At 63.4% G+C, this 57,671-nt stretch carries 46 protein-coding genes, 1 other RNA gene and 1 pseudogene (2 of these 48 running past the window's edge); 27 read left to right on the forward strand and 21 right to left on the reverse strand.

Annotation, left to right across the window (positions count from 1 at the left end):
- The 3 genes from CAL22_RS06965 to cphA (CAL22_RS06975) all read right to left on the reverse strand — a co-directional run.
- Positions 1 to 280, reverse strand: partial view of a cytochrome b gene (locus CAL22_RS06965; RefSeq protein WP_094811714.1) — the 5' portion only. The gene continues 251 nt to the left of window position 1, outside the view; the window shows 280 of its 531 coding nt (coding positions 1-280); the start codon lies at positions 278 to 280; its stop codon lies beyond the left edge, outside the window.
- Positions 281 to 427: 147 nt separating this feature from the next.
- Positions 428 to 3,001: a cyanophycin synthetase gene (gene cphA / locus CAL22_RS06970; protein WP_094811716.1), complete on the reverse strand. Its 2,574-nt coding sequence runs from the start codon at positions 2,999 to 3,001 to the stop codon at positions 428 to 430.
- Positions 3,002 to 3,069: 68 nt separating this feature from the next.
- Complete coding sequence (gene cphA / locus CAL22_RS06975) at positions 3,070 to 5,682, reverse strand: cyanophycin synthetase (protein WP_167383573.1); 2,613 nt, start codon at positions 5,680 to 5,682, stop codon at positions 3,070 to 3,072.
- Between the two features lie 265 nt (positions 5,683 to 5,947).
- On the opposite strand from cphA (CAL22_RS06975), the gene CAL22_RS06980 reads away from it, so the two are divergent.
- Both CAL22_RS06980 and CAL22_RS06985 read left to right on the forward strand, forming a co-directional pair.
- Positions 5,948 to 8,224, forward strand: coding sequence for an ABC transporter ATP-binding protein (locus CAL22_RS06980; protein ID WP_094811718.1), 2,277 nt, complete (start codon positions 5,948 to 5,950; stop codon positions 8,222 to 8,224).
- Positions 8,221 to 8,700 carry a DUF1854 domain-containing protein gene (locus CAL22_RS06985; protein ID WP_094811720.1) on the forward strand — a complete coding sequence of 160 codons (480 nt, stop codon included), beginning with the start codon at positions 8,221 to 8,223 and terminating at the stop codon, positions 8,698 to 8,700. The genes CAL22_RS06980 and CAL22_RS06985 overlap by 4 nt, the downstream gene beginning before the upstream one ends.
- On the opposite strand, the gene CAL22_RS06990 is transcribed toward CAL22_RS06985, so the two are convergent.
- Positions 8,697 to 9,830, reverse strand: a complete 1,134-nt coding sequence (locus CAL22_RS06990; RefSeq protein ID WP_094811721.1) for a GNAT family N-acetyltransferase — start codon at positions 9,828 to 9,830, stop codon at positions 8,697 to 8,699. The genes CAL22_RS06985 and CAL22_RS06990 overlap by 4 nt on opposite strands.
- Before the next feature lie 53 nt (positions 9,831 to 9,883).
- Between CAL22_RS06990 and CAL22_RS06995 the strand changes: the two genes are divergently transcribed.
- The 4 genes from CAL22_RS06995 to CAL22_RS07010 all read left to right on the forward strand — a co-directional run bounded on the left by CAL22_RS06995 (position 9,884) and on the right by CAL22_RS07010 (position 14,286).
- Positions 9,884 to 10,687, forward strand: a complete 804-nt coding sequence (locus CAL22_RS06995) for a ferritin-like domain-containing protein (protein WP_094811723.1) — start codon at positions 9,884 to 9,886, stop codon at positions 10,685 to 10,687.
- A 33-nt stretch (positions 10,688 to 10,720) separates the two neighbouring features.
- Positions 10,721 to 11,926, forward strand: coding sequence for a lytic murein transglycosylase (locus CAL22_RS07000; protein ID WP_094811725.1), 1,206 nt, complete (start codon positions 10,721 to 10,723; stop codon positions 11,924 to 11,926).
- 73 nt (positions 11,927 to 11,999) lie between these two features.
- Positions 12,000 to 12,425, forward strand: a complete 426-nt coding sequence (locus CAL22_RS07005; RefSeq protein ID WP_094811726.1) for a YidB family protein — start codon at positions 12,000 to 12,002, stop codon at positions 12,423 to 12,425.
- A 295-nt stretch (positions 12,426 to 12,720) separates the two neighbouring features.
- On the forward strand, positions 12,721 to 14,286 hold the full coding sequence (locus tag CAL22_RS07010; RefSeq protein ID WP_094811728.1) for a sensor domain-containing diguanylate cyclase: 1,566 nt from the start codon (positions 12,721 to 12,723) through the stop codon (positions 14,284 to 14,286).
- Positions 14,287 to 14,307: 21 nt separating this feature from the next.
- Here CAL22_RS07010 and CAL22_RS07015 read toward each other — a convergent pair whose 3' ends face one another.
- A complete protein-coding gene (locus tag CAL22_RS07015; RefSeq protein WP_094811730.1) occupies positions 14,308 to 14,628 on the reverse strand; it encodes a hypothetical protein in 321 nt (106 codons plus the stop codon).
- A gap of 145 nt (positions 14,629 to 14,773) precedes the next feature.
- Between CAL22_RS07015 and CAL22_RS07020 the strand changes: the two genes are divergently transcribed.
- Positions 14,774 to 15,505 carry an SDR family oxidoreductase gene (locus tag CAL22_RS07020; RefSeq protein ID WP_094813482.1) on the forward strand — a complete coding sequence of 244 codons (732 nt, stop codon included), beginning with the start codon at positions 14,774 to 14,776 and terminating at the stop codon, positions 15,503 to 15,505.
- 76 nt (positions 15,506 to 15,581) lie between these two features.
- The gene (locus CAL22_RS07025; protein WP_094811732.1) at positions 15,582 to 16,106 is read left to right on the forward strand and encodes a DedA family protein; all 525 of its coding nucleotides are present in this window, start codon (positions 15,582 to 15,584) and stop codon (positions 16,104 to 16,106) included.
- A 52-nt stretch (positions 16,107 to 16,158) separates the two neighbouring features.
- Here the strand turns inward: CAL22_RS07025 and CAL22_RS07030 are convergent, their stop codons facing one another.
- The 10 genes and pseudogenes from CAL22_RS07030 to zorA all read right to left on the reverse strand — a co-directional run bounded on the left by CAL22_RS07030 (position 16,159) and on the right by zorA (position 32,139).
- On the reverse strand, positions 16,159 to 17,598 hold the full coding sequence (locus CAL22_RS07030) for an NAD-dependent succinate-semialdehyde dehydrogenase (RefSeq protein WP_094811734.1): 1,440 nt from the start codon (positions 17,596 to 17,598) through the stop codon (positions 16,159 to 16,161).
- A 47-nt stretch (positions 17,599 to 17,645) separates the two neighbouring features.
- Positions 17,646 to 19,517 carry a sigma-54-dependent Fis family transcriptional regulator gene (locus tag CAL22_RS07035; RefSeq protein ID WP_094811736.1) on the reverse strand — a complete coding sequence of 624 codons (1,872 nt, stop codon included), beginning with the start codon at positions 19,515 to 19,517 and terminating at the stop codon, positions 17,646 to 17,648.
- Between the two features lie 93 nt (positions 19,518 to 19,610).
- Complete coding sequence (locus CAL22_RS07040) at positions 19,611 to 20,702, reverse strand: LLM class flavin-dependent oxidoreductase (RefSeq protein WP_094811738.1); 1,092 nt, start codon at positions 20,700 to 20,702, stop codon at positions 19,611 to 19,613.
- A gap of 57 nt (positions 20,703 to 20,759) precedes the next feature.
- Complete coding sequence (locus tag CAL22_RS07045; RefSeq protein ID WP_094811740.1) at positions 20,760 to 21,275, reverse strand: flavin reductase family protein; 516 nt, start codon at positions 21,273 to 21,275, stop codon at positions 20,760 to 20,762.
- A gap of 388 nt (positions 21,276 to 21,663) precedes the next feature.
- Positions 21,664 to 22,434, reverse strand: a complete 771-nt coding sequence (istB, locus tag CAL22_RS07050; protein ID WP_005013542.1) for an IS21-like element helper ATPase IstB — start codon at positions 22,432 to 22,434, stop codon at positions 21,664 to 21,666.
- Positions 22,431 to 23,441, reverse strand: a pseudogene (istA, locus tag CAL22_RS07055) (IS21 family transposase). The gene istB and the pseudogene istA overlap by 4 nt, the downstream one beginning before the upstream one ends.
- 329 nt (positions 23,442 to 23,770) lie before the next feature.
- Positions 23,771 to 27,634, reverse strand: coding sequence for an SNF2-related protein (locus CAL22_RS07060; RefSeq protein ID WP_094811742.1), 3,864 nt, complete (start codon positions 27,632 to 27,634; stop codon positions 23,771 to 23,773).
- Positions 27,634 to 29,361, reverse strand: a complete 1,728-nt coding sequence (locus tag CAL22_RS07065; protein ID WP_094811744.1) for an EH signature domain-containing protein — start codon at positions 29,359 to 29,361, stop codon at positions 27,634 to 27,636. The genes CAL22_RS07060 and CAL22_RS07065 overlap by 1 nt, the downstream gene beginning before the upstream one ends.
- On the reverse strand, positions 29,355 to 30,059 hold the full coding sequence (locus tag CAL22_RS07070) for an OmpA family protein (RefSeq protein ID WP_143276944.1): 705 nt from the start codon (positions 30,057 to 30,059) through the stop codon (positions 29,355 to 29,357). The genes CAL22_RS07065 and CAL22_RS07070 overlap by 7 nt, the downstream gene beginning before the upstream one ends.
- A 1-nt stretch (position 30,060) precedes the next feature.
- On the reverse strand, positions 30,061 to 32,139 hold the full coding sequence (gene zorA, locus CAL22_RS07075; protein ID WP_244193805.1) for an anti-phage ZorAB system protein ZorA: 2,079 nt from the start codon (positions 32,137 to 32,139) through the stop codon (positions 30,061 to 30,063).
- A 710-nt stretch (positions 32,140 to 32,849) separates the two neighbouring features.
- On the opposite strand from zorA, the gene CAL22_RS07080 reads away from it, so the two are divergent.
- Together CAL22_RS07080 and CAL22_RS07085 are read left to right on the forward strand one after the other, a co-directional pair.
- A complete protein-coding gene (locus tag CAL22_RS07080; RefSeq protein WP_094811746.1) occupies positions 32,850 to 33,164 on the forward strand; it encodes a DUF1153 domain-containing protein in 315 nt (104 codons plus the stop codon).
- Positions 33,161 to 33,982: an IS3 family transposase gene (locus tag CAL22_RS07085; RefSeq protein ID WP_094811748.1), complete on the forward strand. Its 822-nt coding sequence runs from the start codon at positions 33,161 to 33,163 to the stop codon at positions 33,980 to 33,982. Before CAL22_RS07080 ends, CAL22_RS07085 begins: the two co-directional genes overlap by 4 nt.
- 110 nt (positions 33,983 to 34,092) lie before the next feature.
- On the opposite strand, the gene ssrA is transcribed toward CAL22_RS07085, so the two are convergent.
- The 5 genes from ssrA to ompA all read right to left on the reverse strand — a co-directional run bounded on the left by ssrA (position 34,093) and on the right by ompA (position 38,088).
- Positions 34,093 to 34,482, reverse strand: a transfer-messenger RNA (tmRNA) gene (ssrA, locus tag CAL22_RS07090).
- 98 nt (positions 34,483 to 34,580) lie between these two features.
- Positions 34,581 to 35,759, reverse strand: a complete 1,179-nt coding sequence (locus CAL22_RS07095; RefSeq protein WP_094811750.1) for an MFS transporter — start codon at positions 35,757 to 35,759, stop codon at positions 34,581 to 34,583.
- A 277-nt stretch (positions 35,760 to 36,036) separates the two neighbouring features.
- A complete protein-coding gene (locus tag CAL22_RS07100) occupies positions 36,037 to 36,711 on the reverse strand; it encodes an HAD-IA family hydrolase (RefSeq protein WP_094811752.1) in 675 nt (224 codons plus the stop codon).
- Positions 36,708 to 37,433 (reverse strand): bifunctional 2-polyprenyl-6-hydroxyphenol methylase/3-demethylubiquinol 3-O-methyltransferase UbiG, encoded by a 726-nt coding sequence (gene ubiG, locus CAL22_RS07105; RefSeq protein ID WP_094811754.1) that lies wholly within the window; start codon positions 37,431 to 37,433, stop codon positions 36,708 to 36,710. Before ubiG ends, CAL22_RS07100 begins: the two co-directional genes overlap by 4 nt.
- Positions 37,434 to 37,506: 73 nt before the next feature.
- The gene (ompA, locus tag CAL22_RS07110) at positions 37,507 to 38,088 is read right to left on the reverse strand and encodes an outer membrane protein OmpA (protein WP_094811756.1); all 582 of its coding nucleotides are present in this window, start codon (positions 38,086 to 38,088) and stop codon (positions 37,507 to 37,509) included.
- 390 nt (positions 38,089 to 38,478) lie between these two features.
- On the opposite strand from ompA, the gene gyrA reads away from it, so the two are divergent.
- From gyrA to cysM, 15 genes are all read left to right on the forward strand, one after another.
- Positions 38,479 to 41,124: a DNA gyrase subunit A gene (gene gyrA / locus CAL22_RS07115; RefSeq protein WP_094811758.1), complete on the forward strand. Its 2,646-nt coding sequence runs from the start codon at positions 38,479 to 38,481 to the stop codon at positions 41,122 to 41,124.
- A gap of 7 nt (positions 41,125 to 41,131) precedes the next feature.
- Positions 41,132 to 42,262 carry a 3-phosphoserine/phosphohydroxythreonine transaminase gene (serC, locus tag CAL22_RS07120; protein ID WP_094811760.1) on the forward strand — a complete coding sequence of 377 codons (1,131 nt, stop codon included), beginning with the start codon at positions 41,132 to 41,134 and terminating at the stop codon, positions 42,260 to 42,262.
- On the forward strand, positions 42,255 to 43,340 hold the full coding sequence (gene pheA, locus CAL22_RS07125; protein WP_094811762.1) for a prephenate dehydratase: 1,086 nt from the start codon (positions 42,255 to 42,257) through the stop codon (positions 43,338 to 43,340). The genes serC and pheA overlap by 8 nt, the downstream gene beginning before the upstream one ends.
- A gap of 20 nt (positions 43,341 to 43,360) precedes the next feature.
- On the forward strand, positions 43,361 to 44,482 hold the full coding sequence (gene hisC / locus CAL22_RS07130; RefSeq protein ID WP_094813488.1) for a histidinol-phosphate transaminase: 1,122 nt from the start codon (positions 43,361 to 43,363) through the stop codon (positions 44,480 to 44,482).
- Positions 44,479 to 45,375 (forward strand): prephenate dehydrogenase, encoded by an 897-nt coding sequence (locus tag CAL22_RS07135; protein ID WP_094811764.1) that lies wholly within the window; start codon positions 44,479 to 44,481, stop codon positions 45,373 to 45,375. The genes hisC and CAL22_RS07135 overlap by 4 nt, the downstream gene beginning before the upstream one ends.
- Entirely contained in the window at positions 45,375 to 46,694 is a 1,320-nt protein-coding gene (gene aroA, locus CAL22_RS07140; RefSeq protein ID WP_094811766.1) for a 3-phosphoshikimate 1-carboxyvinyltransferase, read from the forward strand. Before CAL22_RS07135 ends, aroA begins: the two co-directional genes overlap by 1 nt.
- A 17-nt stretch (positions 46,695 to 46,711) precedes the next feature.
- Positions 46,712 to 47,395 carry a (d)CMP kinase gene (gene cmk / locus CAL22_RS07145; protein ID WP_094811768.1) on the forward strand — a complete coding sequence of 228 codons (684 nt, stop codon included), beginning with the start codon at positions 46,712 to 46,714 and terminating at the stop codon, positions 47,393 to 47,395.
- 202 nt (positions 47,396 to 47,597) lie between these two features.
- Positions 47,598 to 49,310, forward strand: a complete 1,713-nt coding sequence (rpsA, locus tag CAL22_RS07150; RefSeq protein WP_094811770.1) for a 30S ribosomal protein S1 — start codon at positions 47,598 to 47,600, stop codon at positions 49,308 to 49,310.
- A gap of 1 nt (position 49,311) precedes the next feature.
- Positions 49,312 to 49,671, forward strand: a complete 360-nt coding sequence (locus CAL22_RS07155; protein ID WP_005012438.1) for an integration host factor subunit beta — start codon at positions 49,312 to 49,314, stop codon at positions 49,669 to 49,671.
- A gap of 165 nt (positions 49,672 to 49,836) precedes the next feature.
- Entirely contained in the window at positions 49,837 to 50,151 is a 315-nt protein-coding gene (locus CAL22_RS07160) for a LapA family protein (RefSeq protein ID WP_094811773.1), read from the forward strand.
- A 36-nt stretch (positions 50,152 to 50,187) separates the two neighbouring features.
- The gene (gene lapB, locus CAL22_RS07165) at positions 50,188 to 51,417 is read left to right on the forward strand and encodes a lipopolysaccharide assembly protein LapB (RefSeq protein WP_094811775.1); all 1,230 of its coding nucleotides are present in this window, start codon (positions 50,188 to 50,190) and stop codon (positions 51,415 to 51,417) included.
- Positions 51,414 to 52,355 (forward strand): D-glycero-beta-D-manno-heptose-7-phosphate kinase, encoded by a 942-nt coding sequence (rfaE1, locus tag CAL22_RS07170; protein ID WP_094811777.1) that lies wholly within the window; start codon positions 51,414 to 51,416, stop codon positions 52,353 to 52,355. The genes lapB and rfaE1 overlap by 4 nt, the downstream gene beginning before the upstream one ends.
- Positions 52,352 to 53,341 carry an ADP-glyceromanno-heptose 6-epimerase gene (gene rfaD, locus CAL22_RS07175; protein WP_094811780.1) on the forward strand — a complete coding sequence of 330 codons (990 nt, stop codon included), beginning with the start codon at positions 52,352 to 52,354 and terminating at the stop codon, positions 53,339 to 53,341. Before rfaE1 ends, rfaD begins: the two co-directional genes overlap by 4 nt.
- A gap of 112 nt (positions 53,342 to 53,453) precedes the next feature.
- Complete coding sequence (locus CAL22_RS07180) at positions 53,454 to 53,789, forward strand: ComEA family DNA-binding protein (protein ID WP_244193806.1); 336 nt, start codon at positions 53,454 to 53,456, stop codon at positions 53,787 to 53,789.
- Positions 53,790 to 53,850: 61 nt separating this feature from the next.
- A complete protein-coding gene (gene cysM / locus CAL22_RS07185) occupies positions 53,851 to 54,762 on the forward strand; it encodes a cysteine synthase CysM (protein ID WP_094811782.1) in 912 nt (303 codons plus the stop codon).
- Positions 54,763 to 54,828: 66 nt separating this feature from the next.
- Here cysM and mltB read toward each other — a convergent pair whose 3' ends face one another.
- The gene (mltB, locus tag CAL22_RS07190) at positions 54,829 to 55,968 is read right to left on the reverse strand and encodes a lytic murein transglycosylase B (RefSeq protein WP_094811784.1); all 1,140 of its coding nucleotides are present in this window, start codon (positions 55,966 to 55,968) and stop codon (positions 54,829 to 54,831) included.
- 19 nt (positions 55,969 to 55,987) lie between these two features.
- On the opposite strand from mltB, the gene CAL22_RS07195 reads away from it, so the two are divergent.
- Both CAL22_RS07195 and CAL22_RS07200 read left to right on the forward strand, forming a co-directional pair.
- On the forward strand, positions 55,988 to 56,902 hold the full coding sequence (locus CAL22_RS07195) for a histone deacetylase family protein (RefSeq protein WP_094813492.1): 915 nt from the start codon (positions 55,988 to 55,990) through the stop codon (positions 56,900 to 56,902).
- Positions 56,903 to 56,971: 69 nt separating this feature from the next.
- A protein-coding gene (locus CAL22_RS07200) for an electron transfer flavoprotein subunit beta/FixA family protein (RefSeq protein ID WP_094811787.1) crosses the window boundary here: on the forward strand, positions 56,972 to 57,671 show its 5' portion. 50 nt of this gene lie beyond the right edge of the window; 700 of the gene's 750 nt are visible here — the first part of the coding sequence; it begins with the start codon at positions 56,972 to 56,974; its stop codon lies off the right edge, out of view.

Raw genomic sequence — 57,671 nt, forward strand, 5'->3', positions numbered from 1 at the left:
GCGCCAGATGCGCCAGGCGGGCCAGGATGGACAGCAGCAGGGACTCATTCAGATCGATGGGAGGCTCGTTGCGGGCGCGCCAGCCTATGCGGACCAGCGCCGCAGCCAGCACCAGACAGCCGGCCCACTCGTGGATACCAGTCCAGAAAGGCCTCGACGGGTCGCCCTTGGGGCCTCGGATCTCGATGGCGAGGTAGGCCAGCGCGACCAGCACGGCAGTAATCCAATGCAGGGCGACGGCGCCCCGTGTGTAGCGTGGGGCGGCGGTTAACTCGGACATCGACGGAAGCTCCATGCGTAAGGAGCGCATATCGTAGGGGATCTTAGCTGTCTGTTTGCTTGATCCCGAGCCAATTATTGGGCTTTTTGATGAGAATTGTCGGTGGCGCGCAGGTCAGGCGAAGGCTTTGACCTTCGCCTGCCGCCCTCAACGCTTCTCGGCGACGCGTTGAGCGATATGCGCCAGCGCTTCCTCGACCTGATCGACCAGAATCAGGCACAGGTCGCCCGGCGCCAGACGCGCCAGGGCGCGGTCGATGGCAATGAATTCACCCCGGATTTCTTCGATGTGCGAGGCGCGGCGGGCCTGAGTCAGGCCCTGGCGCAGCAGGGCGATGACCTCGCCGTCCTCGCGCCCGCGCTGGCATTGGTCTTCGTAGAGCAGCACGTCGTCGAAGTGGTCGCCCAGAATCTCGGTCTGCTGGCGCAGATCTTCGTCGCGGCGATCGCCCGCGCCGCTGATGACGACGCTGCGCCGCTTGGCGGGCAGTGCGTCGACGGCTTTGACGAGCGCCAGAATGGCGTCCGGGTTGTGTCCATAGTCGGCAATCAGCGTGGCGCCGCCGTAGTCGAACACATTGAAGCGGCCGGGTGCGGTCTGTGCATCGTTGACGAAGGTCTCCAGCGCCTGGCGGATATGCGCCCAGTCCAGGCCCAGGGCCCAGGCCGCGCCCACGCAGGCCATGGCATTCTCGACCTGGAAGGTGATGGTGCCGTCGCGCGTGAGCGGAATGCGGGCCAGGGGGAGGAGGATTTCTTCGCTGCCTTGCGCGGCGACGATATTGCTGCCTTCGCGATACACGACGCGCTTACCCTGGGCGCGGTGCGTGGCCATGAGAGGATGATTGCGATCCTGAGCGAAGTACGTGACTTCGCCCGGGCAGGCGCTGGCCATGTCGGCGACATGCGAGTCGGCGGCGTTGAGCACGGCCATCCCCTTGCTGCGCACATATTGCACGATCACCCGTTTGACGACCGCCAGGTCCTCGACCGTGCTGATATAGCCCAGGCCGAGATGATCGCCCATGCCGATATTAGTCACGATGGCGACGTCACAGCGGTCAAAGGCCAGGCCTTCGCGCAGGATGCCGCCGCGCGCGGTCTCGAACACGGCCGCATCCACGTCGGGGTGCAGCAGGATGCGGCGCGCGCTGCGCGGGCCGCTGCAGTCGCCGGTGTCGATGCGGCGCTTGCCAACATAGACCCCGTCGGAGTTGGTCATGCCGACCCGTTTGCCGGTGCAGGCCAGGATGTGCGCCGACAAGCGCACGGTCGTGGTCTTGCCATTGGTGCCGGCCACGGCGATGACGGGAATGCGGGCATCGTCGCCGTCGCCGAACATCTGGCCAATGATGGCCTCGCCGACCGCGCGGCCCTTGCCGAACGACGGGTTCAAGTGCATGCGCAGGCCCGGCGCGGCATTGACCTCAACGACTCCGCCGTGCTGATCTTCCAGCGGCAGATGGACGGTCTCGGCCACCACGTCCACGCCGCAGATGTCCAGCCCGATCATGCGGGCTGCCGTGACGGCGCGCGCGGCGAGTTCAGGATGCACTTCGTCGGTGACATCGGTCGCCGAGCCGCCCGTGCTGAGGTTGGCGTTGTTGCGCAGTACGACCAGGGTGCCGGCCGGCGGGACGGTCTCAGGGGTATAGCCTTGCTTGCTCAGCACGCCCTGGGCGATGTCGTCCAGCCGGATCTTGGTCAGCGCGGTGGCATGTCCGTCGCCGCGCAAGGGGTCGGTATTGACCTCGGCCACCAGTTCGCGGATGGTGTGAACGCCATCACCCGTGACTTGCGGCGGATCGCGTCGCGAGGCCGCCACCAGCGTATTGCCGACCACCAGAAGGCGGAAATCGTGGCCGGGGATGTAGCGCTCGACGATGACTTCGGAGCTGATCTGCGCGGCGGCCTCGAAGGCGGCCAGGACGCGCTCGCGTGTTTCGATGTTGACCGCCACGCCGCGTCCCTGGCTGCCGTCGCGCGGCTTGACGACGACCGGGCCGCCCAATTCCTGGGCCGCTTCCCAGGCGGCATCGGCGTCTTCGACCGAGCGGCCCAGCGGCACGGGTACACCGGCGGCGTCCAGCAGCATTTTGGTCAGGTCTTTGTCCTGCGCGATGGACTCAGCGATCGCGCTGGTCCGGTCGGTTTCGGCCGCCTGAATACGGCGTTGCCGGCTGCCCCAGCCGAATTGCACCATGCTGCCCTGGGTCAGCCGGTGAAACGGGATGCCGCGTGCGGTGGCCGCGTTGACGATGGAGCCGGTGGACGGGCCAAGGCGCACGTCTTCGTCGAGCTCGCGCAGGCGGGCAAGCGCCTGGGGCAGGTCAAAGGGCTGGTCCTGGCGGGCAGCCTCGAGCAGCGCCTGGGCCAGCTCCATGGCCAGCCGGCCGACTTCTTCTTCGCTGTATTCGACCACGACCTGAAACACACCCGGTTCGATGGTCGGCGAGGTGCGGCCAAAAGTCACGGGGCAGCCGGCATGGGCCTGCATGGCCAGGGCGCAGGCTTGCAGCACATGCGCCAGCGACACGGCGCCGCTGTGGCCCTCAGGGCGCAAGAGCCCTATCTGGGGAAAGCGCGCGCGCAGCCGTGCCTCGAAATCAGGCATGTCATCGAGAGAGCATTCATTGTCGGCGCAGGCCGCAATGGCTTCTATGGCGGTATTACGGCTCCAGAGATTGGGGCCTCGCAGAGCGCGGATTCGGGAGACTTCCATGGCAGGCTTTCCTGTCGTCGAAGCGCGCCGCCGGGAGGCGGCGCCTATAGAGTGTTTGTCGGTCGTTGTTATTGTTGAATCCAGCGGCGCACCAGGTCGATGGTGGGGCCGGAGAAGGCTTCATCGGATTGCAGCAGGATGAAGTCATCGCTGGCCAGCCCATCGAGCACGTGCTCGATGGCGCGCGCGTGATCGGGTTCGTCCACGATCTGTACCGCACGTCCGCAGTCCTGCAGGCCCTGGCGCAGCAGCGCTCGCGCCTGACCGGCCGGACGACGGCTTTTTACGGTGGTGTCGTCATAGAGCACCACGAGGTCGAAAAGTTGCCCCAAAAGGCGGCCTTGCTCGAGCAGGTCGGCGTCGCGGCGGTCGGCGCCCGCCGAGTAGACGGCTACCCGGCGCTTGGCGGGAAAGCGTTGCACAGCCGCGGCCAGCGCGCGCAGCCCCGAGGCGTTGTGCACATCATCGACCACGACGGTGACGGCGTCGCGCTCGAACACCGTGAACTGCCAGGGGGCGTCGGCCTGATCGATGTCGAAGGTTTCAATGCCGGCGCGAATCAGCTCGACCGCGATATCCAGGGCCCAGGCCGCGGCCACGGCCGCCAGCACGTTCTCGGTCTGGAAGTCCACGCGCGCGCCATGCGTGAGCGGCACCGCGGCGATAGCGGCGAGTCTTTCTTCTTGCGTGCCGCGAGCCAGCACGATCTGGCCTTCGCGGATGAACACCGCACGCTTGCCTTCGGCGCGGTGTTGCACCAAGGCGGGAAGTTGCGGGTCGATGCCGAAGAACAGCACCTCGCCATCGCAGAGTTCGGCCATTTCCACCACGCGCGGATCGCGTGCATTGAGCACGGCAGCGCCCGAGGGCAGAACGACGTCGACCTGGGTGCGAAACACCGTGAACAGACGCTCGGTCTCGTTGATGTCGAAGTCGCCCAGATGGTCGCCCTCGTCGATGTTGGTCACCACGCCGACCTGGCAGCGGTCATAGGCCAGGCCCTGACCCAGAATGACGGCGCTGTCGTTCTCGATGACCGCGGCTTCGACATTGCGGTTCATGAGGACGCGGCGGCCCGCCGCCCAGTTGGCGCAATCGCCTTTCTGCACCAGGCGTTTGTTCAGGTAGAGGCCCTCGCTGCAGGCCAGGCCGGTCTGTTTGCCCGACAGGTGCAGCAAACGGCTGATCAGGCGCGCCACTACGGTCTTGCCGTTGGTGCCCGTCACGCCCACGATGGGAATGCGGCCATCTTCGCCTTCGGGGAAGAGATGGTCGACGATGGCGCGGCCGACCGGGCGCGGGGCGCCGTCGGCGGGTTTCAGGTGCATCAGCAGGCCAGGGCCGGCATTGACTTCGACGATGGCCCCGCGCTGTTCTTCGAGCGGACGCGAAATGTCTTCGGCGACCAGGTCCACGCCGGCGACATCCAGGCCGACCGCGCGGGCCGCGAGGGCCACGAGCTCGGCGGTGTCGGGGTGGACTCGGTCGGTGACATCGAAGGCCACGTTGCCGCTGCGCTGGATCAAGACGCGCCGGCCGGCAGCCGGCACGCTGTCGGCGCTAAGGCCCTGGCGGGCGATTTCGAGCCGGGCCGCGGAATCCAGCCGCACCGGATTGAGCGGGTGGTCCTCGGTGCGCCCGCGACGCGGGTCGGTATTGATCTGGCTGTCGATCAGGTCTTGGACCGTGGAGCTGCCGTCACCGGTGATCCAGGCGGGCTCGCCGGCGGCCGCGGCCACCAGGCGGTCTCCGACCACCAGCAAGCGGTGCTCATTGCCGGGCACGAAGCGCTCGACGATGACGCCGCTGCCTTCATCCACCGCCACCGCATAGGCCGATTCGACCTCCTCGCGGCTGGACAGATTGGTGAACACCCCGCGGCCATGATTGCCGTCATAGGGTTTGACGACCACGGGCAGGCCGATGCTTTCGGCGGCTTGCCAGGCCTGTTCGACGCTGTCGACCAATTGGCCCTCGGGCACGGGCACGCCGCAGGTCTGCAGCACGCTCTTGGTCAGGTCTTTGTCGCGCGAGATGCCTTCGGCGATGGCGCTGGTGCGGTCGGTTTCGGCCGTCCAGATGCGGCGCTGGCGCGCGCCGTAGCCGAATTGCACCAGGTTGCCTTCGAACAGGCGCGTGTAGGCGATGTCGCGATCATCGGCGGCATCCACGATGCAGGCCGTGCTGGGCCCCAGGCAGTGACGGTCCACCAGACGGCGCAGATCCGATACGGCCTGCTCGACATCAAACGGACGGTCTTCGATGGCGGCCATGACCAGGTCGCGGGCCGTGGACAGCGCGGCGCGGGTCACCACCTCGTGCCAGGCGCGCACGACGACTTTGTACACACCCACCGTGGATGTTTCGCGCGCTTTGCCGAAGCCGCCGGGCAGTCCGGCCAGGTTTTGCAGCTCCAGCGTGACATGTTCCAGGATGTGCGCCGGCCAGGTGCCTTCGCGCAGGCGCTGCAGAAAACCGCCGCGCACGCCCGGGCTGCAACGGTGTTCGATCAGCGTGGGCAGCCAGGCGGTCAGGCGTTCATAAAAGCCCGGAATGACATTGGAGGGGCACTCTTCCAGCGCGCCGATGTCGACCCACGCCTCGAGCACGGGACGATACGTCCAAATGTTCGGGCCGCGCAAAGCCACGACATCGAGAAATTCAATGTCCTTCTTTTTCATGATTCGTTCTTTGGTTATGGCGCTTGGCTCGCGCAGGGAATCCGGGTCGCGAGTCGGTCCGGAGGGCGCACGGAGAAAATGAAGTGCCAAGCGGGATTATGCGGGGGTATTTCCTACGGTGGAAAATATGAAAACCGGCTGCTACTATACGCCGCCTTTTCGGCCATATAAACTCGCGTTGTTGTAAGGAACGGACAGGTTTTCCGCCCTTGGTGGGGCAGGATGCCGCCAAGGCGGGTCGAAGCTTGGCTCGAAACGCGTTCTGATGAAAAAACACGATCCTAATTCCGGCGCTCTGGGGCGCGAGTTACCTGCGAAATGGCAAGCCGATGTCGACGCTGAGTTGCACGCCGGCGAGACGCTGCTGGGCTGGCTTGAGACCGATCTTGACGCACGTCTGTGCTTTCGTCCAGGCCTGGTACTGGTAACAGACAGCCGCTTGCTGGCCCGCGCACCCGAAGACGGTCAGTGGCGCGCCTATCCGTTCGCCCCTGGCCAGCACCTCAGCCTGCAGGACCACGCTGGCGCCGTCTGTCTGGAGCTGGATGACGGCCATGAACGGCTCGGCCAGTGGCGGTTTACCCTGGGCCGTAACCCGGCCGCGCTGAAGCTGCTGACGGCTTTCGAGGGCCAGCAGGCCTTGCGGCTGTCGCAGACCGTGGCGCCAATCCAACAGGAAGCCGTCTGCCCGACCTGCCAGAATCCCATTCCCCAAGGTCAGGACGACTGTCCCACGTGTGACGAGGAGGCGCAACCCTCTTCGACCTGGGCCTTGCTGCGGCTTTGGCGCTTCGCCCATCCCTATCGCTTCCCGCTGATCAGCGGCTTCATCCTGACGCTGTTGGCCACCGCCGCCACGCTGGTGCCGCCTTACCTCACCATGCCTCTGATGGATGAGGTGCTGATTCCGTTCCAGAACGGGGAAGTCATCGATTACAACAAGGTGCGGCTCTATTTGGGCGGGCTGTTGGCATCTGCGCTGGTCGCCTGGGCCCTAGGATGGGCGCGCACCTATATTCTGGCCTGGGTGAGCGAGCGCATCGGGGCCGACTTGCGCACCACGACCTACGCGCATCTGCAGACCCTGTCGCTGGAGTATTTCGGCGGCAAGCGTACCGGAGACCTGATGGCGCGCATCGGCAGCGAGAGCGACCGCATCTGCGTCTTCATGTCCTTGCATCTGCTGGACTTCGCCACCGATGTGCTCATGATCACCATGACCGCGGTGATTCTGTTCACGATCAATCCCTGGCTGGCGCTCGTCACCTTGCTGCCGCTGCCCTTCATCATGTGGATGATCCACGTGGTGCGGGATCGTCTGCGCCATGGCTTCGAGAAGGTGGACCGCATCTGGGGCGAGATCACCAATGTCCTGGCCGATACGATTCCGGGCATTCGCGTGGTCAAGGCCTTTGCGCAGGAAAAGCGCGAGGTGCAGCGTTTTCGCGAGGCGAACAACCGCAATCTGGAGGTCAACGACCGGGTCAACACCGTGTGGTCGCTGTTCTCGCCCACGGTCACGCTGCTGACCGAAATCGGCTTGCTGATTGTGTGGATCTTCGGCATCTGGCAGGTCTCGCAGAAGCAGATTACCGTCGGCGTGCTGGCGGCGTTTCTGGCTTACATCGGGCGCTTCTATACCCGTCTGGATTCCATGAGCCGCATCGTGTCGGTCACGCAAAAGGCGGCCGCCGGCGCCAAGCGCATTTTCGATATTCTCGATCACGTCTCCAGCGTACCGGAGCCGCAGAAACCGGTGACTTTGCCCCCGGTGCAAGGGCGCATCGAGTTGCGCGATGTGGGCTTCCGGTATGGCAACCGTTCGGTCATCCGGGGCATGAACCTGGCTATCGCGCCCGGAGAAATGATAGGTCTGGTGGGCCACAGCGGGTCGGGCAAGAGCACGCTGATCAATTTGATCTGCCGCTTCTACGATGTCTCCGAGGGAGCCATTCTGGTCGATGGCCTGGATATCCGGTCGCTGCGTGTCGCCGATTACCGCGGCAACATCGGGCTGGTGCTGCAAGAGCCTTTTCTGTTTTTCGGCACCATTGCCGAGAACATCGCTTACGGCAAACCCGAGGCCACCCGTGAAGAGATCATCGCGGCGGCGCGAGCCGCGCACGCTCACGAGTTCATCTTGCGGCTGCCGCACGGTTATGACTCGTTGGTGGGCGAGCGCGGGCAGGCCTTGTCCGGCGGTGAGCGCCAGCGCATCTCCATCGCCCGCGCCTTGCTGATCGACCCGCGTATCCTCATCCTCGATGAGGCGACCTCGTCGGTGGACACCACCACCGAGAAAGAAATCCAGAAGGCGCTGGACAATCTGGTACGCGGGCGCACCACACTGGCCATCGCGCACCGCCTGAGCACGTTGCGGCGCGCCAACCGGCTGGTCGTGCTGGACCGGGGCCGCATTGTCGAAGAGGGCACGCATGAGGTCCTGATGGCGGCCGAGGGGGCTTACTACAAGCTCTACCAGGCGCAGGCCCGCAACAATGAAAACGAGGGCGGCGATGGCGACATCGCCGAGGTGGCATGACGGGGCGCGGCAAGGCGATGGAGTTTCAGTTGCGGCGCAATGAGATGGGCAAGCTGGTGCTCACGCTCAATGGCCAGACGCACGACGGCGTGATGCCGGTGCGGGCTTTCCCCATCAGCGCGCCGGCGGGCGGCTTGTCTCTGGTGACCCACGATGGGCGCGAGGTGCTGTGGCTGGACAGCCTCGACAGCGCGCCAGCGGCTGCGCGCGCCTTGATCGAGGAGGATCTGGCCGGGCGCGAGTTCATGCCCGAGATCCGGCGCATCGCCTCGGTGTCCACCTATGCCACGCCGTCGACCTGGCAAGTCGAGACGGATCGTGGTGACACGCAGTTCGTGCTGCGCGGCGAGGAAGACATCCGTCGCCTGGCCGGTCAGACGCTGCTGATCTCCGACAGCCACGGCATCCATTATCTGATCCGCGACGCCTTGGCGCTGGACCGCCACAGCCGCAAGATACTCGACCGCTTTCTCTAGTCGCCCCGGCGCAGCGGCGTATGCCGCGCCAGTTCATCCAGATATTCATTCACGGCCGTGGTTTCGCGGCCCAGAAAGTCGTCGATTGCCGCGGCAAACCTCGGGTCGGCGATCCAATGCGCCGATTGCGTGGGGACGGGCATGAGGCCGCGGGCCATCTTGTGTTCGCCCTGCGCGCCGCCTTCAAAGCGGCTCAAGCCCTGCCTGATGCAGTATTCGATGGCCTGCATATAGCAGGTCTCGAAGTGCAGGCCGGGCAGGAACTGCATCGTGCCCCAGTAGCGTCCGTATAAGGCATCCCCGCCGCGCAGGTTCAGGGCGCAGGCAAGGGGCTGTCCTTGCCGGTGCGCCAGCACGAGCACCAGGCTGTCGGACTGCTCGGCCAGCAGGCGTTCGAAGAACGCCGCCGTCAAGTAGGGCGGGTTGCCATGCTCGAGATAGGTGCGTTCATAGCAGGCATAGAAAAAAGCCAGTTCCGCCGTGCCGATCTGCCGCCCGCTCAGATGCTGGAAACTCACCCCCTGGGCATGGACTTTCTTTCTGTCCTGACGCAGTTTTTTGCGCTTGTCATGGTTAAAACCCGCCAGAAATGAATCGAAGTCCGCATGCCCTGCATTGCGCCAATGGAATTGCACGCCCTCGCGTACCAGACAGCCCGCCTGGCGCAGGGCGGCGATGTCATCGGGCGGCGCGAACAGCACATGCAGGGAGGACAGCTTCAACGTCGAGGCCAGGTCGACCAGTCCTTGCGCGAGTAGGCGCCGGGCCGGGGCATCGACGGCGAGCAGGCGCGGCCCGGGCACCGGTGTGAAGGGCACGGCAGCCAGCAACTTTGGGTAGTAGCGCAAGCCATGGCGTTCGTAGGCGTCTGCCCAGGCGTGGTCAAAGACGTATTCGCCCCGGGAGTGGGTTTTGAGATAGAGCGGCACCGCACCGGCCAACTGTCCGGCGTGGTGCAGGGTCAGGAAAAACGGCGTCCAGCCGCTGCGCGGGCTGGCGCAACCCGTTTCGTGCAGCGCCGAAAAATAGGCGTGCGACAGCGTGGGGTGCTCGCCTGCCAGCCTGTCCCATTGACGGGGATCGAGACTGGCCAGGGGGGTGTCGACTTGCAGGCGGTAAGCGTCATCCATGCCGCAATGATAAAGTCCCGGCGAGATGCGCGAAGCGCGACAACAGGAACACGATGCAGGAACAGGGCAACAGCCTCAGAGCGCGGGCCTTGGCGGCCCTGGCCGCCCGGTCCTGGCAGGACAAGCTGGCCGCGGTGGCGGCGCTGGATGCGACGGCAGGCGTCGGCGCGGATGCCCCCCTGGCAGCCGCGCCCGGCCTGCCGGGTCGTCCGGAACGCCCCGAGCTGGTGCCGCCCGGCCAGGTCCGTCAGCGATCGGTGCAAACGGCGGCGGGGCGCGCGGCGCTGCTGCACGCGCTGGCGCATATTGAATTCAACGCGATCAATCTCGCGCTGGATGCGATCTGGCGCTTCCCCGGTTTGCCGGATCGCTTCTATCTGGACTGGCTGAGCGTGGCGCGCGAAGAGGCCTATCACTTCGACATGCTCAACCGCCATCTGGGCAGTCTGGGGCATGGCTATGGCGACTTTCCGGCGCACAATGGGCTGTGGGAGATGGCCGAGAGGACGCGCGGCGATCTGCTGGCGCGCCTGGCGCTGGTGCCCCGGACGCTGGAAGCGCGCGGCCTGGATGCGTCGCCGCTGATCCGCGACAAGTTGGCGCAGGCGGGTGACGCTGAGGGCGCGCGGATCCTGGAGATCATCCTGCGCGACGAAATCGGGCATGTGGCGATTGGCAACCACTGGTATCGGCATTTCTGCGCCTTGCAGGGCCGTGAGCCCCTGGGCGCCTATGCCGAACTGGCCGAGCAATACGGCGCGCCCCGGCAGCGCGGCCCGTTTAATGTGCCGGCGCGCCGCGCCGCGGGTTTCGATGACGCCGAGATCGAAGTCCTGCAGCGGCAGGCCCAGGCGTAGCCGCGCAGGACCTGGCGCGTTTAGAATGCCCGCATGAAGACGTTTCCGATTCTGCTTGCCGCGGCCTTGCTGGCCGCCGGCCCTGCCCACGCCGAGACCACCGCCGAAGATCTGGCTGCCTACCGGCAATGCCTGACCGAGTTGCGCGCCAAGGCGCCGCAAGCCGGCGTGAGTGTCGCCAGCTATGACCGCTATACCCAGGACCTGACGCCGGATATGGATGTCATCGGCTTGCTCGATGCCCAGCCCGAATTCAAAACCCCCATATGGGATTACATGGCCGGGCTGGTCGACGCCCAACGCGTTGACGACGGCCGCCAGGGGCTGGAGCAATGGGGCCAGGTGCTCGCGCGCGCGCAGAAGGAATTTGGCGTTGACCCGGCCACGGTGGTGGCCGTGTGGGGCGTCGAAAGCAATTTCGGCAAAAATCTGGGGGGGCGGCCCTTGCTGACCTCCTTGTCCACCTTGAGTTGCTTTGGCCGCCGGCAAAGTTATTTCCGGGGTGAGTTCCTGGCCACGTTGCGCATCGTGCAGGACGAGCACGTCAACCTGGACCGCCTCAAGGGCTCATGGGCCGGCGCCTTTGGCCAGACGCAATTCATGCCGTCGACCTATCTGCGGCTGGCGGTGGACTTCGATGGCGATGGCCGCCGCGATCTCATCGATAGCGTGCCCGACGCGCTGGGCTCGACGGCCAATTTCCTCAAACGTGCCGGCTGGAATAGCGCTTTGCCCTGGGGGTTCGAAGTCAGCTTGCCGCAGGACATGGACACCTCGGCGGCGGGAAGGCGCAATAAACAGCCCATGTCGGCCTGGGCGGCGCGCGGCATCAAGCGTGTCGATGGTCAACCGTTGCCGGCCGGCGATACGCCCGTCGGCCTGCTGCTGCCGGCCGGGCCTCAGGGGCCGGCTTTTCTGGTGACGCGCAATTTCGATGCGCTGTATTCCTATAACGCCGCCGAGAGCTATGCCTTGGCCATCGCGCATCTGTCGGATCGGCTGCGGGGCGGCATGCCCTTTGCACGCGCCTGGCCCACGGATGATCCCGGGCTGTCGCGCGCCGAGCGCAAAGAGATCCAGGAGTTGCTGGTTGCGCGAGGCTATGACATCGGAACGCCCGACGGCGTCATTGGCACCCGCACGCGCCAGGCGCTGCAGACGGTGCAGCGCGAACTGGGCTTGCCGGACGACGGCCGTGCGGGCCAGAAGACCTTGAAGGCCTTGCGCGCGCAGCGCTGAGCGCCTGCCGCCGGGCCGCCGCGGCGGCCTTGCGTCTATACTGGCCATCCCCGACAGCCCGAAGGAGTGCGTGATGAGTCTTCTGGACACGTTGTCATCGATGGCCGGTGGCGATAGCAACCGTGGTGCCGCGGCCTCGCTGGTGCCCGCGCTGATAGAACTGGTGGGTAAATATCCCGGAGGCCTGAGCGCGCTGCTGCAACAGTTGCAGCAAGGCGGCTTCGGGGCCATCGTGGCCTCTTGGCTGGGGTCCGGGCCAAATGAGCCGGTCTCGCCCGAGCAGCTCGGCTCGGCTTTGGATCCCGGCGTGGTCAATGGTCTGGCCGAGCGTACCGGGCAGGATCGCGCAGCGGTGCTCGAGGGCTTGAGCTTTATTCTGCCCAAGGTGGTGGATCAGGCTTCACCCCAAGGTGAGGTTCAGCCCGAGCAGGGGCTGGATGCCAGCAAGCTGCTGGGCTCGCTGGCCAGCCTGCTGGGCGGGCGCGGCCAGGCCGGATAGCTCAGGCACGCCGCCGCACGCGGGCCGTCGTGGCGGCGGCCGGCGAGCCCGGTTCGCCGCGCCGCGAATTCTTTGCGCGGACCAGTACTTGCGGCCAATAGCCGGGCACCAGGGATTCGACGACACTGCTGCCGGTAGAATCGCGGCGATCTCACGCCCCTTCGTCGAAATAATCCGACATCCTCGCCCGCGGGACGCGTGCGGCGCCGATGACGGGCGGAGTTTTTCCCGTACCCGCTATCCGGGCGGCTATGATCCTAACCCTTGCGGACTTGCGACTTAGATCTTTGTTCTGATGCGTCGACTCGATTTACGCCGCCTGATCCTGGGGCTGAGCATACTGTCCCTGCTGCTGGCCATGGCCGGCGCGCTGTATGCCAGCACCGTGGTACAGCGGGAAATCCTTCTGGGCAGTTCGTTGGAGGACAATCGTGCCTTCGCGCAAAAGCTGGCGCGCAGCGCCGATATCTTTCTGCGCGAGAGTTTGAGCGAGCTGGCGTACTCGGCCCGGCTGATCGGCAGCGAGGGCGGCACCCAGCCCAGCGTGCAGCGTGAGATCGAACGCCTCAAGAATCAGAGCGGCAGCTTCAACGCCACTGCCTTCGTCAATGCCGACGGCGTGATCACCGGCATCACGCCATCAGAGCCTGGCGTGGCCGGCCGTCAGGTCAGCACCAATGCCATGGAGCAGGCGCTCAACAGCCGCCTGCCGCGCATCAGCGACCCCTTTCTGTCGCCGGGCGGGCGCTGGATCGTCGCCATCTCCCAGCCCGTGTTTCTGCCCGATGGCCGTTTCGGCGGCTTCATCATGGGACTGCTGTATCTGCACGAACGCAATGCCCTGGGCGAAATATTGGGCGAGCAAACACATCGCAACGGCGCCTACCAGTATGTGGTGGATCAGCGCGGCGTTCTGCTGTTTCACCCCAATCTGCGCCGGGTGGGGCAGATCGTCGAGCAGAACGCCGCCGTGCATGATTTGATGAGCGGCCTGGAAGGCGCCCAGCGGCTGGTCAATACGGAGGGCATCGATATGCTCAGCGGCTACGCCTTGCTGCGCGAAACCGGCTGGGGCGTGGTGGCCCAACGACCGACGGAGGCCGTACTCTCGCGCACGCGGCTGCTGCTGCTGCGGACCATCCAGACCTCACTGCCCTGGTTGTGCCTGTCGCTCTTGTGTGTGTGGTGGCTGGCCAACCGTATTGCGCGCCCCTTGGCGCAACTGGCCGGCGCGGCGGCCGATCTGGATAAGCCTCGTGCGGCCGACAGGCTGGCGGGGGTCGGCGCCTGGTATCGCGAAGCCGAGCAGTTGAAAACGGCCTTGGCCGCCGTCAGCCGCAAGATAGGCACGAAGTTCAATCAGTTACGGCAGGATAGCCTGACCGACGCGCTCACGGGCTTGCTCAATCGGCGGGGTCTGGATGAAATCCTGCAAAGCGAGCCGCGTTATGGACGCGCGATGGCGATTCTGGCCGTGGACATCGATCATTTCAAATCCATCAATGACGGCCTGGGTCATGCTGCAGGAGATGCGGTGATCCGGGGTATTGCCGCATTGCTGCGCAGCCGCGCGCGCGCCAGCGATGTGCTGGGCCGGCTGGGCGGAGAGGAGTTCGTGGTGATTCTGCCCAACACCGACCGGCCGCAGGCACTGCTGGCCGCCGAGCGCATCCGCGCCGCCGTGGAGACGTTTCAGGCGGTGCCAGGCGGCGCGTGTACGGTCTCGGTGGGGGTGGCGGTCTATCCGCATGAAGGGGCCTCCCTGACCGAAGTGTTGGGACGGGCAGACGAGGCGCTCTACGAGGCCAAGCGTGGCGGACGCAACCGCGTGTGCGATGCCGCCAGCATGGACAGTGCTTGAGCGGGCTGACCGATGAGGCCGTCAGTGTTGCGCGGTCTGCAGCCAGGGCAGGGGGCAGGGGCTGACGACAAAGCACTGACCGGCGTTGTCCTGTTTCCAGACAAAGCCGGCTGCCATGCGGCCAGCCATGGGCAGCATCAGAACATGCGGTTCCCCGCGGAAGTCGCCTTCCCAGCCGGCCGCTTCGGCCGCGGCTTGCGCCTCATTGAAGGCGGCGCGCCACGCATCGCGCGTGAACCCTTCATCCACGCTATCCTCGGACAAGGCCATCGCCTCGGCCACGGTAAGAAGAAAGTCCCAGCCCGTATCGATGGGGGGGATGCAATAGACATGCCAGTTCATACGTCGCCGTGCTCCTTGTTTGGAGCAGTGTAGCCAAGGCGGCCAAGGTTTGTTCAAGCCCATTGAGGACGGCGGCACCGCCAGCCTGATGGCTCATGCGGCGAATCGCGCTGTCGTTGCGGCGCATCACGACGAGGGAATTATCATGACTTTCCGCACTGCCTTGATCACCGGCTCCTCACGCGGCATCGGCGCGGCCATTGCCAGCCGGCTCGCCCGGGATGGCTACGCCGTCGCCATCAATTACGCTACGCGCGGCGACGATGCACAGGCGCTGGCCGATCAGTTGCGCGCCCAGGGCGGCCCGGTGTTGGCCCTGCAAGGCGATGTGGCCGATGCGGCCAGCGCGGCCGCGCTCTTCGATCGCGTGCAGGCCGAGTGGGGCGGCCTGGACGTGCTGGTCAACAATGCGGGCGTACTGCAGACCGTACCCCTGGCTGACGCCAGCGACGCCGAGTTTGACCAAATGATGAACATCAACGTGCGTGGCGTGTTCAATATGCTCAGGCTCGCGGCGCAGCGTCTGCGCGCGGGGGGCGCCATCGTCAATGTCTCCAGCACGCTGGTGGCGACCAATCTGCCGGGCTATGGCGTCTATGTTGCCAGCAAGGCCGCGGTCGAAGGCTTTACGCGCGTGCTGGCCAAGGAGCTGCGTGGCCGGGATATTACCGTCAACGCCGTGGCGCCGGGCCCGGTGGCCACGGATCTTTTCCTGTCGGGCAAGTCGGCCGAGCAAATCGCCGGCTTTGCGAAAGCCGCCCCGCTCGAACGCCTGGGCGAGCCCGCCGACATCGCCAACGTGGTGGCGTTTCTGGCCGGCCCGGATGGCCGCTGGGTGCACGGGCAAGTACTGCGCGCCAATGGCGGTCTGGCCTGAAGCCCCCCCGGCGGCCTTGGGCCGGCAAGCGTTAAAGTGACACTTTGTCCAGGCCGGCGGGGGGCGGTTTCCCATTATGTTTGAATCGCTGCATGCGCTCTACACCTCGCTGGCGGCCAAATTGCCGGGCCTGGGGCCGTGGCTGGCGCCGCTGGCCTTCGCGCTCGCCTTCGTGAAATCCCTGCCTCTGGTGGCATTGTTCATCCCGGGCACGGCGCTGTTGCTATCCATCGGCGCGGCGATCCGCCTGAGTGAGGCGGGTTTTGTGGAGGTCTGGCTGGCCATCGCCCTGGGCGCCGCATTGGGCGATTGGGTGTCGTTCGCCGTGGGCGGTTGGGCGGGGCCGCGCGTCATGCATTGGCAGTGGGTCCGGCGGCGCCAGCAATTGGTGCTGCGGGCCGCGGCTTTCGTGCAGCGCTGGGGTGTCTTGAGTATCCTGCTGTGCCGGTTCTTCGGTCCCCTGAGAGCCACGGTGCCGATGGCCGCAGGTGTTTTCGGTATGCGTGCAGCCTGGTTTCAGGCCGCCAACTGGGTGTCGGCGCCGATTTGGGCCGCGGCGCTGCTGGCGCCGGGCTGGCTGGGCAGCCAATGGCTGCAATGAGGGGCGGCGCCGGGCAGCGCTTGTCCCGGCCCGGTCGCCACCCCGGGCGGGTTTACACCCCGACCACGGAGACCGCCTTGGTCACCAGATAGGCTTCCAGGGCCTCGGGCCCGCCTTCCGAGCCATAACCGGAATCCTTCACGCCGCCGAAGGGCAGTTCGGCCGAAGGCGTGGCTGGCTGGTTGACCCAGAGCATCCCCACTTCGAGCCGGCGCGAGAGCTCGTGCACGGTTTTGATGGAGCGCGTAAAGCCATATGCGGCGAGCCCGAAGGGCAGGCGGTTGGCCTCGGCGATGGCGTCATCCAGGTTGTCGAAACCTCGGATCGCGGCGATGGGCCCGAAAGGCTCCTCATTGAAGATGTCGGCTTCCAGCGGTACGTCCGCCAGGATGGTCGGCGCAAAAAAGTTGCCTGCGCCTCCCACGCGCGCGCCGCCCGTCGCAATGCGCGCGCCTTTCTCACTGGCGTTCTTGACGATCTTGTCCATCGCCGTCAGGCGGCGCTCGTTGGCCAAGGGGCCGAGCGTGGTCCCTTCGGCCAAGCCGTCGCCCAGCTTGAGCTTCTCGGCATGCGCCACCATGGCGCGTTCGAACTCGGCCTTGATGCTGTTGTGCACCAGAAAACGCGTGGGCGAAATGCAGACCTGGCCCGCGTTGCGGAACTTGGCGCCGCCCGACGCCTTGACCGCGAGCGCGACATCGGCGTCCTCGGCCACGATCACCGGGGCGTGGCCGCCAAGCTCCATGGTCACGCGCTTCATGTGGCGGCCCGCCAGGGCAGCGAGCTCTTTACCCACCGGCGTGGAGCCGGTGAAGGTCACTTTGCGGATCACCGGATGAGGGATGAGGTAGCTGGAGATTTCGGCCGGCGAACCGAACACCAGGCCCAACACGCCTTTGGGGATGCCGGCATCGACAAAGCAGTTGAGCAGGGCGGCCGGGGATGCCGGCGTCTCCTCAGGCGCTTTGACCAGGAATGAGCAGCCCGAGGCCAGCGCCGCGCCGAGCTTGCGCACCACCTGGTTGACGGGGAAATTCCAGGGAGTGAAGGCCGCGACCGGACCCACGGGCTCTTTGATGACGAGCTGCTGGGCTGCGACGTTGCGCGACGGCACGATGCGGCCATAGACGCGCAGCGCTTCATTGCCGAACCAGTCGATGATCTCCGCGGCTGCGAGCACTTCGCCGCGCGCTTCGACGAGCGGCTTGCCCTGTTCACGCGTGAGCAGGCGGGCCACGGCATCGGCGCGCTCACGCAACAGCGCGGCGGCTTTGCGCATGATGGCGCAACGCTCGTGGGCGGACATATCGCGCCAGGTTTCAAAGCCGCGTTGCGCGGCGGCCAGCGCGAGGTCCAGGTCCTGGCGGCTGGCGCTGGCGACCTGACCGATCTTCTGGCCGCTAGCCGGGTTGACTACGTCGATGCGCGCGCCGCCTTGGGCCTCGCGCCATTCGTTATCGATCAGTAGCAAAGTATCGGGATAGTCGCTCATCAGTATTCCGTGGTTGCAAGAAAGGTGGGATGCTCTCGGGGTGAGCATCATGTGGGACGCGTTATTCTCCAGGCGCGCATCCTGCGGTGCAAGGTCGAACGCGAAATCCCCAGCGCCTGCGCCGTGGCGCTGACATTCCAATCGCTGCGAGTCAGCGCGGCAAGCACGGCTTCCGGGTTCGCGGGATCGGCGGGCGCGCAGGCGGCGTGCGGCACCGCAGTGTTGAGCGGCGCGGGCAGGCAGTCCAGCCCTAGCTCCTGGCCGTCACACAGCGCCAGGGCGTAACGCGCCACGTGCAGCAGCTCGCGGAAATTGCCGGGCCAATGATAGCGGCTCAGCGCCAGCCGCGCGGCGGCCGACAGGCTGGGCGCATCCATGCCGGCCTGGCCGGCGGCGCTGGTGATGGCCTGCGCTATCAATTCGTCCAGATCCGCGCGATCCCGCAGGGCACTGAGACTGAGCGCCGCTCCCTGGATGCGGAAATGCAGATCGGCGCGAAAGCGCTGCATTTGCACCATCTGCGCAATGTCTCTGAAGCTGGCTGCGATCAAACCGAAGTCCACCCGGACGGGTTCGGTCGCGCCCACTGGCACGAACTCTTTCTCCGACAACACCTGCAGAAAACGGCTTTGCAGCGCAAGCGGCATGTCGCCGATCTCATCCAGGAACAAGGTGCCGCCGTCAGCCTGCAGCAAGCGCCCACGGGCGCCGTGCTTGGCTGCGCCGGTGAACGCGCCCGGCCGGTAGCCGAAGAGTTCGCTTTCTATCAGTTCGGCGGGAATCGCCGCGCAATTGATCGCCACAAATTGCCCGCCGCGGCGGGGGCCGGCATCGTGCAGGGCGCGCGCGAGCCGGGTCTTGCCCGTGCCGCTTTCGCCTTGCAGCAGGATGGGCAGGCCGCGCTCGTATAAACGGCGGGCGATGCGCAACTGTTCGCCCGTATGCGGATCCGAGCCGGCCAGGGCCTGCAGCGCGCGATCCTCCTGTGCGGCATCAGCCTGGCGAACACGCGCACGTGGCATGAGCGGGGCGGCGCGCACCGCGTGCGAGGAGGTCGAGGCGAGTTGGACATTGAGCGGCAGGCCCGTCAACGGCTCGATGACCGGACGCGGGCCGCGCAGCGACCGGATCAGGCCATCGACGTCATCCAGGCCATGCAGCCGCTGCCCAAAGACCGCGCTGTCCGCGCCCAGCATCTGCAGCGCGGCCGGCGTCGCATCGAGGACGCGGCCGCTGTCATCCAGCGCGATCCGGCCTTCGCCAGCCGGGTCGCAGAAATCCTGCGTCGGCGACAGTCGCAGCACCAGGCGGCCTGCGCAGCGCAGATCGAAACTGCGATTCTCGATGCGCCGCGCCGAGCTTTCCACCACTTTGCGTGCGATCTCGTGCACCGTGCGGTTCGAGGGCTTGAGGGAGGTGACATTCAGAACGGCCGCCAGTTCGCCGCGATGGCCGAAGATCGGAGCCACGGTGCAGGACAGGCCGGTCAGCCGTTGGGCGAAGTGTTCTTCCATCACCACCGACACGGGCGACAGCGTCTGGATGCACAAACCGATGCCATTGGTGCCCTGCGACGATTCGTTGAAACGCGCGCCGGGCTGGATGAGGGCGGCACGGCACAATGCATCGAGCTGGCTGTCGGCGCGCACCACCATCAGGGTGCCGTCCGGATTGGCAAGCATGAGCAAATGCACGTGATCGCCCAACTGCCGCAACATGCGGTCCAGCTCTCCCTGCGCCAGCGTGGCCAGTTCTTCGGCCGGCGCGCGCACCACGCCGAACTCGGCCTGTGTCAGCACATCCGGCTCGGGTACGCGGTCCGGCTCCAGCCCATGGCTGTCATAGCATCGCTGCCAGGAATCGCGGATGAGAGGGTCGGGCTGGGCGGGTCGGCCCAGCAGTTGGACATGGGCGCTCATGAGACGCTCCGCGTAAGGTTGTCCAGCTCAGTATAGAAAGAATGGCTCCCCGATGAAAACCGGGGGTCCTCGCCGCAGGACCCCCGCGAGGCACTAGCTACCCTGGCGCACGGCGGGCATGACCTCGGAGGCCAGGCGCGACATGGTTTCCCATTCCCAGGCGCGGTTGGGGCCCGAACCGTCCATCGAGGCCATCAGCAGACCATTGAAGGGCCCCACGTTGGCGCGGAATGCGAGCAGCTTCTCGGCCACGGTCTTGGGCGAACCATAGATGACCATGCTCTCCATGAGGCTTTCGACCGTGACACTGTCATCGGCTTGTTTGGGGTCCGACTTCATGACCGCGGTGTAATTGGCCGACTTCAGCACGCGCCACAGATAGTCGAAGTAGTAATAGTTGCTGCCCTGGGGATTCATTACGCGGTCACGGGCTTCCGCGTCGCTAGGGGCAATCAGGATATTGCGCGAGACTCGCCAGTCCAGACCCGTGGGCTTTCTGCCCGCCGCCTCGCAGCCTTCCTGATACTTCTGCCAATGGCTCTTGACCACATACTCGGGGCAGAAATTGGCGCTCATGGGGCCGAAGCCGCGCATGGCGGCGGTCTTGACGCTGCCTGAGTACGGCGACATCGCCGTCATCGTGATTTCCGGATGCGGCCGCTGATAGGGTTTGGGCAGATAGCCCACCCCGAGCTCCGGGATCACCATTTCTTTGAGCGACAACTGCCAGTGTTTGCCCTGGATGTCATAGGGCGGATCCTGGCTCCACAGCTTGAGAATGGTGTCGATGGACTCCATCATCCGCTCGTTGCGATACTCACCATCAAGCACCTGGAACAGCTCCATGTCACTGGCCAGCCCGCCGGGGCCGATGCCGAAGATCAGGCGCCCCCGGCTCAAATGGTCGAACTGCGCCACCTCGGCGGCGACCACCGCGGGATGATGATTGGGCAGGGCGATGACGCCCGTACCGAGCTTGATCTGCTTGGTGCGGTGGATCAGCGAAGCCAGAAACATCAGCGGCGAAGAAATGGGTTCGGTCGTGCACGACATGTGCTCGCCCACCCAGAACTCATCAAAACCCAACTGGTCGGCGTAAATCACCTTGTCGGCATCCTCCTCCAGCGTCTCGGCCATGGGCCTGGCGGCCGGATGCAAAGGCATGGCGAACATCCCTAGTTTCATGAGTTTGTCTCCTGGTTGTATCGTGCTGCGTTGGCGGCCGCAGGGCGGCCTGGGAAATCAAAGGGGTTGCGGTGCCAGGCAGGCGCTGCGCCCACCCAGCCAGACCAGTGGCGCATGGGCGGCGGCGTCCTGCTCGGGCAGAATGACCTCGTGGACGCGCACGATGAACAGCGTGTGCGTCCCGTAGGGCACGGCCTGGTCGACAGCGCCGAACACCACCGCGCGGGCGTGGGGCAGCCAGGGCAGGCGTGCCGCCTCGGGGGCCGTGTCCTGCCAGTCGTGCGACATAAAACGCTGGGCCCTGAGCTCGGAGCGCGAAAACGGCAGCAGCAAATGTTCTTGCTGCTGTGCCAGAAAATTGATGCACAGCTTGCCGCTGGCCTGCACCACCGGATGCAGCCCCGCCGTGCGATTGACCGACAGCAGCATCGAAGGAGGCTCCACCGACACCGAGATCACCGCCGACGCCGCCATCCCGTGCGGGCGCCCCTCTTCATCGCGGCTGGTCACCAGCGCGACCGTGGACGGAACATTGCGCATGGCCTCCTTCAGGCCAGGGGGTCGCTGATTCATTGCTGTCTCCGACTGTTGTCATGTCTGCCTTTGCGGCAGCTATGCGGAGAGATAATGCAAGAACCATGCCAAGTGCCTCGCCCCACGTGGAAGCCGCGCCGCGTGGCGCGCGGACTGTGTCATGACACAGTGGGCGCGGGGAGGGAGTGTGTCAGTGCGACACTGATGAGCCGCTGGCTGAACCGCCAACCGCTCTTGCCGCGGCAGGGGGGGCACCCGCCCCGGGCGAGCTGGCGGCGTCGGCTCCCGTGCCGCAGCGGGCCGCCACGTCGAGGGCGTGGTCTGACGGTCCTTCTTACCTGCGTATAGGTGTCAACGCCGGTTGAAAATTGACCCACTTTCGTCGGAATCGTCGGAGTAAAACTGACCCACCCCGGCGTTCAAAAACCTAGTTCCTGATCTTGATGTTTCCTGCTTTGCGCTTGTCCTTGAGCCGGTAGCTTTCCCCGGCAATCTGCACGATATGGGCGTGGTGCAGCAGGCGGTCGAGCAAGGCGGCGGTCAGCGTCTGATCCTCAGAGAAGCACGAGGCCCACTGGCTGAAGGGCAGATTGCTGGTGACGATGATGCTGGTACGCTCGTAGCGCTGGGCCACCACGTTGAAGAACAGGTTTGCTTCCTCGCGCCCGAAGGGCAGATAGCCAATCTCATCGATCACCAGCAAGCGCGGCCCGATGATGGCGCGGTTGAAGTACTGCTGCAGCCGGTCCTGTTTATGGGCAGTGGCCAACTGCATCATCAGGTCGGCGGCAGTCAGAAACCGGGTCTTGATGCCCGCCATGACGGCACGGTACGCCAATGCCTGCGCCAGGTGGCTCTTGCCCACGCCGCTGGGTCCCAGGAACACCACGTTCTCAGCCCGTTCGATAAAGCTCAGGGCCGCTAGTTCCTGGATCTGGGCACGCGGCGCACCACTGGCAAAGGCGAAGTCATAGTCTTCGATGGTCTTGACCGAGGGCAGCGTGGCGATCTTCATCAGGGCGGCGCGCTGGCGTTCGATCCGGGCGTCGTTCTCAATACCCAGAAGGCGCTCCAGGAAGTCGCCATGGCTGGCGTCTTCGCGGGCGCACTGCTGGGCCATGGCGGGCCACTCGCTGCCGATACGCTCCAGCTTCAGGACATCGCAGATCTGTTCGATGCGGTTGTGTTGAAGGTTCATGCTCGCACCTCCAGCAACTCGTTATAGGCCGACAGCGGGTGCTGAAAGCTCTCTCGCGGCACAGGCCGGTGAGAGGTGGCTGGCACCAGGATGCCGTGTTGCGCAGGCAATTGCAGTAGCCCCAGGCGCTCTTCCTGCAACCGCTTAGCGGGTCTCTCCCGAGTGGTGCCATGCAGCCGCTGATCGGCCACCTCCGTGAGCCAGCGACCGACGTGCGCGGTTGCTGCCGTCACATCGAAGCGCAGGCCAGCCTGCTTGAGAGTCGCGGCCAACGGGACACAGAAACTGCCCTTCAGGTATCCGTTGAAGCGTTCGACCTTGCCCTTGGTCTTGGCGCGATAAGGCTGGCATACACGCGGGGTGAAGCCGAACTCCTGGGCGACGGCCAACAGCCCGTTGTGCCAGCGATGCTGGCCGGGGCCGTAGGCATCGCGCTCGGTGATGATGGCGCCCGCGTTGTCGAACAACACGTGCTGGGGTACGCCGCCGAAGTAGATGAAGGCCTAACGCAGACATCCGAACCAAGTGTCGGCGCGCTCATCGGTGGTGAACCGCACCCAGCTCGAACGGCTGTATCCCAGCGTGGCGACAAAGGCCATCAAGGGATCACGGCCGCGCCGGATGTGGGTGAAGTCGGCCTGCATCTGTTTGCCAGGCGGCGTCTCAAAACGAACGACCGGTTCAGGCTCCTGGAGCTTGTAGCCGCCAAGATACTCCTTGAGTTGCGTTACACCACCGGGGTAGCCCAGTTCTTGAATCTCCCGCAGCAGCACGGCTGCTGGAATCCAGTGCGGCCGGGCCGCCTCGATGCGCCCGTGCAGATAGTCCTTGTACGGATCCAGCTTGGTGGTCCGTGCCTCGCGGGGCTTGTACTGCTGGGCATCAGCCTCACGCAGATACCGCCTGATCGTGTTGCGTGAGCAGCCCAGTTGCTTGGCCATCTCCCGAATGCTGACGCCGCGACGCGCCATTACCTTGATCTCCACTGCTTGCTCCTGAGTCAACATTGTCGGCGGCCAAAAGGCCGCCATCATTGCCCAGGTGGGTCAGATTTATTCCGACGCGGTGGGTCAGTATTACATCGGCGCTGACATATAGGCTCGCGTGAATCGCGTACGGCCAAAAAAACTCCAACCTGTGGCGTTAGGGAAAAGTTGGAATCAAATGAGCCGCAAGTTGTCATAATTGTCTGGCAGTGCATTGTTTCCGACTTCGTCAAGAAATGCCCCCTTGCGAGAATAGCTTCATCGCAAAACGTGCAAATGCCAGTTGCGACCCTCAGCCGGAGTCGCCTAGGCCAACCTCTGACCCAGGTCTCCTCCAATGTTCGAGCCGCTTAGTGAGTTTCCACGAGAAAGACGTTCTGCAGCACATCGTCGAACTCATGGTTCGTAATGGGGTGAGCACCGAGGAGTTCCTCCAGCCGCGGCCGCATGACGAGTTCTACTTGGTTTGCCTGGGCTTGCTCCAGGGCGCCGCGGGTGAAGGTTTGGTTGGTCACCGCGACTTTGCGAAAGCGAGTGCCTTGGAATCGAGCTTGATATCGCGCAGCACCAGCCACAACCTCTTTGACCGCATCCCAGTCGAGCTTCGCGGCTTTAGAGCTCTTGCACTGAAGAAGTTCACCGTCGCGACCTTTCACCGCTACGATATCGATGCCGCCGTCCCCGTTGCGCTTGGGCGTCACCGTTGCATCGAAACCGAGCTTTCGCCACAACAAGCAGCAGAAGGCCTCGAAGGCGTCCCCGTCCATCCGGTCCACGTCGCCCATGGTGAGGTTTCGCTTCGGCAACGATTCTGCCGCATTGGTATCTCCGACGAACTCAGAGAAGCTCGCGTCTTTCCCGGCTCCATTTAACATGGCAGTCAGCCCACCATCATCCAAGGTTGTGCCTGACAAACCCGCCTTGCGCTTCAGCAACTCATCCAGCCGAACTTCGAAGGTCGCAAAATCATCAGCCACTACAGTTGGACAGTAGACGAAAACGTCTCGTTCCTGGCCGATACGGAAGGCGCGGTCGGTCGCCTGCGATTCTTTTGAAGGATTCCAGGCACGGGTGAAGTGAATGACATGGTTGGCAGCGGTGACATTAAGGCCCGCGCCAGCGGCCAAGGTGGACAAGATGATGACGTCGAATCCTTGCTTGGCGGAAAACCGGTCAAGGTAGCGCTGCCTTCCCTGCGTGTCGCCGTTAATGATGTCCGGGCGAATATCAAACGTTTCCCTGAGACAATAGTACAAAGCGGCCTGAACCTCACGAAGCTCTGTGAATACTATTGCCTTCTCGCCTGCCGCCTTTACGTCTGTTAGGCGTTGAAGGAGCCATCCGAGCTTTGGTGAGTTTGCAATATGCGTTTTAAGTCCGGACTCGTCGACGAGGAACTTACTACCAGGCAGGCAGTAGGGCTCCGCGCATATAGCCCTCATCAGATGCAATGCGCCGAAGGACAGTCGCGCCCGTTTTTTCCCGTTCGACTCATCTGTCGCGTCTTGGAGCTTCTTCAAGCCCCCCTTGTAGAGGATGCGCTGGTGTTCTGTGAGCGTAATCTCCAATCGGTCTTCATCGGCCAAGGAAGATTTGAACGCCAGCTCGGCTTGGTTTGCTTTTTTGTGAGCAAAGTATTTTTTGGGAAGGTCAGCCGCGATGTCGGCCTTCGTCCGGCGGAGCGTTTGCGGGCGAATCGCGGCCTGGAGCCGATTCAGAGCCGAAACCTGCTCGTCGGTCTCGCACTCGATAGGTCTACGGTAAGTCTTGCCGAATTCCTCCAGCGCGCCAAGCAAGCCCGGCTGCACCATGTCGAACAGGCACCAAAGGTCGGCCAGAGAATTCTCTACCGGCGTACCAGTGCACGCGATGCGGAAGTCGGCCTTCAACTTCTTGGTCGCCAACGTCACTAACGTGCCAGGAGTCTTTATCCGCTGCGCTTCATCGCAGATGAGGAACGCGAACCGCTGCTTGGCTAACGAGAATTCATACGAGGTCAGAACCTCGTAGGTCGTGATGATAATCTTTGCCGTCCCAATCCATCCGGGTTTGAACAGGTCGACGATGTTCTTGTCCCGAAGTTGACCGTCGATAAGGCTCAGCGGTTGCTTGCGTGTCTTTAACTCGTCGCCATACAGTACAAGTACTTCAGGAAATGAGTCAGTGAAGAACTTGTGGGCTTCGTTGGCCCAGTTTTCCAAGAGGCTCTTCGGCGCGAGGATAATAGAAGGGGCAGCATTCGGATTGGTTTCGTAGTAGCAACCGAGTACCGATAGCAATTGCAATGTCTTGCCAAGGCCCATATCGTCGGCCAGCAGTGCGCCGCGGCACTCCGAGGGAGCCTTAGAAACTAAATGCTGGAACCAGGCGACTCCATAGAGCTGATGTTTCTTCAGCGAGACGCCCGCACGTAAACACCGGGGAAGCTGCGCCTGCCAGTCTTCGGGCAGGGCGAGCGACTCTCGGCGTTCCTCAAGGTAGTCCACTCCATGAAAGTTTGTCTTCACTAACAAAGTTTGACGCGGCGCTTTCGGTTCTCTTGACTTAGCTTCTCCGTCTCCTTTAATCCGTTCCGGCGCTTGAACCATACTCTTGAAGGTTTCGACCAGCGTGCGGGCCTGCGTGGTGGCTATTGCAGTCGGAAGACTCTCGTTTTTCACCTCGCTGATACCCTTTGATTCTGCATCGGCGACCTGCTTGTCGAAGTCCTGGACCCACTGCTGGGTTAGCGGGACGAGCACCTGTTCCTCGTTACCCTGCAGCGTAACTTTGACCATTGGAGTCAAGTCGGACGGCAGCCACCCTTTTTCCTCCTCCCCTTCCTGCTTGTCTCGCTGAAAGACCGGCACATAAATGGGTTTGACCGAGCCAATTCCTTCGATGCGCCCACTGTAGCCGTCAAGCTCGTAGACGTCTTCGAAGTTGATGCGCTCCGCTGGCTGCGTTTGCCAGAGATGTGCCAGCTGCAGTCCCTGTTCCAGCTGCCCCGTGGACTCTGCATCGACAGTTAGATCGAATTCTTCCCAAGGGAACCGTTCACGGTCTTGTTCCAGTGCTTCTTTTAATGCCGCTAAGAACGTTTCAAGTCCTTCAGGTGTTCTGAGATCCTTGGTTTCTGTTCTGGCGGTCCCGTCCCCAAAGTGCTCGGTAATGAGCAGGTCAACAGTATTGAGACGACCGTTCGTGGTTCTGCCCACGATACTAAAAACGGCGGCAACCGCGCCAGCCTCTGCCCGGTCAAGCAGGAACTCGTCTTCCTTGATGACTTCGTGTGCCGCATCACCGAGGAATGCGAATGGGTTATGGATGAACTTTTCGGCCTTCGCTCCCGCGACACGGCGCCCTGGCATCTCGCGTTTAATGACGGAGAGAACTTTATGTACTGGCTCCGAGATAACCACGCGGACTCGCCCAGCGCCACGGGTCAAGTCATAGTGCGGTTGAACCGAATTGAATCCATCGAAGGCAGTTAGCCATCCGTCCGGAGCACCTTCGAAAGAAGGGAAGACGGTTTGAACGCGCCCAAAGGGCGTATCCTCGTTCGATGTTGGTAGGCGCAGACAGTCCGGTGTGAGAACGAACGTCGTCTCTAGATAGGTGCTTGCATAGAGGGCTCCAGCACGGTCAGCAACGCGTCGAATACGGCCCCAGGCTAGCTCTTGCGCCTGCTGTGTTTTCTCACTGTCGGAGCGTGCCCGGAAGGCTTCCACTTCCGAGATAGTTGCCCATGCTGCGCCAGACAGGAGTTGATACTTACCACCCACTGTGGCTACCGCGCCTTCCAATTGGTCCAAGCGCACCTGTTGACTTCCGTCTGTCCATCCGGCTATAGAGACCTCGAAGTCGCTGCCCGACACAGTTCCAGAGCCATCGAGGATGGGGCGAAGGGGGCCTTGCGGCGGGAGATTAAGAAGCTGTAGCGCGCCAACGTGCTCGGCAGAACCCAGAAGCTCATAGATATCGACCCAAGGTATGGTCGCGCTTTTGCTATCGAGAACGCAGCGATTCTCTCCTGCAAGCTGTGCAAGGTAAGCTCCCAGAACCGAGTCTTCAGGCCCGGCCCGGTGGATGACCTCCAACAGCCCATCGGCGGACACGTCGACCAGCTCGTGGGAGAACTCCACACGCACGCCTTCGCGAGTCCAGGTTGTTTTGAGAGCTGGCCCACCGTTCCTGCCATTCGTGGCCCGTTTGAAGATGTCGAGGAATCCCATCAGTTCTCCGGGTAGTACCATGCCAACCGCGACTTAGCCCACTTGAAGCCAAGCGCCTTAAGTTCAGTTTCTAGTAACCCGCTGTGGTTTCGGTCCTCTACCCACAATCGGCCCCCCTTGGCTTCGCGACGATCGTCGATATGAGCGCCGGGAAAACGACGTACCAGGGCATTCAGGGAGGCCATATTGGGTCCATTGGCCGGCGTGGAGGTCCGACTGCCCGAGCTCGTTGAGCCGCTAGTTCGCGTCGACGCTGCGGCGCCCACGCTTGGTGGGAAGGGGGGAGGTTGACGAGGAGGCCGTTCGTCAGGCCAGATGCCGAGCTGCTGTAGCTCAGTCTCCGCTCGATCGTCCCAGCCGTCTCGATGGACAATGCGCAGAGCACACCCGACCTCTGGCCGGAAGCCCGCCGCTAAGTCAATGGTGCCGCCGTCGTAGTGTCCGGCGAGCCGTTCGAACGGCAGTCGGTCAGCTTGGTAGACGTAGCATGCGTTCGGCTTCTTACTGAACTCGATGATGAGGTAACTGCCGATTTGCATGATGAAGGCATCCACCTCAGCCTTGCCACTCAACTTGGCGTATGCTCCCTCCTCGCGGGCGATGAGGTCGCGGATACCAGCATTTGTGCATTTCAGCGCCATGGTGTCGGAACCAAAGACCAAACGTGTCCATTGAATCTGATTAAGGTACTTAGACCAGAATGCTAAACGGCCTTCGTCGGCACTATTCCGAGCCGCCAGGATGTCGAAGAAATCCTTTAGGTTGCGCTTGTTGACCCAGTTAAGCACCATGCGCCATACAGGGTCTGGCACGCGATTCCAAGCAGGGGCAATGCCGGCAACCTTGAGTTTGGGATTTTTCCAAACCGTCGGATGACAAACGAAGTCGCTAAGATGTTCGTTCGGTGGTGTGCTTTTGCAGGCGTGATACCGGATGAGAATGGCCTCTAGCGCCTCGTCGCGGAATGCTGGTTTACTGGCGATGAGTTTGATGAGCTGCGGGACAAGCCTCTGGAATTCTGCGTCGCCAGTCGCTAATGCACATTTGACCGCACCGAGGACTAGAGTGTGCCAGAACCAGCTTGACGGTGGGATTCCGAGGTCTGCAGCGAGGCGCTCGGTTGGTTCAGTTTCTCCGCGCAGGTATGCACTGGCATATTTTTCTACCGGTTCGGTCGTGAGTACTTGAGCTTCTTTTCGCAGTACATGGACCCAGTCGGGAACCAGGTTCTCCCCGGCTTGACGGTTAATCAGAGGCCAGGTGCGCTCAAGAAAGGCTCGCAGGGATTCCCATCCGGTTCGCGTTAGCTCGTCGTTGCCAGCTTCGACGTTGAAGTTGAAGTACGAGTACAGCAACCCGTGCCAGGTCAGTCGCCACAGGTCGCCGTGCTCAGCCTCGGCTTCGTATGAGGCAAGTAGCGTCGGGAAACGCTTCGTTCCGAGCATCATCGCACCTGATTGCTCGTGGATTGGGACTGCCACGGCGCAAGCGACCAAGTCCCTTTGCCACGCATCTAATGGCTGACCGCGAATGAATGCGCGGGCGGCGGCGTAGGCATCTTCCTTCCTAGGCCGGGCTTTGGCGTAGCCTTGGAAAAGCTGTTCGGCGTCGCGGGCGCGGTTCTCAATAAGGGCCGGTTGCCCGAACTCCCCGGTGAGTAAGCCCATGGCCACGATGGACGACGTTAGGTCTTCCCCCAATTTTTGAAGTGCAGATACCGCTAGCACCGGCCGAACTCCTTCCCTTTGAGAACATCGCTGGTTTCGGGAATTTCTTCATCCAAGCCCCAAAAATCGATCTTTAACTCTACGCGACGGCTTTCTGCTTTATCCTTCTTGATGGAGTTGAAGGAGTAGCCACCCACTAAAAATAACTCCTGGACTTTGCGCAGTTGTCCCGAAGTCAACGCGTCAGCCGGTCCGTTACTCTGGAACAAAGAGCAGACAACGCTGCGACTGCGGTCCAGGCTAAGCTGCAAGTTGTAGAGATAAGTGCCGTCTTCATCCGTGAATCCTTCGACGACGACGCTTCGAATCCATCTGTGCCCGTCGGGCGACTCTTTTGCGCGTAGTAGCACGGGTACATAGTTTCGAAGGAACTGCCCGGCCGTGTTGCTGATGGTGTAGCTGCCGCTTTCAAATCGAACTTCCTTTCCTAGATCGATTCGAAAGTTTTTCTGGTCAATGCCTACGCCAGCGCTTTTGGGGTCTGTGGCAATCATGCGCATCACCCGTTCGATTGCGTCGCTTCGTTCTCTTGAGGCTCTTGTGGCAGCATCGATGCTTTGCGTGACGGAGACCAGCGTTACCGCCATCACGACCAAGAACAGCACCATCAGCGCCGACATCAGGTCCGAGAAGGAAATCCAGAACGGACTTTCCCCCTCGTGTTTGGCTCCTCGCTTGAGGACGAGTCGTGAAAGCACGTCAGGCCCTCTTCATGCGCTGAACGGCATTGGCTAGCTCCTGCACCACCCCGTTGAGATGGCCGGTCCCTTGAGCAAGATGGCGGTCGGTCTCGGCGATGGTCGACTTGACCTGGCTCACCAGAGAGTTGCCGAAGTCGCTGAACGCTTTCACCAGTGCATCGTTTACGTGGTCCAGGTGTGAGCGCGCCTCTGCCTCCGACTGACGCATGGCTTCGGCACTGGCTTTGATGCTGTTGACCAGCTCTTGCGATACTCCTGCTTCCTTCTTGACTGACTCGATAAGTCCCATGAGCGCGGCTACTTGGGTGTCTACCGTGCGACGCGTGGAGTCGTACTGTTCGAACCCACGCTGAACTGCCGTCGAGGCTGCTTGCAATGAGGCGGCAGTCGTTGCCAACGTGTCCGTGACCTTTGTCGAACGTTCGAAAGTGCCGGTCACGGCGTTTCCCGCAGTTTCGAATCGCTGGGCTGCTGAACCCATGGCCAAAGCCCCCTGATTCATACCATCGATGGCCCTTAGTGATACCTCACCGAGTGCGTCAATGTTCTGCTGCGTTTTCATGACTTGACTGGAGACGGCATCTAGCACGGACTCTACCTGCGTTGCTAGTCCACCAACGAGTTGGTTCGTCTGAGTAGCCAAGCGGTCATTGCGACTCGATTCCTCTAGCGCTGATGTCTTGCGAACCTTCTCCATTCCGTCCATGGCGGTAGCAACTTCGCTGAGGACCTTCATCACCGCTTCGTCCATAGCCTGCTTGGACTTGTCTTGTTCTTCGGTGACCAGGCGCCGGAAGTCTTGAACAAAGTCGCGCATTTGGTCGGTGAGCAATTGTTGGTTGTCGGCCGCCTTCTTCATGGCATCTTCAAGTGTCCCGCTCATCTGGGAAGCAGCTTGTTCGTTGGTGTGCTTGATGTCGGTTAGAAGTCCTTGCAAAGACGACTGCACTGCTGCCATCGACTCCATTGATTTCTGCATCTGTTCATTGATGCCGCGCATCTGGCCGCCAAAGGTGTCCTCCAGTTTCGCCATAAAGCCAGTGAGCAAGGTTTCAAGCATTGAGTTCACCTGCTCGCCATTGCCTCGCGCCGTGACCTCCATGGCATCGCTCACGCGCTTCATCGGCTCGGCGATGGCCTGCGAGATGGAGTCTCCGATGTGAGTTCCCAAGGCCAGGGAGGAAGCCTCTTGCGCAGCAATCTGACGTTCAACCAAGTTGGTCATCATCTTGTGGAGGTCTTCCACAAGAGCGTCTTTTAATTGAGCGGTACTCGCAGCATTCTGCTCGGAGGACCTGACTAGCCGTTCCAGATAGTCCTCACCAGCTCCGGTCGCATAGAGGCTGTCGATAGCGTGGGTCAGGTGTTCGACGAGGCGATACAGGCGCGCTACGATGAAACGGCTAAAGAGGACCACCACCATGGCGCAAAAAATCGCTGCGCCGGAGGCTAAAAAAGCATGTTGCACGCCTTCCAGAAGTGGGCCAAGTCCATTGACTGTGTTCTGAATTTTCTCGGGGTCGACTTTGAACTTCTCTAAGCCATCGAGTAGGCCGGCGAATGTTCCAATAATGCCCAGCCCGGTCAAGACGCCCGGCAAGTGCCGAGTGAATTCTTCGAAGAGGCGTCCGTCGACTAAGACCTCTTTGGTAAACATTGACTCGGCCGGGACCGTGGCACGGACTTCCGTGAGGGAGGTGGCTCCTGAACCTGCCTTGCGGAACTCGTGCAATGTATGGGAGTACTCTCCCCAGAGGTGTTTCAGCGGCTTCCAGTGAAACGCACGGCCAACCTCATCGGGGGCTGGTGCCATGCCCGCTTTGCGTGCTTTCCTCAACGCTTTAAGGATAGATCGAATCTGCCACGACACTCGTGTGCCCTGGATGACATACCCCACGAGGAACACCAGCGTCAGGGCAGCAACAAACAGAAAAACAACGAGCGGAAGTCCATGCAGTTTCTCCAGAGATGGATGAACTGAGCCCAGCAACTTTGATACCTCGTACACTTCTTCGTCCTCCCGCTTTGCTCTCGTATTCGGCGAGGCAGCAGTCTTTTCGTTGATGCCAAGACGCATGTAGACGGTTTATGCCGAGCATCAGGCAGTGATGATGCCTTGCCACTCCCCAGGGGCATCCGGCCTCAGGCGACGCTTTGTCATGTGGGCACCTTGGTGGATAAATCCGAGACCGTCCGTTTGCGTATATCTATATATTTCGTCACGCAACAATATTGTACGTTAAGGTGGCTACCCGCCAAGTTTGCGATTTAAATAACTACCTGATTCGCAGGATATAATTGACGAAGCTGAGGTCAAGCTGAGTTGTCTGGGAACGAAATTTAATGCGCGCATAAATAAATTTGCGCTGAAAGAAGTTACACCACTTGGTGGCTGGATAAATAAAGCGTATTGGTCTGCGGCAGACAAGGGGTGCGACGAAAGGTTATGGAATGAACGGGCAGTGGGGCGTGATGGTAACCCTCCTTAATTTTAGTGATTGGCAGAAATAGCAGGACCACGCGTCCACGGCTAACTGCTGTCTGGGGATAAATCTGCCTAGGACCATATTGGGGCCCCCGTAATCGTTGGGCCACACATCTGCAGTGTGACGACGCGCTGTACGTGGTTCAGATCTTTCCAACGATATTGGGATAGCCTTTCTTAGCACATGGTTCTGTTGAACCTCTCGACGTAAAGACGTCACCGCCTTCGTAGCGGTGCAATTCAGGAGCTATTGTATTGACCCAGTGAAAACCTGCTCACGTCATAATTGAGGAAGTACGACGATGAGCATGAAGATGGAAGACGATATCAAGCGATGGACAGCCAAACGCAAGAGCGCATTGGTGCTGGAGATCATTCAAGGCAAGACCACGGTCTCCGAGGCGAGCCGGCAATACGACCTGGCGCCCTCCGAGGTCGAGCAATGGGTCGATGACGCCAAGCGAGGCATGGAGAACGCGCTTCGTGCGAACCCGCTGGATATCAAAGAGCAGTACGAACGCCAGCTCAAGGATCTGCAAGAGGCCTATGGCGAGGCGATGCTGGAGCTGCGTGCGAGAAAAAAGCTGCAAGCCCTGTTGGACGAGGAAGGGAAATGATCCTTCGCGTGCAGCAGGGCTTGGCCGATGATGGCTTTGATGTTCCGCTGACTAAGCTGTGCCGTTGGTTCGGTGTGCCCAGGCGCACGGTGTACTACCGGTCGGTCAAATCACCCGCCAAGATCGATCCCAAGTATGCCGAGCCGATCAAGGCCTTGATCGAAGAGTCACCGTCGTTTGGCTATCGCACGGTGGCCTATCTGTTGGGGTTCAACAAGAACACGGTGCAGCGCATCTTCCAGCTTAAGGGTTGGCAGGTTCGCAAGAGGCCGATTGGCTTCAGGCCCCGGATTCAAGCGCTGCCGTCGGTGGCCTCCCTGCCAAACGAACGCTGGTCGACGGATATGTGTCGGGTCTGGGCCGGCCGTGATGGCTGGGCGACCTTGGCACTGGTGATTGACTGCCATACCCGGGAACTGCTGGGCTGGCATCTGTCGCGCAGTGGCAAGGCCTGCACGGCTGGCAGCGCGCTGGAGCATGCGCTGATTGCCCGGTTCGGCACCTTAGGTCGTGTTCCCGAACCGTTTCTGCTTCGGTCAGACAACGGCTTGGTTTTCTGCAGCCGCAGCTACACAGCATTGGTACGCAGTTATGGACTACGCCAGGAGTTCATCACGCCGCATTGCCCACAGCAAAACGGCATGGTTGAACGTGTCATCCGAACACTTAAAGAACAGTGCGTGCACCGGCACCGCTTCGAAACCCTACAGCACGCCAGCCGCGCAATCGGCGACTGGATCAGCTTTTATAACCATCGACGCCCACATCAGGCGCTGAAGATGATGACTCCGGCTCAGGCATTCGCTTTAGCCGCTTAACCTGTGCAGGTTCTGCTGGGTCAATACACTATTGCCCAGTAGCCGCGCCAGCTCAAGGGGAAACGGCCAAAAAAAAATCCCAATCGGTCAAGGTTGGGATTTCAGGTATTTGGTGGAGCCGGGGGGAATTGAACCCCCGTCCGCAAGCCCTCCACAGTCAGTTCTACATGCTTAGTCGATCTATTTGGATTTAACCCCGGACTTAGCCGATCAACGGGCCGGACCGAGGCGATTCACGTAATTTAAATCTGAGCCGTGTGACCCCAGCGCAGACCGATTCCTTGTGAATAACGTTGCTGTGGTTCGAGGGTTGCCCCCCTAGGAAGTTGCCTTCCTCCACCTGACCCAAGGACAGATCAGTGCAACGGCTCACCGCTTAAGCGGCGAGAGCGAAACGCTCGTCGTTGGCGTTTGTTTTGTTTCCAGTGGATTTACGAGCTTACTGGTGCTCGGCATGCCCTGAGCTGCTTCATGACCCACGTCGAATCCGGATCGGCCCCTAGGGAACTTCATATTGTACGTGAATTAGGTGCCGGGTGCCGGACTTCGAGTTGGGGCTAGGTTTGCGGTGTGGCCGGCGCGCCTACCGCGTCGTGGCTCAGCTCGCCGCTCCCTGACAGACCGTGGCGCGCGGCGGGTGCCGGCTCCGCAGCAGCAGCGTGAGGGCCAGCATCAGGGCGGCAAGCAGGATCAGGGCGGAAGCCCAACCCAGGGCATGCAGCCCCAGGTGGTCGATGACGTTGCCGCCCGCGACGGCACCCAGGCCGATGCCGATGTTGGCGCCAGAGATGTTCAGTGAAGCGGCAAACGCGGGTGCCTGCGGCGCGGATTTCATGACGCGGACGTGGCAGACGATGAACAGGGCGGCTTGGGCAATGCCCCAGGCGGCCAGCGTCAGCGCCAGGGATGTGGGGGCGCGCATGGCGAAGGTAAGCAAGGCCAGGCTGGCGGCCATGAGGGCAGTGAAGAGGGCCGTCGCGCCCAACGGGGTTTTGTCGGCTAGTCTGCCGCCCAGGCTGTTGCCCAGGATGCCGATCGCTCCGAATCCCATCATGCTCCAGCCCACGAGGCGCCCATCCAGGCCGGCCAACCGCTCCAGCATGTCGGCCAGGTAGGTGTAGGCGGTGAACATGCCCGTGAATACCAGGAGGGAGAGCAGTACATGGGCGAGCACGACGGGGTCGCGCACGATGCGCAGTTGGGCCGACAGGCGCAGGCCGTCACCGGATCTGCGCAACACCGGAAAGCGCCAGGTCAGCAGCAGGGCTTTGGCGAAGGACAGCCCGGCCAGCAAGGCAAAGGCCGCGCGCCATCCCAGCGCGTCGGAGATGAGTACGCCCAGCGGGATGCCGAACACGGTCGCCGCCACGATGCCGAAGGCCACCATGGAAATGGCGCGTCCTGCGTGAGCCGGCCCGACCAGTTCCACGGCCGTGGCGCTGGCCAGCGACCAGAAGACGGGCAAGGCCAGTGCCGGGACGAAGCGCGCGACGGCCATGATCCAGATATTGGGCGCGCAAGCGGCCAGGATGTTGGATAGCCCGAACAGGATCAGTACGCCGACGAAGAGGCGTTTGCGTTCGAGTCGGGCAGCCAACGCGGTGAGGAGGGGGCCGGTGCTCGCCACGGTAAAGGCGAACAGGGACACCAGCAGACCGGCCTGCGAAACCGTGACGTGCAGATCACGCGCCATGGGCGGCAGCAAGCCGATGATGAGGAATTCCGTGGTCAGGATGGTGAATCCTGCCGCGGACAGCAGCATGATGGGTAGAAGCATGGGTTTCTCGTTGCCGGCTGCCGCTCTGGGCGGTGGGCGGGGGGGGGGGGCGGTACAAAAGCGGGTAGGGCAGCTGGTGCTGGCTGCCGCCTGGGGCGCGAAGGGATGACGCTGAGGAGGCTATTGTCCGCCACCCGCGCGACGCGATAAAGGCGTGGGCGCCGCCAGGACTGGTTGATCAGGACGAACAATCGCCGGGTCGGGCATCGCAGGGGCGGGGCATGCCGGCGCGGGGGGCCGGCGCTTGCGCCATGGGCGCAAGCGGCCGTGCCGGGGATCAGGCCGGGTCGCGCGGCAGCAGCGGGCGAATGGCGTCCCAGAGGGCCAGCGGCGAGTCGACGCGGGCTTCGGCCTGCCACGCGGCAATGTCTTCGTCGGCATCGACATAGCCGTATGCCGCTGCGATGGCGGGCATGCCGGCGGCATGAGCGGACTGGATGTCGCGCAGGTCGTCGCCCACATAGACGCAACGGTGGGTCGGGAACCCCGCCTGTTCGGCAGCAAAGAGCAAGGGCAAGGGGTGGGGCTTGGCGTGCGCGGTGGTGTCGCCGCAAACCAGGACGGCGGTATCGCGCATCAGGCCCAGGTGCTCGACGATAGGCAGGGTCAGGTGGGTGACTTTGTTGGTGACGATGCCCCAGGCTAAGCCCTGGGCGCGGATGTGTTTGAGCAGATCGGCGATGCCGGGAAAGAGCTGGCTTTGCTGCGTGGAACCTTCTGCGTAGTCGGCGATGAACTGCAGGCGCGTGGCCTCGTAGTCTGCGTCGCCGGGCTTGAGGTCCAGGGCCACGCGCAGCAGGCCGCGCGCGCCTTGCGAGGCCACCGGGCGCAGCAACTCATAGGGCAGGGCTTGCAGTCCGCGGCGCGTGCGCTGCCGGTTGGCTGCCGCAGCTAGGTCGGGGGCGGTATCGGCCAGGGTGCCGTCGAAGTCAAACAGTATCAGCGCGCTCATTTGCGGGTTGCCATCAGGTAGTTGACCGAGGTGTTGGCCGACAGGGAGTAAATCTGCGTGATCGGGTTGTATTCCATGCCGCGCATGCCCGAGGGTGTCAGGCCTGCCTGGCGCGCGGACGTGGCCAGTTCGCTGGGCTTGATGAAGTGTTCGTAGCTGTGGGTGCCGCGCGGCAGCAGGCGCAGCAGATACTCGGCGCCCACGATGGCGAACAGGAAAGATTTGGGGTTGCGGTTCAGGGTCGAGAAGAACACCCAGCCGCCAGGTTTGACCAGCGCGGCGCAGGCGCGCACGACCGACGCGGGATCGGGGACGTGTTCGAGCATTTCCATGCAGGTCACGATGTCGTACTGGCCGGGTTGTTCGGCGGCGAGTTCCTCGACCGGCACGGCGCGATACTCGACTTTGACGCCGGATTCCAGGCCATGCAGGCGGGCGATCTTGAGGGATTTTTCCGCCAGGTCGATGCCGGTGACCTCGGCGCCTGCCTGCGCCATGGCTTCGGAGAGGATGCCGCCGCCGCAACCGACATCGAGCACCCGCCGCCCGCGCAGGCTGCCCGCTGCCTCCTGTATCCATTCCAGCCGCAGCGGGTTGATGGCGTGCAGGGGCTTGAACTCGCTTTCCGGATCCCACCAGCGCGCGGCCAGGGCACTGAATTTGTCCAATTCGGCCTGATCGACGTTGACGTTTGGGCGGGAAGAGGGGGCGGCTGTGGTCATGGGCGTGGGTAAAGGACGAAAAAAAGGGCCTCGCATTGCGAGGCCCTCATTGTAGCGGCTAGCGCTGCAATGTTTAGTTGCGACGGCTACCGACGATCTCGATTTCCACGCGACGGTTACGTGCGCGGCCTTCGGCGGTCTTGTTGGTCGCGATCGGCTGAGCTTCGCCCTTGCCTTCCGTGTAGATACGGTTCGGGTCGATGCCCTTGCTAACCAGGTAAGCCTTGACCGAAGCAGCGCGGCGGTCGGAGAGCTTCAGGTTGTAGGCTTCGGTACCGATCGAGTCGGTGTGGCCGACAGCGATGATGGTTTCCAGATCGATGGCCTTGGCTTGCTGGGCGACTTGGTCCAGCAGCTGGCGACCTTCCGGCTTCAGCACGGACTTGTCGAAGTCAAAGAACGTGTCAGCATTGAACACGACCTTGGCGGCCATGGGAGCGGGCTTTGCCTTTTGAGCGACCGGAACACCGTCGCAACCGGGGATGCCGGTAGCCGGGGTCCAGAACGCATCGCGCCAGCACAGTTCGTTCGTGCCGTTCTTCCAAACGTTGCCGAACGGATTGCGCCAGTTGTCCACCGTCTGAGCCGAGGCTACACCAGAGGCCGTGACAGCGGCGAAGGCAAGCGCCAGAGCGAATTTGGAGGGTTTGTTCATGTTTCTCCTCGTTGAGCTTGAAGCTGGATAAGTGACTCGCAGCGAACCCCCGCCGCATATCAGGAAAACGGGGCCAGTATAGCAACGCTCCGAACAGGTTCAAAGGGCCACCACTGGGTCTCCTGCGTGCTGGAAACAATCTTAAGGCATTTGGGGACCTTTGGCTCCCCTTAAGCCGACCCATTGGCTCAGGATATGACCATTTGGGCACCCGATGCAGAATTCATGTTGGTTTTTGACAACAGGGTTCGGCTGATGGCGCGGGTCGGGGCACACTTGTCGGCAGGCAAGCTTGGTCCGGTCCGCCGGGGGAGGTTTGCAATCGAATGATAGAATTTCCTGTTTACCCGGCCCGGGTTCCTCCTTACACACGATTCTGTCGCTATATATATGGATTCCTTTGCCAAGGAGACGCTTCCGGTATCGCTGGAAGAAGAGATGCGCCGCAGTTACCTCGATTACGCGATGAGCGTGATCGTCGGGCGGGCGCTTCCGGATGTGCGAGACGGCTTGAAGCCCGTGCACCGGCGCGTGCTTTACGCGATGCACGAGTTGAACAACGACTGGAATCGCGCCTACAAGAAGTCCGCCCGTATCGTGGGCGACGTCATCGGTAAGTACCACCCCCACGGCGACCAGTCCGTCTACGACACCATCGTCCGCATGGCGCAGGATTTCTCCATGCGCTACATGCTGGTCGACGGGCAGGGTAACTTCGGCTCGATCGACGGCGATAACGCCGCCGCGATGCGGTATACCGAAATCCGCCTGGCCAAGATCGCGCACGAGCTGCTCGCCGACATCGATCAGGAAACCGTCGATTTCGGGCCCAACTACGATGGCAGCGAGCAAGAGCCGCTGTTGCTGCCCTCGCGCCTGCCCAATCTGCTGGTCAACGGCAGTTCGGGTATCGCTGTGGGCATGGCGACCAACATCCCGCCGCACAACCTGGGCGAAGTGGTCGACGGCTGCCTGTATTGCCTGCGCAATCCTGAGTGCACCATCGACGATCTGCTGGAGATCATTCCGGCCCCGGATTTCCCCACGGGCGGCATTATCTACGGCATGGCCGGAGTGCGCGAAGGCTACCGCACCGGGCGCGGTCGCGTCATCATGCGCGCCAAGACCCACTTCGAAGACATGGAAAAGGGCAATCGTCAGGCCATCGTGGTCGACGCCATTCCTTACCAGGTCAACAAGAAGACGCTGCAGGAACGCATCGCCGAGCTGGTCAACGACAAGAAGATCGAAGGCATCTCGGATATCCGCGACGAGTCGGACAAGGACGGCATGCGCCTGGTCATCGAGCTCAAGCGCGGCGAAGTGCCCGAAGTGGTGCTGAACAATCTGTACAAAAACACGCAGCTGCAGGACACCTTCGGGATGAACCTGGTGGCGCTGGTCGATGGCCAGCCGCGCCTGCTCAACCTCAAGCAGCTGATCGATTACTTCCTGCAGCATCGCCGGGAAGTCGTCACGCGCCGCACGGTGTTCCAGCTGCGCAAGGCCCGCGAGCGCGGTCACGTGCTCGAAGGCCTGGCTGTCGCGCTGGCCAACATCGATGACTTCATCGCCATCATCAAGGCCGCGCCCACCCCGCCCGTGGCGCGCCAGGAATTGATGGCGCGCGCCTGGGATTCCTCGCTGGTGCGCGAGATGCTGGCACGGGCCGATGGCGGCGAGGTCATCGGCGGCCGCCACGCTTTCCGTCCGGACGATCTGCCTGACGGCTTCGGGCTGCAAGGCGATGGTCAGTACCGCCTGTCGGAGACGCAAGCCCAGGAAATCCTGAACATGCGCCTGCAACGCCTGACCGGGCTGGAGCAGGACAAGATCATTGGCGAGTACAAGGACGTGATGGACACCATCGCCGACCTGCTCGACATTCTGGCGCGTCCCGAGCGCATCACCACGATCATCAGCGAAGAGTTGCAGGCCATCAAGGCCGAGTTCTCCACCTCGGTCAAGGATGGCCGCCGCTCGGAGATCGAATTCAACGCGACCGAACTGGACACCGAAGATCTGATCACGCCCATGAACATGGTGGTGACCATGTCGCATGGCGGCTATATCAAGAGCCAGCCGTTGTCGGAGTACCGTTCGCAGAAGCGTGGCGGGCGTGGCAAGCAGGCTACCCAGATGAAGGAAAACGACTGGGTCGATCAGCTCTTCATTGCCAATACGCACGACTATCTGCTGTGCTTCTCCAACCGTGGGCGCGTCTATTGGCTCAAGGTCTGGGAAGTGCCGCAAGGCACGCGCAATTCGCGCGGCAAGCCCATCGTCAACATGTTCCCGCTGGCAGACGGCGAGAAGATCACCGTGGTGCTGCCGGTCAAGGAATTCAGCGAAGACCATTACGTCTTCATGGCGACCTCGCGCGGCACGGTCAAGAAGACCGCGCTGTCGGATTTCTCCAATCCGCGCAAGGCGGGCATCATTGCCGTCGACCTTGACGAGGGTGACTACCTGATCGGCGCCGACCTGACCGACGGCAAGCATGATGTCATGCTGTTCTCGGATGCGGGCAAGGCCGTGCGCTTCGACGAAAACGATGTGCGGCCCATGGGCCGCGCCGCGCGCGGTGTGCGGGGCATGATGCTCGAAGACAGCCAGACCGTGATTGCCTTGCTGGTGGCCGGTGACGAGAGCCAGAGCGTGCTGACCGCCACCGAAAACGGCTATGGCAAGCGCACCTCGATCAGCGAGTACACGCGCCACGGCCGTGGCACCAAGGGCATGATCGCCATCCACACGAGCTCGCGCAATGGCAAGGTCGTCGGTGCCGTGCTGGTCAACCCGAGCGACGAAATCATGCTGATCACTACGGGCGGCGTGCTGGTGCGCACCCGGGTGAGCGAAATTCGCGAGATGGGCCGTGCGACGCAGGGTGTGACGCTGATCAGCGTCGACGACGGCAGCTCGCTGTCGGGTGTGCGCCGCGTGGTTGAAAGCGATGCCGACGATGACGAGTCCGAAGGCGAGGGCGACGGCGACGAAGGCACGATCGATTCGACTGAAGAACCTACGGAGTAAGCAAGAGATGGCGCGCCCCTGGAATTTCTCGGCCGGACCGTCGGTCCTGCCCGAGGTGGTGTTGCAGCAGGCTGCGGCCGAGATGCTGGATTGGCATGGCAGCGGCATGTCGGTGATGGAAATGAGTCACCGCGGCCGGCAGTTCGTGCAGATCTGCGACGAGGCCGAGGCCGACCTGCGCGAACTCATGAATCTGCCGGCCGATTACGCCGTCATGTTCATGCAGGGCGGCGGGCTGGGTGAGAACGCCATCGTTCCCATGAACCTCATCGGCCGGCGCGGTGTGCCGGCGGCGGATTTCGTGGTGACGGGTCATTGGTCGACGCGCTCGCACAAAGAAGCAGGCCGTTACGGCGATGCCCGCATCGCCGCCAGCAGCGGCGTGGCGGCCGAGATCGGCGGGCGCGAGCAGCGTCCGTTTACCTGGGTGCCGCCGGCGCAGAGCTGGCAGGTGCGTCCCGAGGCGGCCTATCTGCACCTGTGCAGCAACGAAACCATCGGCGGGGTCGAATTCACCGACTGGCCGGATCTGGCCGAGTTGGGTGCGCCTGATGTGCCGCTGGTGGTCGACGCCTCTTCGCACTTTCTGTCGCGCCCGCTGGACGTGACCCGCGCCGGCCTGTTGTTTGCCGGCGCCCAGAAAAACGCGGGTCCGGCTGGCGTGACGGTAGTCATCGCCCGCCGGGATCTGTTGGGCAAGGCCTTGTCGATCTGCCCCTCGGCGTTTGATTACGCCAACGTGGCCGCCGAGCACTCGCGCTACAACACGCCGCCGACCTTCGCGATCTATGTCGCGGGCCTGGTCTACAAATGGGTCAAGGCGCAGGGCGGGGTAGAGGGCCTGGAAGCGGCCAACAAGGCCAAGGCCGATCTGCTTTACGGTTATCTGGACGCCAGCGAGTTTTACCGCAACCCGGTCGAGCCGTCGGTGCGCTCGCGCATGAATGTGCCCTTCGTGTTGCGCGATGAGTCGCTCAACGACGCTTTCTTGCAGGGTGCCGAGGCCGCGGGCCTGCTGGCGCTCAAGGGTCACAAGAGTGTGGGCGGTATGCGCGCCTCCATCTATAACGCCATGCCGCTGGCGGGCGTGCAGGCCTTGGTCGACTACCTCAAGGAATTCGAGCGTCGCTATGGATGATTCCTTGCAGGCCAAGCTTCGGCCGCTGCGCGATCGCATCGACGCCATCGACAGCCAGATTCTCGATCTGCTGTGCCAGCGTGCCCGTACTGCCCAGGAAGTCGGCGAGGTCAAGCACGCGGCCCATGCCGATGGTCCCGTCCTGCGTCCCGAGCGCGAGGCCGAGGTCATCCGCGGCCTGCAGCAGCGCAACGCCGGCCCGTTTCCGGGCGCGGCGGTCGCTGCCGTCTGGACCGAGATCATGTCGGCCTGTCGCGGTCTGGAGCGCGGCATGACGGTCGCCTACCTGGGGCCGCAAGGCTCGTTTTCGGAGCAGGCCGCGCTCGAGCAGTTCGGCCACTCGGTCACGCAACTGCCTTGTGCGTCCTTCGATGAGGTCTTCCGTGCCGTCGAGGGCGGCCAGGCCGATGCCGGCATCGTGCCGGTCGAGAATTCGACCGAAGGTGCGGTCAATCGCAATCTCGACCTGTTGCTGCACACGCCGCTGAAGATCATGGGCGAGCGTTCCCTGCTCATCCGCCATTGCCTGATGACGCAGTCGGGCAGCATGGATGGGGTCACGACGATTTCCGCGCATCCGCAAGCGCTGGCGCAGTGTCAGGGCTGGCTCAACCGCCACTATCCCGACCTGAAGCGCGTGGCCGCGGCCAGCAACTCGGAAGCCGCGCGCGTGGCCGCCGGCGACCCGACGGTCGCGGCGATCGCCGGCGAGGTCGCCGGCCCGGCCTGGAATCTGGCCGTCGTGGCCGCGGGCATCCAGGACGACGCTCAGAACCGTACGCGTTTCGTGGCGATCGGCCGGATCGAACCCTTGCCCAGCGGGCAAGACAAGACCAGCCTCATTCTGGCGGTACCCAACCGCGCTGGCGCTGTCTACGACATGCTGGCGCCGCTGGCCGTCAACGGCGTGTCCATGACGCGCTTTGAGTCGCGGCCGGCGCGTACCGGGCAGTGGGAGTACTACTTCTACCTCGATTGCCTGGGGCATCAAAAAGACACCAATGTGGTCAAGGCTTTCGCCGCCCTGGCGCAGCAGGCCGCATTTTTCAAGATTCTTGGCTCCTATCCGGCGCAGTGAAGGCCGGCCCCGCTGTCATCATGACCCAAGTCAACAAAACCCTCCTGGCGCCGGCGCACGTCGGCGCCATCGCCCCGTATCAGGCCGGCAAGCCCATCGAAGAGTTGGCGCGCGAGTTCGGCCTGGATCCGGCCGGCATCGTCAAACTGGCCTCCAACGAGAACCCCCTGGGCATGCCGGAGTCGGCGCGTCAGGCCATGCTGGCTGCCGCCAGTGCGCTGGCGCGCTACCCCGATCCCAACGGCTTCGATCTGAAGGCCGCCTTGGCGGCCCGTTACGGCGTACCGGCCAACTGGATCACCTTGGGCAATGGCTCGAACGACATCCTGGAGATCGTCGCGCTGGCCCTGCTGGAGCCGGGTGTGTCCGCCGTTTATGCTCAGCACTCGTTTGCGGTATATCGTCTGGCCACCCAGGCGCGCGGCGCGCGCCATATCGTGGTGCCGGCCAAGGACTATGGGCATGATCTGGAGGCGATGTTCGCCGCGATAGACGGCGACACGCGTGTCGTCTTCATCGCCAACCCGAACAACCCCACCGGCACTTTTGCTCCCGCACAGGCCATCGAGCGCTTTCTGGAGCAGGTCGCCCAGGCGCACGGCGAGCGCGTGACGGTGGTGTTGGACGAGGCCTATAACGAGTATCTCGATCCTGAGCACCGCTTCGACAGCGTCGCGCTGGTGCGCCGTTTTCCCAATCTCATCGTGTCGCGCACCTTCTCCAAGGCCTATGGGCTGGCGGGATTGCGGGTAGGCTTCGCCGTGGCGCAGCCGGCGCTGACCGATCTGCTCAATCGTGTGCGTCAGCCGTTTAACGTCAATACGCTGGCGCAGGCGGCGGCGGTGGCCGCGCTGGCCGACACGGCCTACCTCGAGCGCGCCTACGAGGCCAACCGGGCGGGCAAGGCCCAGCTCGTCAAGGCGTTCGAGGTGCTCAAGCTGCGCCACGTTCCCAGCTACGGCAATTTCGTGCTGGTGCATGTGGGCGATGCCGCACGCATCAATCTCGAATTGCTCAAGCGCGGCGTGATCGTGCGCCCGGTCGCGGGTGACGGCTTGCCCGAGTGGCTGCGCGTCTCCATCGGCCTGCCGTCGGAGAACGAGCGCTTCATTGCCGCGCTGACCGAGATCCTGGCGGCATGAGCGGCGGGCTAGCCCCGCAAGCGAGCCCGGCCATCCCGGTGCTGGCGGTGGTCGGTGTGGGCTTGATCGGCGGCTCTTTCGCGGCGGCCCTGCGTCAGGCCGGCCAGGTGGGGCAGGTGCTCGGCGTCGGCCGCAATCCGGAGTCGTTGGCCGAGGCGCAGGCGCTGGGCCTGATCGATGAGATCGCCAGCCCAGAGGCAGCCGCTGCCCGGTCTGATCTCATTATGTTGGCCACGCCGGTTGGCAGTGTGGGCCCCATGCTGGCGCGCATGCGTGCGCATCTGGCGCCGCAGTGCCTGCTCACCGATGGCGGCAGTACCAAGGCCGAGGTCGCCGAAGCCGCGTATGCCGCGCTGGGCGATCGCGTGGCGGCGTTTGTGCCCGGGCATCCCATCGCGGGCGCCGAGCGCACGGGCCCGCAGGCGGCCGATGCGCGGCTCTACCAGGGCCGCAACGTGGTGCTGACCCCGTTGCCCGAAAATTCCGCCTCTGCCGTGGCGCGAGTGCGCGCCGCCTGGCAAGCCTGCGGCGCGCGCGTGCTGGAAATGCCCCCCCGCGAGCACGATCAGGTGCTGGCGTCAGTCAGTCATCTGCCGCACTTTCTGGCCGCCGCTTATATGGCTCAGGTATGCGAGGCGGACGACGCGGCCACGCGGCTGGCACTGGCCGGCTCGGGTTTCCGCGATTTCACGCGCATCGCGGCTGGCTCGCCCGAAATGTGGCGCGACATTTTCCTGTCCAACCGGGCCGCCATGCTGACCGAACTGGCGGCATTGCGCGCCGTCCTGGACCGAACCGAAGCTGCTCTGGCGGCCGGCGACGGCGCGAGTCTGCAGCAATGGCTGCAAGATGCGGCCGCCTCCCGGCGCGCCTGGGGCAAGGAGTCTGCCTGATGAATGCCCAGGCCTATCTGGATCTGCCTGCAGCCCGCCATGCCCGCGGCGTGATGGCCTTGCCGGGATCCAAGAGTATTTCTAACCGCGTGCTGCTGATCTCCGCGCTGGCCGAAGGCCGCACCGAGATATCCGGGCTGCTCGATTCCGACGATACCCGCGTCATGCTGGCCGCCTTGCGGCAATTGGGTGTGGCCGTGACCGATCTGGGGCAAGGGCAGGTCGCCGTCGAGGGTTGCCGCCGCTTTCCCGTGCAGCAGGCCGACCTCTTTCTGGGCAACGCGGGAACGGCATTCCGGCCGTTGACCGCCGCCTTGGCGCTCATGGGCGGGGATTACCGGCTCTCGGGCGTGCCGCGCATGCACGAGCGGCCCATCGGTGACCTGGTCGATGCATTGCGCGGCTGGGGGGCTCGGATCGACTATCTTGGGCAGGAAGGTTATCCGCCCTTGCATCTTGGCCGGGGCCAGGCGCAAGCCGACACCGTACGGGTGCAGGGTTCGGTGTCGAGCCAGTTCCTGACCGCTTTGCTCATGGCCGCGCCGATCGAGGCCGGTGCCAGCGGCCGCACGATCACCATCGAAGTCATCGGCGAGTTGATCTCCAAGCCTTATATCGAGATCACGCTCAACCTCATGGCGCGTTACGGTGTGACCGTGCGCCGCGACGGCTGGCGTGCCTTCACGATAGATGGCGCTGCGCGCTACCGCAGTCCGGGGCGTATCGCGGTCGAGGGCGATGCCTCCACGGCATCCTACTTTCTGGCGTTGGGCGTATTGGGCGGCGGCCCGGTGCGTGTGACCGGCGTGGGCGAACACAGCATTCAAGGTGATGTCGCCTTCGCCGACACGCTGGCCGCCATGGGGGCCGATATTTCCTGGGGCCCCGACTGGATCGAGGCCCGGGGTCGGGCCGTGGCCGATGGTGGACGGATCAAGGCCTTTGATGCCGACTTCAATCTGATCCCCGATGCGGCCATGACCGCCGCGGCCATGGCGCTGTTTGCCGATGGGCCCTGCCGGTTGCGCAATATCGGCAGCTGGCGTGTCAAAGAAACCGACCGCATCCACGCCATGCAGACCGAGCTGGCCAAATTAGGCGCCACGGTCGACAATGGCTCGGACTGGCTGACGGTCACGCCGCCGGCGCCGGGGCAATGGCGCGATGCCCACATCGGCACCTGGGATGACCACCGCATGGCCATGTGTTTCTCGCTGGCCGCCTTCGGGCCGGCGGCGGTGCGCATCCTGGATCCGGGTTGCGTGAGCAAGACTTTCCCCAATTATTTCGACGTTTACGCCAGCCTGATCAGCGCTTGAGCCCCCACGGACATTCCATGCTTTCCGATTCTGCCGGCCAGGTGCCGGTCATCACCATCGACGGCCCCACGGCGTCCGGCAAGGGCACGATCGCTCACCGGGTAGCCAAGGCCCTGGGATTCGCCGTGCTCGACAGCGGCGCCCTGTACCGCCTGACCGCCCTGGCGGCGCTGAATGCCGGCGTGCAGCCGCAGGACGAGCCCGCCGTGGCGCAGGTGGCCCAGTCCCTGGATGTGCGTTTCGACGGCCCCCATGTCTATCTCAAGGGGGAGGAAGTCGGCCATGAAATCCGCCAGGAAGCGGTGGGCAACTATGCCTCGCGCGTGGCGGCGTATCCGGCCGTGCGGCAGGCGCTGCTCGAGCGTCAGCGGGCCTTCCGCAAGCTCCCTGGGCTGGTGGCCGACGGCCGCGATATGGGCACGGTGGTGTTTCCCGATGCGTCCCTGAAGATCTTCCTGATTGCCGATGTTGAGGCCCGGGCGCAGAGGCGCTATAAGCAGTTGATCGATAAGGGAATTTCTGCTAACCTAGCCGACCTCTTACGAGATATGCGCGAGCGCGATGCGCGCGACACGCAACGGGCAGTGGCGCCATTGGCGCCGGCAGCAGACGCCCAGGTGCTGGATTCATCCGGCCTTACCGTCGAACAAACGGTGCAGGCCGTACTCGAGCACTGGCAGGGCAGCCGGGTGTTGCGTTAGCGGCCCAGGCCCGATCTGGTTTGTGATGCAGTACGCGGTGCTCTTCGGGGCGCCGTTTTCTGGCCCTGACGGCCATGTGTACGTTCCCACGGGGCACCCCGCAAGAGCGGCGCAACCGGCAGGTCTTTTGACTCCACTGCGGCGGGCAAGCCGTTGCGGTGTGTATCAACGGCCAATTTTGGCTAAATGGACTATTAACCTAATGTCTTCCGTTTCCACTCCCGCCTTCGGCGGCGAAAGCTTTGCCGACCTGTTTGCCGAGAGCCTCAAAAGCCAGGACATGAAGTCCGGCGAGGTCATCAGCGCTGAAGTCGTTCGCGTCGACCACAATTTCGTGGTTGTGAACGCCGGCCTGAAGTCCGAGGCGCTGATCCCCCTGGAAGAGTTCTTGAACGACCAGGGCGAGCTCGAAGTACAACCCGGCGATTTCGTCTCCGTGGCGATCGATTCGCTGGAAAACGGCTACGGCGACACCATCCTGTCGCGTGACCGCGCCAAGCGCCTGTCGGCCTGGCTGCAACTGGAAAAGGCCCTGGAAAATGGCGAGCTGGTCACCGGCACCATCACGGGCAAGGTCAAGGGCGGCCTGACCGTCATGACCAACGGCATCCGCGCCTTCCTGCCGGGTTCGCTGGTCGATCTGCGTCCGGTCAAGGACACCACCCCCTACGAGGGCAAGACCCTCGAGTTCAAGGTCATCAAGCTCGACCGCAAGCGCAACAACGTCGTGCTGTCGCGCCGCCAAGTGCTGGAAGCCAGCATGGGCGAAGAGCGCCAGAAGCTGCTCGAAACCCTGCACGAAGGTGCCGTGGTCAAGGGCGTGGTCAAGAACATCACCGATTACGGCGCGTTCGTGGACCTGGGCGGTATCGACGGCCTGCTGCACATCACCGACATGGCCTGGCGCCGTGTGCGTCACCCCTCCGAAGTCCTGCAAGTGGGTCAGGAAGTCGAAGCCAAGGTCCTCAAGTTCGATCAAGAAAAGAGCCGCGTGTCGCTGGGCGTCAAGCAGCTGGGCGAAGATCCGTGGGTGGGTCTGGCTCGCCGCTACCCGCAAGGCACCCGTCTGTTCGGCAAGGTGACCAACCTGACCGACTACGGCGCCTTCGTTGAAGTCGAAGCCGGCATCGAAGGTCTGGTGCACGTCTCCGAAATGGATTGGACCAACAAGAACGTCGATCCGCGCAAGGTTGTCACCCTGGGCGAAGAAGTCGAAGTCATGGTTCTCGAGATCGACGAAGATCGTCGCCGTATCTCGCTGGGCATGAAGCAATGCCGTCAGAATCCGTGGGAAGAGTTCGCCACGAACTTCAAGCGCGGCGACAAGGTCCGTGGCGCCATCAAGTCGATCACCGACTTCGGCGTGTTCGTGGGTCTGCCCGGCGGCATCGATGGTCTGGTTCACCTGTCCGACTTGTCGTGGACGGAAACCGGCGAAGAAGCCGTTCGCAACTTCAAGAAGGGCGACGAGCTCGAAGCCGTGGTTCTGGGCATCGACACCGAGAAGGAACGCATCTCGCTGGGTATCAAGCAGCTGGAAGGCGACCCCTTCAACAACTTCGTTGCCACGTATGACAAGGGCGCTGTGGTCCCCGGCACGATCAAGTCGGTCGAGCCCAAGGGTGCTGTCGTGACCCTGTCGGTCGATGTCGAAGGCTACCTGCGCGCTTCCGAGATCTCCTCGGGCCGTGTCGAAGACGCCACCACCGTCCTGACCGCCGGTACCAACGTCGAAGCCATGATCATCAACATCGACCGCAAGGCGCGTTCGATCCAGTTGTCGATCAAGGCTCGCGATAACGCCGAGACCGCTGAAACCATCCAGCGCATGTCCGAAGCCAGCGCCTCGTCGGGTACGACCAACCTGGGCGCGCTGCTCAAGGCCAAGCTGGACCAACAGCGCAACGACGGTTGACGTGACCAAGTCGGAGCTGATCGCCGCTCTGGCGGCCCGCTATCCCCAGCTGGCCGCCCGCGACACCGATTACGCGGTCAAGACCGTGCTTGATGCCATGACCCAGGCCCTGGCCTCGGGTCAGCGCATCGAAATTCGTGGTTTTGGCAGTTTTTCGCTGTCGCAGCGGTCTCCGCGCGTGGGGCGCAACCCCAAGTCGGGCGAGCAGGTGCTGGTACCGGGCAAGCAGGTACCGCATTTCAAGGCCGGCAAGGAATTGCGTGAGCGCGTGGATCTGACTGGTAACGAACCGGGTGGCGATTCCTCCCATGAATCGTCCGACCCCCTGCAGTCCGTGATGGACATGCATGCCATGCATTGACCTCACTGCGTGGTCGTCGCGACGCAAAGCCCCTTGATGTATTTCAAGGGGCTTTGTTTTTGTCGCCGCCCGGGGGCGTGATCCCGACAAAAGGCTGCCGTTGCCTACTGATTCGGTCCGGCTTGCGCTTACAATTGATCGTCTTATATCTCTGGAGCATGCGCCATGCGCTACCTCGTCTGGGCCCTGCGATTGCTCGTCTTCATCGCCGTGTTGATGTTCGCGCTCAAGAACACCGACCCGGTGGCGGTCAAGTTCTACGCGGACTACGTGGTTCAGGACGTGCCGCTGATCGTGGTCATGCTGGTGGCATTCGTGCTCGGCACGGTCTTCGGTCTGCTGCTGACGGTGCCGGCCTCGATGCGCCGCCGTCGCGAGGCGCAGCGCCTGCGCCGCGAACTCGAGCGCCTGCAAGCCGCCGTCAATGGCCACCAACCTGTCGTCGCGCCCGAAGCGGTCGCGCCGATGTCGCCGCTGTAATGCGGCTTTATCGTTTGCATTGCAAGAGTCTGAACCGTGGACTTTGAACCCTGGTGGCTGATTTTCGTGCCCGTGCTGTTTGCGCTGGGCTGGTTGGCGGCGCGTTTTGATTTCCGGCAGATGCTGCGCGAGACGCGCACCTTGCCGGATTCCTATTTCCGCGGCCTGAATTTTCTGCTCAATGAACAGCCCGACCGGGCCATCGACGCCTTTGTCGAGGTGGCCAAGCTGGATCCCGAAACGACCGAGCTGCACTTCGCGCTGGGCAGCCTGTTTCGCCGGCGTGGCGAGATGGAGCGCGCCATCCGGGTGCATCAAAGCTTGTTGAGCCGCTCCGACCTGCCGCAGGCCGAGCGCGAGCATGCCCAGCACGAACTGGCTCAGGATTTCCTCAAGGCCGGCATGCTGGATCGCGCCGAAGCCGCTTTCGAGCAGCTCAAGGACACCGATACGCGCTATGCGTTGCCGGCACTGCGTTCGCTGATCCGCATCTACGAGTCCGAGCACGACTGGCCGCGCGCCATCGAAGCCGTCAAGACCTTGCATGGCCTGGTCGACGAGCCGGTGCCGCAACTCGTGCATTACTACTGCGAACAGGCTCAGGGTGCGCTGTCGGCCAAGCCGGCCGATATCGAGGCCGCGCTGACGGCCTTGGACGCGGCCGATCATGCCGTTGAGGTTGCCGGGCGCGGGGAAAGCTTAAGCCATGGCTCGCAGGTTCGGACGTCCTTGCTGCGTGCGCGCCTGGCCGGGCTGGAGAACGATAGCAAGCGCGAACGCATGTATTTGGAGAGCATTCTGGCCGATGCGCCGGAATATGCCGGGCTGGTGGCCGAGCAATTGCTGGCCAACTACCGGCAGGCCGGCGAGGCCGTGCAGGGCCTGGAGCACCTGCGGGCGCAGTATGAGCGCCATGCCTCGCTCGATCTGTTCAATGTGGTGTTTCGCGAGTTGCGCGCCCAGCAGGGCAGCGAGACCGCCTGGGCGTTTGCCCGTGCGGCATTGCGCCACCATCCCTCCTTGCTCGGCCTGGACCGCCTGCTCGAGGCCGAGCTGAGCGCGCAGCCGGCGGGCGAAGCGCACAGCAGCCCCGTGCCCGGCGCGGATCTGAGCCTGTTGCGCACCCTGATCCACAAGCATACGCAGCGGCTGGACCGCTATGCCTGCCGCAGTTGCGGGTTCCAGGCGCGCCGGTTCTATTGGCAGTGCCCCGGCTGCAATGCCTGGGAAACCTATACCCCGCGTCGTTTGGAAGAACTTGAATGATGTCTTTTCCCGCTCAAGCCCTCGCGCGTGCCCGCGTGCTCGTGGTTGGCGATGTCATGCTGGACCGATATTGGTTTGGTGAGGTCGAGCGTATTTCGCCCGAGGCGCCCGTGCCCGTGGTGCGCGTGGCGCGCCGCGAAGACCGGCTGGGCGGCGCGGCCAACGTCGCGCGCAATATCGCCGCGCTCGGTGCGCACGCCACGCTCATCGGCGTGGTGGGCGCCGACGAAGCGGGCGACCGCATCGCCGCGCTGGCCGCGGAGGCCGGCGTACGCACCGATCTGGTGGCCGACGCGGGAGGCCACACCACGCTCAAGATGCGCGTGCTCGGCCGCCAACAGCAACTGTTGCGCGTGGATTTCGAAGAAGCGCCGGCCGCGGGCACGCTCGATGGCGTGGACCACGCGCTCGCACGTGAACTTTCCGCTTGCGATGTGCTGGTGCTGTCGGATTATGCCAAGGGCGCGCTCACGCGGGTGCAGGCCATGATCGCGCAGGCCCGCGCGCGCAATATCCCGGTGCTGGTCGACCCCAAGGGCGATGACTACTCGCTGTATCGCGGCGCTACCCTGGTCACGCCCAACCGTTCTGAAATGCAGCAGGCCGTCGGCCGCTGGAGCAACGAGTCTCAACTGACCGACCGGGCGCAGGCGCTGCGGGCCGAGCTGGACCTGGAGGCCTTGCTGGTGACGCGCTCGGAGCAAGGCATGACGCTGTTCACGCAGGATGGCCGCGAGCACGTGGATGCGCAGGCACACGAGGTATTTGATGTATCAGGCGCCGGCGACACCGTGCTGGCCACCTTGGCCGTCATGCGCGCCGCGGGCCTGCCATGGGTGGATGCCATGCGCTGGGCCAACCGCGCCGGCGGCATCGTCGTCGGCAAGCTGGGCACGTCGATCGTGACCGGCGCTGAACTCGCAGGAGAAGCAATATGATCATTGTCACCGGCGCGGCCGGATTCATCGGCAGCAATCTGGTGCGCGGACTCAACCGCCGCGGCATCCATGACATCATCGCCGTCGACGATCTGACGCAGGGCGATAAATTCCTCAACCTGGTCGACTGCAAGATTGCCGACTACATGCATCATGAAGAGGTCCGCGAGCTGTTGCGTGCCGGCAAGTTGCCGCGTTTGCGCGCGGTGCTGCATCAGGGGGCATGCTCGGACACCACCGAGCGCAATGGCCGCTACATGATGGACAACAACTATCGCGTCACGCTGGAGTGGTTCGAGTACTGCCAGGCGCAGCGCGTGCCCTTACTGTATGCGTCCTCGGCGGCGGTGTATGGCGCCTCTACCGTCTACGTCGAGGATCCGGCCAACGAGGGGCCGCTGAACGTCTACGGTTACTCCAAGCTGCTGTTTGACCAGGTCTTGCGCACGCGCATGGGAAAACTGGCCTCGCAAGTCGTCGGTTTGCGCTATTTCAATGTGTACGGGCCGCATGAGCAGCACAAAGGCCGCATGGCCTCGGTGGCTTTTCACAACATGAATCAGTTCCTGGCGGAAGGGCATGTGCGCCTGTTCGCGGGCTGGGATGGTTACCCCGACGGTGGCCAGAGCCGCGACTTCATCTCGGTGCAGGATGTGGTGGACGTCAATCTGCATTTTCTGGACAACCCGCAGATCTCGGGCATCTTCAATTGCGGCACCGGGCGCGCCCAACCGTTTAACGACGTGGCCGCTGCCGTGGTGAACAGCCTGCGGGCGGAAAAGGGCGAGGCTGCCTTGCCCTTGGAGGCCCTGGTCCGCGACGGGCTGATTCGCTATATCCCTTTCCCCGATGATCTGAAGGGGCGCTATCAGAGCTTTACGCAGGCCAACGTGGACAATCTGCGCGCGGCGGGCTTTACGGCGCCGATGCGGGATGTGCAGACGGGCGTGAGCGAATACGTGAGCTATTGGCGGTCGCGCAAGTAACGCACGGATTTGTACGCTGCGTTAAAAGACCGAACTGACGGGCCCCGCGTGGGCCCGTCGGCGCATGCTGGAGCTCCTGGCGGCGATCGCCGTCTTTCATCGGGAGTGTTCCATGCGTTTCTTTCCTGCTTGCCTGCCTGGCCGTCTGCTGGCCGCGGCCCTGCTGCTCAGCCCCGCGGCCCCTGCGGCAGCTCTGGATCTCAATAGCGCCACAGCGGCGCAGTTGCGCGAACTCAAGGGCTTGGGGCCGCGCAGCGCCGAACTCATTGTGCACGAGCGCGAAAGGGGCGGCCCTTACCGGTCATTGGAAGACCTGAGCGATCGTGTGCGTGGCATTGGCGCGCGCAAGGCGGCCAGCCTGGCTGAAGCCGGCCTGACGGTCGGTAAGGCAGCGCCCGCGCCGCCGGCCGCGCCCGCCAAGGCGCCCGCCACCGTTCGGCGTCCCTGATTCCCTGCCTCAAACGCGGGTTTGGCCGCCAGGGCAGGAGCAGGGCGGTTATGATCGGCGCATGAACGCCATCACCTACCCCACCGTCGAACAAACCGTCGGCAATACGCCGCTGGTCCGCCTGCAACGTATCCCTGGCGATCTCGGCCAGGCCCGCGGCAATGTCATTCTCGCCAAACTGGAGGGCAACAATCCTGCCGGTTCCGTGAAGGACCGGCCCGCTTTGTCCATGATCCTGCGCGCCGAAGAGCGCGGAGAGATCGCGCCTGGCGATACCCTGATCGAGGCGACCAGCGGCAATACCGGCATTGCGCTGGCCATGACGGCCGCCATGCGTGGCTATCGCATGATCCTCATCATGCCGGATAATCTTTCGGTGGAGCGCCGCGCCGCCATGACGGCCTACGGGGCCGAGCTCATCCTCACCCCGGCCGACAAGGGCGGCATGGAGTATGCCCGCGATCTGGCCACCGCCATGCAATCCGAGGGCAAGGGCAAGGTGCTGGATCAGTTCGCCAATCCGGACAACCCGCGCGCGCACATCGAGGGAACCGGCCCGGAAATCTGGACCCAGACCCAAGGCCAAGTGACGCACTTCGTCAGCGCCATGGGCACGACGGGCACCATCATGGGGGTGTCCACCTATCTGAAGTCGCGTAATCCGGCCGTGCAGGTCGTGGGTGCGCAGCCGGCCGAGGGCTCGCAGATTCCGGGCATCCGCAAATGGCCTGAAGCCTATCTGCCGCAGATTTTTGATCGCTCGCTGGTCGACGCTTACGAGTCCATCGGCCAGACCGACGCCGAGACCATGGCGCGCCGCCTGGCTGCCGAGGAAGGCATTTTTGGCGGGATTTCGTCAGCGGGCGCCCTGGTGGCGGCATTGCGCGTGGCCGCCCGGGTCGAGAACGCCACCATCGTCTTCATCGTCTGTGACCGGGGCGATCGCTATTTGTCCACGGGCGTCTTCAACTGACCGCAATTTGCGCCAGCCAGGCGTACAAGCCTGCGAGCCCGTCGGGTTCGCAGGCGCTTTCATGGCTCAGCGGCGGCCGACGCGCGACTGCAACTCAGCGGCCAGGTCGGCGACCGCCGTGGCGTAGAAGTAGCTGCGGTTGTACTGGGTGATGACGAAGAAGTTGGCGGTGGCTGTGCGGTATTGCGCGGTGCCACGGGCCTCTTCGGCCAGATCCACCACGCCCATCGGGCTGGACTGCCAGCTGCCGGCCGCAGCACCCGGTGCCATCCTGGCCCCGGCTTGTTGCAAGCCAGCCCAGTCCAGCTTGGGTGTCAGCCCGCCATCGACCAGAGCGGACGGGTCGGCCGGCAGCACGACCGGCGCGAAGACAGGCAGGCCGCGCTGCCAGCCATGTTTCTGCAAAAAGTTACCCACGGACATCACGGCGTCGGGCACGCTGTGCGCCAGGTCGATATGCCCATCGTCGTCGCCGTCGACGGCGTAGTTGGCGATGCTGGTGGGCATGAATTGCGGCATGCCGATGGCGCCGGCGAAGGAGCCTTGCGTGTCGGGCTCGAGCTTGCCCTGCAGGGTGAGGGTGATGAAGTCGGCCAATTGCTTGCGGAACATCTCCACGCGTTCGGGCTTGACGGGCTCCGGGTAGTCGAACGCCAAGGTGGCCAGGGCATCGATGACCCGGAAATTACCCATGTTGCGGCCATACAGGGTTTCAACGCCGATGATGGACACGATGATGGAAGCCGGCACACCGTACTGCTGGGCGGCGCGGTCGATGACGGCGCGATGTTCGTTCCAGAATTCGACGCCCCAGCCGATGCGCTTGGGCTCGATGAAGCGCGAGCGGTAGGTGTTCCAGCTGCGCCAAACCTTGCGGCCGGGCACCGAGGGGGCGATGAGGCGGGCCACCGTGCTGCTGTAGCGGGAATCCGACAGCATGCTCAACACCGGATCCAGCGGCAGCGCACGTTCGGCCGCCAGCGTCTCGGCGAAGCTGCGCACTTCGGGCCGCAGCTTGCCTGCCGGGGTGAGGGTGGCGGACGGCTCGGCGGATGGGTTGGCTGATCCGATCCGAATGGCCTGGGGTTTACCCTGGCTGGCCGCGGCCGTAGGGGCGGATGCATGGGGTTGGGAGGAGGGGGAGGCACAGCCTCCCAGCAAGGCTGCGGCAAAGCCGATTTGCAGGAAACGCCGGGTGATGAACATAATCTTCCCTATGGAGACCATGTATCTTACCCACCCGTCGTGCAAGCTGCATGAAATGGGCAGCTGGCACCCTGAAAGTCCGCAGAGGCTGGATGCCATATCCGATCAGCTGCTGGCCAGCGGCCTGATGCCTTATCTGGGCGAAAAACAGGCGCCGGCAGCCACGCGCGAGGACATCTTGCGCGTGCATAGCGCCTATCACCTTGATCGCCTGCGCGGTCTGTCGCCCGAGCATGGCTATGTCGAGATCGACCCCGACACCCTGATGAATCCTCACACCCTGCAAGCCGCCTATCATGCGGCCGGCGCAGGGATCGCGGCCGTCGATGCCGTGATGTCGGGCGAGGCCACCACGGCCTTCTGCGCCGTGCGACCGCCTGGCCACCATGCGGAGCACAGCCGCGCCCTGGGGTTTTGCTTTTTCAACAACGTGGCTATTGCAGCGCAACATGCCATGCACAAGCATGGCCTGACGCGTATCGCCATCATCGACTTCGACGTCCACCACGGCAATGGCACCGAGGAGGCCTTTGCCGGTGATGAGCGTGTGCTGATGTGCAGCTTCTTTCAGCATCCTTTTTTTCCCAATAGCGGCTTCGAGCACCCGGCGGACAATATGTTGAATGTGCCCGTCGAGGCCTATTCAACGGGTGCGGCGGTGCGGGACATCGTGCGCCAGCAGTGGCTGCCGCGCCTGCAGGCGCACGCGCCGCAACTGATACTGATCTCGGCCGGCTTCGACGCGCACCGGGAAGACGACATGGCGCAGATGGGGTTGGTGGAGGCCGATTACGCCTGGATCACCGACCAATTGGTGGCCGTGGCCGATGAGCATGCGCAGGGACGGATTGTCAGCACGCTGGAAGGGGGTTACAACCTGTCCGCCTTGGGTCGTAGTGTGGTTGCTCACATCAGATCGCTGTCTAAGTTGTAGAATCAAGAAAAAATTGTGCAATGCAATCCCCGGCAATCCGCCGGGTAATTATTGTCTGGAGGCTGCTGGATGAAGGTATTGGTACCCGTCAAGCGCGTCGTTGACTACAACGTCAAGGTGCGCGTCAAGTCCGATCAAACCGGGGTGGACATCGCCAATGTGAAGATGTCGATGAACCCTTTTGACGAAATCGCCGTCGAAGAGGCCACGCGCCTGAAAGAGAAGGGCAGCGTCGCCGAAGTCATCGCCGTGTCTTGCGGCGCCGCCCAGTGCCAGGAAACGTTGCGCACGGCCATGGCCATCGGCGCGGATCGTGGCGTATTGGTGCAGACCGATGCCGAACTGCAGCCGCTGGCCGTCGCCAAGATGCTCAAGGCGCTGGTGGACAAGGAAGCGCCGCAACTGGTGATCCTGGGTAAGCAGGCCATCGACGATGACGCCAACCAGACTGGCCAGATGCTCGCCGCGCTGCTGGACTGGCCGCAAGCCACGTTCGCCAGCAAGGTTGAACTGGGCGAGGGCAAGGTCACCGTCACGCGTGAAGTCGACGGCGGCCTGGAAACGCTGACGCTCAAGCTGCCGGCCATCGTGACGACCGATCTGCGCCTGAACGAGCCGCGCTATGTGACCTTGCCCAACATCATGAAGGCCAAGAAAAAGCCCTTGGACACGGTCACGCCTCAGGATCTGGGGGTGGACCCCGCGCCGCGCCTGAAGACCTTGAAGGTCAGCGAACCGCCCGCCCGCAAGGCCGGCATCAAGGTCGCCG

This window comes from Bordetella genomosp. 12, from assembly GCF_002261355.1.
In the GTDB taxonomy this organism is placed as follows: domain Bacteria; phylum Pseudomonadota; class Gammaproteobacteria; order Burkholderiales; family Burkholderiaceae_B; genus Bordetella.

Coding starts and splice junctions, on each gene's coding strand:
- cphA (WP_094811716.1), bottom strand. CDS start 3,001: ATGGAAGTCTCCCGAATCCGCGCTCTGCGAGGCCCCAATCTCTGGAGC.
- cphA (WP_167383573.1), bottom strand. CDS start 5,682: ATGAAAAAGAAGGACATTGAATTTCTCGATGTCGTGGCTTTGCGCGGC.
- CAL22_RS06980 (WP_094811718.1), top strand. CDS start 5,948: ATGAAAAAACACGATCCTAATTCCGGCGCTCTGGGGCGCGAGTTACCT.
- CAL22_RS06985 (WP_094811720.1), top strand. CDS start 8,221: ATGACGGGGCGCGGCAAGGCGATGGAGTTTCAGTTGCGGCGCAATGAG.
- CAL22_RS06990 (WP_094811721.1), bottom strand. CDS start 9,830: ATGGATGACGCTTACCGCCTGCAAGTCGACACCCCCCTGGCCAGTCTC.
- CAL22_RS06995 (WP_094811723.1), top strand. CDS start 9,884: ATGCAGGAACAGGGCAACAGCCTCAGAGCGCGGGCCTTGGCGGCCCTG.
- CAL22_RS07000 (WP_094811725.1), top strand. CDS start 10,721: ATGAAGACGTTTCCGATTCTGCTTGCCGCGGCCTTGCTGGCCGCCGGC.
- CAL22_RS07005 (WP_094811726.1), top strand. CDS start 12,000: ATGAGTCTTCTGGACACGTTGTCATCGATGGCCGGTGGCGATAGCAAC.
- CAL22_RS07010 (WP_094811728.1), top strand. CDS start 12,721: ATGCGTCGACTCGATTTACGCCGCCTGATCCTGGGGCTGAGCATACTG.
- CAL22_RS07015 (WP_094811730.1), bottom strand. CDS start 14,628: ATGAACTGGCATGTCTATTGCATCCCCCCCATCGATACGGGCTGGGAC.
- CAL22_RS07020 (WP_094813482.1), top strand. CDS start 14,774: ATGACTTTCCGCACTGCCTTGATCACCGGCTCCTCACGCGGCATCGGC.
- CAL22_RS07025 (WP_094811732.1), top strand. CDS start 15,582: ATGTTTGAATCGCTGCATGCGCTCTACACCTCGCTGGCGGCCAAATTG.
- CAL22_RS07030 (WP_094811734.1), bottom strand. CDS start 17,598: ATGAGCGACTATCCCGATACTTTGCTACTGATCGATAACGAATGGCGC.
- CAL22_RS07035 (WP_094811736.1), bottom strand. CDS start 19,517: ATGAGCGCCCATGTCCAACTGCTGGGCCGACCCGCCCAGCCCGACCCT.
- CAL22_RS07040 (WP_094811738.1), bottom strand. CDS start 20,702: ATGAAACTAGGGATGTTCGCCATGCCTTTGCATCCGGCCGCCAGGCCC.
- CAL22_RS07045 (WP_094811740.1), bottom strand. CDS start 21,275: ATGAATCAGCGACCCCCTGGCCTGAAGGAGGCCATGCGCAATGTTCCG.
- istB (WP_005013542.1), bottom strand. CDS start 22,434: ATGAACCTTCAACACAACCGCATCGAACAGATCTGCGATGTCCTGAAG.
- CAL22_RS07060 (WP_094811742.1), bottom strand. CDS start 27,634: ATGGGATTCCTCGACATCTTCAAACGGGCCACGAATGGCAGGAACGGT.
- zorA (WP_244193805.1), bottom strand. CDS start 32,139: ATGCGTCTTGGCATCAACGAAAAGACTGCTGCCTCGCCGAATACGAGA.
- CAL22_RS07080 (WP_094811746.1), top strand. CDS start 32,850: ATGAGCATGAAGATGGAAGACGATATCAAGCGATGGACAGCCAAACGC.
- CAL22_RS07085 (WP_094811748.1), top strand. CDS start 33,161: ATGATCCTTCGCGTGCAGCAGGGCTTGGCCGATGATGGCTTTGATGTT.
- CAL22_RS07095 (WP_094811750.1), bottom strand. CDS start 35,759: ATGCTTCTACCCATCATGCTGCTGTCCGCGGCAGGATTCACCATCCTG.
- CAL22_RS07100 (WP_094811752.1), bottom strand. CDS start 36,711: ATGAGCGCGCTGATACTGTTTGACTTCGACGGCACCCTGGCCGATACC.
- ubiG (WP_094811754.1), bottom strand. CDS start 37,433: ATGACCACAGCCGCCCCCTCTTCCCGCCCAAACGTCAACGTCGATCAG.
- ompA (WP_094811756.1), bottom strand. CDS start 38,088: ATGAACAAACCCTCCAAATTCGCTCTGGCGCTTGCCTTCGCCGCTGTC.
- gyrA (WP_094811758.1), top strand. CDS start 38,479: ATGGATTCCTTTGCCAAGGAGACGCTTCCGGTATCGCTGGAAGAAGAG.
- serC (WP_094811760.1), top strand. CDS start 41,132: ATGGCGCGCCCCTGGAATTTCTCGGCCGGACCGTCGGTCCTGCCCGAG.
- pheA (WP_094811762.1), top strand. CDS start 42,255: ATGGATGATTCCTTGCAGGCCAAGCTTCGGCCGCTGCGCGATCGCATC.
- hisC (WP_094813488.1), top strand. CDS start 43,361: ATGACCCAAGTCAACAAAACCCTCCTGGCGCCGGCGCACGTCGGCGCC.
- CAL22_RS07135 (WP_094811764.1), top strand. CDS start 44,479: ATGAGCGGCGGGCTAGCCCCGCAAGCGAGCCCGGCCATCCCGGTGCTG.
- aroA (WP_094811766.1), top strand. CDS start 45,375: ATGAATGCCCAGGCCTATCTGGATCTGCCTGCAGCCCGCCATGCCCGC.
- cmk (WP_094811768.1), top strand. CDS start 46,712: ATGCTTTCCGATTCTGCCGGCCAGGTGCCGGTCATCACCATCGACGGC.
- rpsA (WP_094811770.1), top strand. CDS start 47,598: ATGTCTTCCGTTTCCACTCCCGCCTTCGGCGGCGAAAGCTTTGCCGAC.
- CAL22_RS07160 (WP_094811773.1), top strand. CDS start 49,837: ATGCGCTACCTCGTCTGGGCCCTGCGATTGCTCGTCTTCATCGCCGTG.
- rfaE1 (WP_094811777.1), top strand. CDS start 51,414: ATGATGTCTTTTCCCGCTCAAGCCCTCGCGCGTGCCCGCGTGCTCGTG.
- rfaD (WP_094811780.1), top strand. CDS start 52,352: ATGATCATTGTCACCGGCGCGGCCGGATTCATCGGCAGCAATCTGGTG.
- CAL22_RS07180 (WP_244193806.1), top strand. CDS start 53,454: ATGCGTTTCTTTCCTGCTTGCCTGCCTGGCCGTCTGCTGGCCGCGGCC.
- cysM (WP_094811782.1), top strand. CDS start 53,851: ATGAACGCCATCACCTACCCCACCGTCGAACAAACCGTCGGCAATACG.
- mltB (WP_094811784.1), bottom strand. CDS start 55,968: ATGTTCATCACCCGGCGTTTCCTGCAAATCGGCTTTGCCGCAGCCTTG.
- CAL22_RS07195 (WP_094813492.1), top strand. CDS start 55,988: ATGTATCTTACCCACCCGTCGTGCAAGCTGCATGAAATGGGCAGCTGG.